This is a genomic window from Acuticoccus kalidii (assembly GCF_021556395.1).
GTDB lineage: Bacteria > Pseudomonadota > Alphaproteobacteria > Rhizobiales > Amorphaceae > Acuticoccus > Acuticoccus kalidii.
In genome coordinates, this window is sequence record NZ_JAKGCS010000036.1 from 453,967 (window position 1) to 511,072 (window position 57,106).

A 57,106-nucleotide genomic window follows, 5' to 3' on the forward strand; every position below is an offset into this window, starting at 1 on the left:
CGCGCGGCGCGCATAGGATGACGTTCAGCTTGGGACGCTCGCTCATGTCCGCGCCGCTCCGCATTGCAATGGCCACACGCTCAGTCATAGAGGAGGCTAGGGTAGTGAAGTCAAGGATCGCCGATCGATGGGTATGCGTGTGGCGGTGAGAACTCTTCGACATATGATGGGCCAGAAACTGAATTCAGTGCGCGCGATTGGCGCAGCAATCTTGATCGCGGGCGGCCTTGCCGCCTGCAATTCGAGCTCCGGCGTCGAATCGGCGAGCCAGGAGCCAGCAGAAACCGCGCTCGGACAATTTTTTCGTGGGACGAGCGCCGAGCCGACGACGATCGATCCGGAGCTGATGCGCGGACCGGTCGCCTGTCCGACGGTCAGCATCCTGTCCGGGACCGAGGTCGTCCGCCGCGATGACGGGACGGAGACGCCCGAGGGCCTGCGCTGGCAAGCCTCGATCGTCCGCACCGCGCGCGAGTGCGAACGCGGCGAGGGAGAGGCGATTACCCTGCGAATCGGCGTCTCCGGGCGCGTCGTGGCGGGGCCGAAGGGCGCGCCCGAGGTCGTGGAGCTTCCGGTGCGGATCGCGGTCCGCGAAGGGGAGACCGTGAGCTATAGCCGCGTCCACAATGTCCGGGTGACGATGTCGGGCGTGTCGCAATCCTGGGCCTATGTCGATGGGCCCATCCCGATTGCGGCGCCGGGCTCGGCTCAGATCGTGGTCGGGTTCGACAGCTAGCGCCTTGCCGGATGCGGCCGGATCGATCCGGCCGCATCTGGGGACCGACGGCCCGGAACGCGCGTCTCACTTGACAGTGCCGCGTCAGCCCATAGTGTTGGGCTGCACACGCGGGAGAGACCGCCATTGGCGGCGCCGAAGGAGCAACGGCCCGGAAACTCTCAGGCAAAAGGACCGCGTGCGCTAAGACATTCTGGAAAGCGGTGGCCCAAGCAGGCCGCCCACCGAAGGAGTAGCCGCGGGTGAGCCCGTGGGAAATCTCTCAGGTGCCATGACAGAAGGGCAGTGTGCGGCAACGGCCGCGCACGCTTCGTCATGGGCTTTGGAGGATGCGTGGCTAATCCGACCGATCACGGCGCCGAGGCGCTGAAAACGACTCCGCTCACCAGCCGTCACCAGGCGGCCGGGGCGCGCATGGTGCCGTTCGCCGGCTACTCGATGCCGCTCCAGTACGAGGGGATCGTCGCCGAGCATAAAGCGACGCGCGAAAATGCCGGCCTCTTCGACGTGTCGCACATGGGCCAGATCCTGCTGACCGAATCGCGCCCCGGCGCGGCGGCGGCCTGGCTCGAAAAGCTCACCCCGTCCGACATTGCGGGCCTCGCCGAAGGTCAGGCGCGTTACACCGTCCTCACCAATGAGGCGGGCGGCGTCGTCGACGATCTCATCATCACCCGCTTCGGCGACACGTTCCGCCTCGTCGTGAACGGCGCGCGCCGCGCCGCGGTCGCCGCCCATTTCGAGACATATGCCGATCCCGACGTGCGCATCGCGCCGCTCGATCGGGCGCTGATCGCGCTCCAGGGGCCGGCGGCGGAAGCCGTGCTCGCCCCGCATGTCAACTCGCCGATCGGCGAGCTGTCCTTCATGCACGCCATCGAAACGACCGCCTTCGGCGCGGGCGCGATGGTGTCGCGCTGCGGCTATACCGGCGAAGACGGCTTCGAAATCTCCCTCCCCAACGAGACCGCGGGCGAGGCGTGGGACGCGCTCGTCGGCGACGATCGGGTCAGCCCCGTCGGGCTCGGCGCGCGCGACACGCTGCGCCTCGAGGCCGGGCTCTGCCTCTACGGCCAAGATCTCGACGAGACGATCAGCCCGATCGAAGCCTCGCTCCTGTGGATTATTCCGAAGGCGCGCCGCACCGAAGGCGGCTTTCTCGGCGAGGCGCGCATTCTGAAGGAAATCGCCGACAAGCCCGCCCGCAAGCGGGTCGGCCTCGCCGTCGAGGGCCGCGTGCCGGTCCGTTCCGGCGCGCCGATCGCGCTCGACGGGGCCGAGATCGGCACGGTCACCTCCGGCGGCGTCGGTCCGAGCGTCGGCGCGCCGATCGCCATGGGCTTCGTGCCCCCCGAACATGCCGCGACAGGCACGCGCCTTGCCGCAATCGTGCGGGGCAAGAGCGTCGACGTCAGCGTCGCGAAACTTCCCTTTCTGGCCTCCCGCACGAAACGCAAGGGCAACTGATTCATGAAGCGCTTCACCAAGGATCACGAGTGGGTCGAGCTCGACGGCGATATTCTCACCGTCGGCATCACCGAGCACGCGCAGGAGGCGCTCGGCGACATCACCTTCGTCGAGCTGCCCGAAGCCGGCCGGACGCTCGCCGCGGGTGACTCGTTCGCGGTGGTCGAGAGCGTGAAGGCCGCATCCGACGTCTACGCCCCGGTCGCGGGCGAGGTGACGGACGTCAACGCCGCACTCGACGACAAGCCGGAGCTCGTCAACGACGCGGCCGAGACCGACGGCTGGTTCATTAAGTTGAAGATCGCCGACGCCGGCGCGATCGATGGGCTGATGGACCGCGCGGCCTACGATGCGTACCTGAAGACCATCGAATGACCTCGCCGCGTCTCGCCGCGCGTGCGGTGATCGTGGAGGGCGGCAAGCTCCTCCTGGTCAACGCATACCCGGACGGCCGCAGCGATCTGTGGTGTGCTCCGGGTGGCGGCGTGACGCGGGGAACGGATCTTCCCACCAACCTCGCCCGCGAGGTCGAGGAGGAGACGGGCTTGCGGATCGATGTCGGTCCGCTGGTCCTTCTGAACGAATTCCACAATCCGGCCGATGGCTTTCACCAGGTCGATCTCTTCTTTCGCGCCACCATCCGGTCCGGCGCGATCGATCCGGCCTGGCTCGACCCGGAAGCCGTGGTGACGGAGCGGCGCTTCTTTGCCGAAGCCGAGCTCGCCACCATCCGCTTCAAGCCCGACAGCCTCGGCCGCGTGGCGTTCCACCCTTCCGACGGCGTCGTCTATGACGGCCTCGAGGAGCTCGTTGTCTAAGCCTCACGCAAGCGGCCGGCGCGATGTGCGCCACGCGCCGCGGCGCGAGTGTTCGTTGTCACCGCCCAACGAAGGACGGATCATGCGATATCACCCGCTCACCTCAGACGATCGTGAGCTGATGCTCTCCCGGATCGGCGTCAAGTCGATCGACGACCTCTTTGTCGACGTGCCCAACGCGCACCTCGTCGAGGGGCTGATGGACCTGCCGAAGGGCAAGTCGGAAATCGCGGTCGAGCGGCTTCTCGCCAAGATGGCGGGCAAGAACCGCGCGGCCGGCGAGGGCCCCTTCTTCGTCGGGGCCGGCGCCTATCGCCACCATGTGCCGGCGAGCGTCGATCACCTCATCCAGCGTTCCGAGTTCCTGACCTCCTACACGCCCTACCAGGCGGAGATCAGCCAGGGGACGCTTCAGGTCCTCTTCGAGTTCCAGACCCAGGTGGCGCGCCTCACCGGGATGGAGGTCGCCAACGCCTCGATGTATGACGGCTCGACCGCCGCCGCCGAGGCCGTGATGATGGCCGCGCGCCTCACGCGCCGCGGCAAGGCGATCGTCGCTGGCGGCGTCCACCCGCAATATCGCGACGTGATCGAGACCGTGGCCGTCGGCGTCGACGTCGAGGCCATGCCGGCCGATCCGACCGCCTCCGAGGACGTGGCGACCAAAATCGATGACAGCATCGCCTGCGTCGTCGTCCAGTCGCCCTCTTTCTACGGCCATATCCTGGACCTCAAGCCGATCGCCGAGGCGTGCCACAAGGCGGGCGCGCTGCTCGTCGCGTGCTTTACCGAGGTGGTGGCGCTCGGCGCGATCGAGCCGCCGGGGGCGCAGGGCGCCGACATCGTGGTCGGCGAGGGGCAGTCGCTCGGCAATCCGCTGACCTTCGGCGGTCCCTATGTCGGCCTCTTTGCCGGCCTCAAGAAGCACGTGCGGCAGATGCCGGGCCGCCTCGCGGGCGAAACCGTCGATGCCGACGGCAAGCGCGGCTACACGCTGACGCTCAACACCCGCGAGCAGCATATCCGCCGCGACAAGGCGACCTCGAACATCTGCACCAATTCGGGGCTCTGTTCGCTCGCCTTCACCATCCACATGACGCTTCTCGGCGAGACTGGCCTCACCCGCCTCGCGCGGCTCAATCACGCCAAGGCGATCAAGGCGGCCGACGCGCTGGCGCGCGTGCCGGGTGTCACGGTCCTCAACGAGAGCTTCTTCAACGAGTTCACCATCAAGGTGCCGGGCGACGCGCACACCGTCATCGAGAAGCTCGCGGAGCGGGATGTTCTCGGCGGCGTTCCCGTCTCGCGGCTCGACGAGAAGGCGCCGGGCGACCTCATCGTGGTCGCCGCGACCGAACTCACCACCGACGACGATATCGACGCCTACGCCTCGACCTTGGGAGACGTGTTGTGACCTTTACCGGAAACGAAGCCCTCGCCCTTTCCGAGCCGCTGATCTTCGAGACCGGGCGGCGTGAGGTGACCGGCGTCGACATCGAAGACGCGGGTCTCACCGAGGACCGTCTCGGCGGTCAGGCGCGCAAGACGCCGATCGACCTGCCGGGCCTCACCGAGCCGGAGACGATGCGCCATTATGTGCGTCTCTCGCGCCAGAATTACGCGATCGACATGGGCCTTTATCCGCTCGGCTCGTGCACGATGAAGCACAATCCGCGCCTCAACGAGAAGATGGCGCGCCTGCCGGGCTTCGGCGACATCCATCCGCTTCAGCCGCTCTCCACCGTGCCGGGCGCGCTGGAGCTGATGGGCGAGCTGTCGCGCTGGCTGATCACGATGACGGGCATGAAGGCCGTCGCCCTCTCGCCGAAAGCCGGCGCACAGGGCGAGCTCGCCGGGATGATGGCGATCCGCGCGGCTCTGCGCGCCCGCGGCGAGAATCGCGGTACGGTTCTCGTGCCCGAGAGCGCCCACGGCACCAATCCCGCGACGGCGGCGGCGCTCGGCTACCGGGTCGAATCGATCAAGGCGCGCGAGGACGGCACCGTGTCGGTCGAGGCGGTGCGCGAAAAGCTGTCCGACGATGTCGCGGCGATCATGCTGACGAACCCCAACACCTGCGGCCTGTTCGAACCGGAGGTCGCGGCGATCGCCGAGGCCGTGCACGAGGCGGGCGCCTATTTCTACGGCGACGGGGCGAACTTCAACGCCATCGTCGGCAAGGCGAAGCCGGGTGATCTCGGCGTCGACGCGATGCACATCAACCTCCACAAGACCTTCTCGACGCCGCATGGCGGCGGCGGGCCGGGCGCCGGTCCCGTGGTCCTGTCGGAGCGGCTCGCGCCGTTCGCGCCGCTGCCCTTCCTGCGCGATGACGGCACCCTCGTGGAGCGGTCCGACGAATGCGATGCGGGCGAGACCCCGTTCGGCCGCCTCGTCGCCTTCCATGGCCAGATGGGAATGTATGTCCGGGCGATGGCCTACATGCTCTCGCACGGCGCCGATGGGCTGAAGCAGGCCTCGGAGGACGCCGTTCTCGCGGCGAACTACATCAAGGCCCAGCTCGCCGACGTGATGAGCGTCTCGTTCCCGGACCGGCCGGCGATGCACGAGGTCCTGTTCGACGAGCGCTTTCTCAAGGGGACCGGCGTCACGACGCTCGATTTCGCCAAGGCGATGATCGACGAGGGCTATCATCCGATGACGATGTATTTCCCGCTCGTGGTGCCGGGCGCGATGCTGATCGAGCCGACCGAGTCGGAGTCGCTCGCCTCGCTCGACCTCTTCATCGCGACCTTGCGCGATCTCGCCAAAGGTGCGCGCGACGGTGACACCGCGCGCTTTACCGAGGCGCCGCGTTACGCGCCCCGCCGCCGTCTCGACGAGACGCGGGGTGCGCGCAAGCCCGTTCTCACCTATGAGGCGTCGTCGGACTTCAAGGAAGCCGCCGAATAGGGCACGATCGACCGGGCGGACGCATCGCCCGGTCGACAAATCGCGTGAGAGGCGTATGTCATTCTGCATGATCGAAGATCGCCTCAAAGACCGCCTGAAGCGCACGCCGCGTGAACCGGCGACGTGCGCCGTCATCACCGGCGCGACCCGTGGCATCGGCGAGGCCTTCGCCCGCGAGCTTGCGCCGACGACCCGCCTCATCCTCACCGGCCGCGACGAGGAACGCCTCGCCGCGCTGAAGGCGGAGTTCGGACCGCGGACGGAAATCGTCTCCGCCGACCTCACGACCGACGAGGGCATCGGCGCCGTCGCCGCGACGGCGGAGGAGGCGGGGTGCGACCTCCTCATCAACAATGCCGGCGTCGGCGATTATGGCAGCTTCCTCGATGTCGATTTCGAGAAGCACCGCCAAACGCTGCGTGTCGACAACGAGGCGGTCCTCGCGCTGATCCACCGTCTCGTGCCGGGCATGGTGGAGCGGGCCGAGCTTTCCGGTCGCCGCGCCGGGGTGATCAACGTCGCCTCGTCGCTCGCTTTCTTCCCGGTGCCGACCTTCGCGACCTATGCCGCGGCGAAGGCGTTCGTGCTCTCCTTCACCGAATCGTTCGCGGCCGAGATGGCCGACAGCCCGATCGACATCCTCGCCGCCTGCCCCGGCGCGGTGAAGACCGGCTTCGGCGAGCGCGCGGGCTATCGCGGCGCAGCGATGCCGGGTGCGATGTCGGCCGAGAAGGTCGCCCGCGCCTCGCTCGCGGCGCTCGGGCGTCAGCGGACGCTGGTGATCGGGCCGGTCTCGTCCGCCGCCTTCGGGCCGGTGGCGTTCGCCCGCTCGATGTTCGGTCAGGCCTTCATGCGCGCCTCCCAGGTGATGGACCGGGTCCAGACGCGTGGTTGACCGGCGGGCGGGAGCCGCGTGGCGTCTCGCCTGATGGATCCACACGCTGCGACCGAGCACGATTTGTCCGCAGTCGAGGCGGCGGCATGGGACAGCCTCGTCGCCGGCCTCGCGCCCGGAACCGCCTTCCACGCCTTCACCCTCGCCACCGTTACCGCCGCTGGCGGCCCCGCCGCACGAACGGTGATCCTGCGTGACGTCGACCCGTCGGCGCGCACGCTCGGCTTCAACACCGACGCGCGATCCGGTAAATTCGGCGAGATCGGCCGTGAGCCTCGCGTGACGCTCCTCTTCCACGATCCCGCCGCCCGCCTGCAACTCCGCATCGAGGGAGAGGCGCGGCTCCATCATGAGGATGCCGTCGCGGCGGCGCGCTGCGCGGTGATCCCGGAAAAGGGGCGGTGGGTCTATCGCCAGGCCTGCGCGCCAGGCATCGAACTTGCTTCTCGCGATGGGGCGGCGCGCCTGGGCCTCTTGTCGGAGACGGCTGCTTCCGCGCATTTTGTATTCGTTTCGGTTTGCGTGCATCAAATTGATTGGCTTTATCTTGCCGACACGGGCAACCGGCGCGCCCGGATCGGTTATCGTCCGCCCGCGGCGCGATGGCTCGCTCCATGATGGCGGTACGGGCGGCGGAATCGGTGTCGAGGCGAGACGGCGGCGAAGGAGCGGATTGATGGTTGGGGCGGCGGCGGGTCTGGTGCGCATGGTTGCGATGACGACCGCGGCGGCTGCGGTCGGCATTGCGATTCGCAAGCGGCGCGGGCGCGGGGCGGGTGATGCGCCGCCACTCGACTGGTCGGCCGTGCCGCTCGTCGGCATCGACGGCGCGCCGCTCGATCCGGCGATCTTCGCCGGCCGCACGGTGCTCCTCGTCAACACCGCCTCGCGATGCGGCTTCACCCCCCAATATGAGGGGCTCGAGGCCCTCTGGCAGGCGCACCGTGAAGCCGGGCTCGTGATCCTCGCCGTGCCCTCGAACGATTTCGCGGGGCAGGAGCCGGGGGCCAATGACGAGATCGCCAGCTTCTGCACACGCAAATATGGCGTGACGTTTCCGATGCTCGCCAAGACGAGCGTCATCGGTCAGAAGGCGCATCCGCTCTATCGCTGGGTGCGCCGAGCAGGCGGGCGGCTCGCGGCGCCTGCCTGGAACTTCCACAAAATTCTAATTGGTCGAGACGGGACCTTCGTGAAAGCATTTCCATCTTTTATCTCCCCACGTTCCCCCCAGCTGACGGAGGCCGTCGAGCGCGCTCTTGCGGCGCCGGTGGGCTGATGCCGGAGCTCATTCGCGCACGGCCCGGCAAGGGGTATCGTCCGTGCGTCGGCATCGCGCTCTTCAACGGTGAAGGGCGCGTGTTCCTCGGCAAGCGCGCCTCCCGCGGGGTGGTGCCGAAATTTTCCTGGCAGATGCCGCAAGGTGGCGTCGATCAGGGGGAAAGCCCGATCGAGGCGGCGATCCGCGAGCTCTATGAGGAGACGAGCATTCGCTCCGTCACCCTCCTCGGCGAGGTCGAGGGATGGCTCCACTACGATCTTCCGAAAGACCTCGCGGTCTGGCGGGGCCGCTTTCGCGGTCAGGCACAGCGCTGGTTCGCCTTCCGCTTCGAGGGGCGCGAGGAGGAGATCAACGTGACCGAGCCGCCCGACGGGCATCATTCGGAATTTTCCCGCTGGAAATGGGAAGATCTCGACAAGACGCCCGAGGTGGTGGTGCCGTTCAAGCGGGCGGTCTACGAGCACGTGGTCTCGGCCTTCGCGACCTATGCCGCTCCGGACGAGCCCTTGCGCGACGTGGTCTCAGGCGCTATTTAGGCTCCATACTCAGGTTTGTGCGATGACATACCGGGTTGGCCCCGACCGGAGCCGGCCCGATCTGCATTGGTCGCAACCCATCGGATCGCCACGCGCCACGAGGCGCCCAATTCGAAGAGAGTGCTGTTGCAGAACGACGATCGGTTGATCACGGAATCCGGCCTTGATGCGCGGGTCGCGCGCATCGTCGCCCCATTGCTGGAGGCGCTGGGCTTTCGCCTGGTGCGGGTCCGTGTGACGGGGCAAAATGGGTGCACGGTTCAGGTGATGGCCGAGCGCGAGGACGGCACGTTGGCGATCGAGGATTGCGAAGCGATCAGCCACGCAGTTTCTCCCGCGCTCGACGTCGATGATCCGATCGGCAAGGCTTATCATCTCGAGGTATCCTCGCCGGGGATCGACCGCCCGCTCGTCCGCCGTATGGATTTCGAGCGTTGGAGCGGTCACGAGGCGAAGCTCGAAACCGCCGTGCCGATCGAGGGGCGCCGCCGCTTTCGCGGTCAGATCGTCGGCCTCGAAAACGATGCGGTCGGGGTTCGCCTCCACGATTTGGGGCACGAGACCGTTTGGCTCCCGCTCAGCGAGGTGTCGGACGCGCGGCTCGTTCTGACCGATCAGTTGGTCGAACAGTCGCTGAAGGCCGGTAAACGCGCTCAGGCGCTGAACTAACAGACCGCGCTCAGGCGCTGAACCAATAGACAAAGACGGAGTTTCGGCTCCGCCAACCAGATTGGGGCGTCATCGCCCCGGGTGACAGGAACGTTCCATGGCAGTCAGCGCGAACAAGCTGGAGTTGTTGCAGATCGCGGATGCGGTCGCGCGCGAAAAGCAGATCGACCGGGCCATCGTACTCGAAGCGATGGAGGACGCGATCCAGAAGGCGGCTCGCGCGCGCTATGGCCAGGAGACCGAGATCCGCGCCGAGATCAACCCGAAGAGCGGCGAGACGCGGCTCCAACGGCTGCTCGCCGTCGTGGACGAGGTCGAGAATCCGGCGACGCAGATCGCGCTCGTCGACGCGCTGGAGAAGAACCCGGAAGTCCAGGTCGGCGACTTCATCGCCGATCCGCTCCCGCCGATCGAATTCGGCCGCGTGGCGACGCAGTCGGCCAAGCAGGTCATCGTGCAGAAGGTCCGCGAGGCCGAGCGCGACCGCCAGTTCGACGAGTACAAGGATCGCGTCGGCGAGATCATCAACGGCATCGTGAAGCGTGTCGAATACGGCAACGTGATCGTCGATCTCGGCCGCGGCGAGGCGATCGTCCGGCGCGACCAGCTGATCCCGCGCGAGGTGTTTCGGCCGGGCGACCGTATCCGTTGCTACATCATGGATGTGCGCCGCGAGCCGCGTGGTCCGCAGATTTTCCTCTCCCGCACGCATCCGCAGTTCACCGCGATGCTGTTCCGCCAGGAAGTGCCGGAGATTTATGACGGCGTGATCGAGGTGAAGTCGGTGGCCCGCGATCCGGGCAGCCGCGCGAAGATCGCCGTCATCTCGAACGATTCGTCGATCGACCCGGTCGGCGCCTGTGTCGGTATGCGCGGCTCCCGCGTCCAGGCCGTCGTGCAGGAGCAGCAGGGCGAGAAGATCGACATCATTCCCTGGTCGCCCGACGCTGCGACCTTCATCGTCAACGCGCTGCAGCCGGCCGAAGTGTCGAAGGTGGTGCTCGACGAGGATTCCGAGCGCATCGAGGTCGTCGTCCCGGACGAGCAGCTTTCGCTCGCCATCGGTCGACGCGGCCAGAATGTGCGCCTTGCCTCCCAGCTTACCGGCTGGGACATCGACATCATGACGGAGGCCGAGGAATCGGAGCGCCGTCAGAGAGAATTCCAGGAGCGGACCCAGCTTTTCGTCGACGGTCTCAATGTCGACGAGGTGGTCGGGCAACTTCTCGCCTCGGAAGGCTTTACCTCGATGGAGGAGGTGGCCTATGTGGAGATCGACGAGATCGCGTCGATCGAAGGCTTCGACGAGGAGACGGCCGAGGAGATCCAGGCCCGCGCCCGTGAGCATCTCGAAGAGCTCGAGCGGCGGAACGACGAAGTCCGCCGCGAACTCGGCGTCGAAGACGATCTGCGGGACGTTCCCAGCATGACGACCGCGATGATGGTCGCGCTCGGCAAGGACGACGTCAAGAATCTGGAAGACTTCGCGGGCTCCGTCCCCGACGATCTCGTCGGCTGGGTGGAGAAGCGCGGGTCGGAGACGATCCGCCATACCGGCCCGCTCGCCGAATTCAACGTCTCCCGCGCCGAGGCCGAGGAGATGATCATGACGGCCCGCGTGAAGGCCGGCTGGATCACCGAGGACGACCTCGCCGAGGACGGCGCCGTCGAAGACGAGGTGACCGTGGACGACGATGACCCGACACTGGAGAACGCATCCTGACCGCACGGCGGACGAAACCACCTGAACGAACGTGCGCCCTGACCCGGCGCACAGGGGCGCCGGAGACGATGATCCGTTTCGTGGTCGCGCCCGACGGGACGGTTGTACCCGATATCAAGCGGCGCCTTCCGGGGCGCGGCGTGTGGATCGACGCGACACGTGAAAGTGTCGCAATGGCGGTCAAAAAGCGCGCCTTCTCGCGTGGGTTCAAGGCCCAGGTGGAGGCGCCCGAAACGCTGGCGGACGATGTCGCGGCACTCTTACGCCGCAGCGCCCTTGAGCGTTTGTCGATCGCCCACAAGACCGGAGCGGTGGTGACAGGCTTCGAAAAGGTTAAGGCCAGCCTGGCCGCCGGCGAGCCGGCAGGGCTCGTTTTCGCCTCGGATGGGGCGATGGACGGGCGGCAGAAGCTGGAATCGCTTGCAAAAAAAGCCTGCGATCTCCATAACAAAGGAAACGTGATCGACCTGTTTTCTTCGGCGGAGCTGGAGAGCACGCTAGGGCGCGATCGTGTGGTTCATGTCGCACTAATGCCCTGTCGGTCGACTAAAATCTTCTTTCTGGATGCTGAACGCTTGCGCGCCTATATGTTTGGCGTAACGCACCCCGAAAAGCATCGCGAACATCAGCCCGACGAACACACGTTCGCAGGACCATTGGCAGTATGAGCGAAACGAACGACACCGGCGAACAGCTTGACGGACGCAAAAAGACCCTGTCTCTGCGTCGTGGCGGCGTGGAAAAGGGTACTGTGCGTCAGAGCTTTTCCCATGGCCGCACCAAGTCGGTGGTTGTGGAGAAAAAGAAGCGTCGCGTGGTGGTTCCGGGGCAGAGCTCCAATGAACCAGCGGCGCAACAAGCCTCTGCACCTGCACCTGCGAGTGAAGCGCGTAAAGCGCCTGCTCAACCGGCGCCCACCCCTTCAGAGACACAGCCGTCCGCGGCCGAAGATGCGCCTGCGAGCGTAGCCAAGATCGCTCGCGCGGACGTGGCTGCCGAGGCGCCCGCCGCGGCCGAGCCCGCAGAGAGCGCGGCAGCGCCGGCTCCGGCGCCGGACGCCGAGCCCAAGGCGGCCCCCGCCGAGGCGGCGACGCCGGCACCCGGTTCGCCGAGCGCCGAAGAACTCGCCGCGCAGGCTCTCAACATGACGCGCCGTCCGCGCGTGATCGGCATGGCGGAGGTGCGCAACGCACCGGCGCCCGTGACCGAGAGCGGACAGCCGCGTCGGCGATCCTCTCAGGCGTCTTCTCCGGGACCGCGCGGCGCGAACGCCCGCACCGAGGCGCCGCAGCGCGACAACCGCGAAGCCCGCGGCAATCGCGATCGCGGCCCGCAGGGCGGCCGGAACGACCGGAATGATCGCAACGACCGCAACCAGCGTCGCACCTCCAGCGGCACGGGTCAGGTCCATCGCACCCTTTCGAAGGCCGAGCAGGAGGCGCGCGCTCGTGCGCTCGCCGTCGCTCGTTCGCAGGAAGGCGAGATGCGCCGCCGCGCCGAGGAAGAGGCGCAGCGCGAGCGTGAGGCGATCGATCAGGCGAAGCGCGACCTCGCCGAGGCCGAGCTGCGCCGCGAGCGCGAAGAGGCTCGCCGCAAGGCCGAGGAGGCTCTCGCCGCCAAGCGCGAAGCCGAAGCCGTCACGGCGGCCGCCAACCAGGCCGCCGACGCGTCGGCGACGCCTGCGGACGGCGAGCAGCGCACGGCCCGCACCGCGACTCCGGTCCGCCGCAAGACGGGCAAGGAGCTCGAAGAGGATGAGGCGGCGAGCGCCAAGGCCAAGAAGGCCCGCGCGACGCCGACCAAGACCGCGACAAAGGGCGACGATCGCCGCAAGACGAAGCTGACGATCACCACGGCGCTCGAGGACGATTCCGAGCGCGGTCGGTCGCTGGCCGCTCTGCGCCGTCGCCGTGAGAAGGAAAAGCGCGGCTCGCGTTCAGGTCCGCGTGAAAAAGTTATGCGTGAAGTGACGATCCCTGACGCCATTTCCATTCAGGACCTGGCGTCCCGTATGTCGGAACGCGGTGTCGACGTGATCAAGCTCCTGATGAAACAGGGGCAGATGCACAAAATCACCGATATCATCGACGCCGATACGGCGGAGCTGGTGGCGACGGAACTCGGCCACTCGGTGAAGCGCGTGTCCGAAGCCGACGTCGAGGAGGGCCTGTTCGACGAGCGGGCCTTCGACCAGGAGAACGCCGTTTCGCGGCCGCCGGTGGTCACCATCATGGGCCACGTCGACCACGGCAAGACCAGCCTTCTCGACGCGATCCGCCATGCCAACGTGGTGTCCGGCGAAGCCGGCGGCATCACACAGCATATCGGCGCCTATCAGGTCGAGCTGAACGGCCAGAAGGTGACGTTCCTCGATACGCCCGGTCACGCCGCGTTCACGCAGATGCGTGCCCGTGGTGCGAAGGCGACGGACATGGTCATCCTCGTGGTGGCTGCCGATGACGGCGTCATGCCCCAGACGGCGGAGGCGATCAGCCACGCCAAGGCGGCCGGCGTTCCGATCATCGTCGCCATCAACAAGATGGACAAGCCGGGCGCGAACCCGCTGAAGGTCCGCACCGACCTCCTCCAGCACGATATCGTGGTGGAAACGATGTCGGGCGACGTTCAGGAGGTCGAGGTGTCGGCGCTGAAGCGGACGGGTCTTGAAGAGCTGCTCTCCGCCTGTCTTCTGCAGGCCGAGATCCTGGAGCTCAAGGCGAACCCCGATCGCGACGCGCTCGGCTCCGTGGTCGAAGCTCAGCTCGACAAGGGGCGCGGCGCCGTGGCGACCGTCCTCGTCCAGCAGGGCACGCTTCGCGTCGGCGACGTCATCGTCGCGGGCACCGAATGGGGCAAGGTCCGTGCGCTCGTCACCGATCAGGGTGAGCGCGTCAAGGAAGCCGGCCCGTCGATGCCGGTCGAGGTGCTCGGCCTCAACGGCACGCCGGAGGCGGGCGACCAGTTCGTGGTCGTCGAATCCGAAGGGCGCGCACGTGAGATCACCGAGTATCGTGGCCGCCTGAAGCGCGAGACGAGTGCGCCGTCGACGGCCGTGTCGCTCGAGCAGATGATGACCAACCTGCAGTCCGCCGGGCTGTCGGAGTTCCCGATCGTCCTCAAGGGCGACGTGCAGGGGTCGGTCGAGGCGATCACCGGGGCGCTGGAGAAGCTCAACACCGACGAGGTGGCGGCGCGGATCCTGCACCATGGCGTCGGCGCGATCACCGAATCGGACGTCACCCTCGCGGCGGCGACCGGCGGCGTGATCTTCGGCTTCAACGTGCGTGCCAACAAGCAGGCGCGCGAGGCGGCCGATCGTGCGGGCGTCGAGATCCGGTACTACTCGATCATCTACAACCTGATCGACGACGTGAAGGACGCAATGTCCGGCATGTTGAAGCCGGAAATGCGCGAAACCTTCATCGGCTACGCGTCGATCCTTCAGGTCTTCAACATCACCAAGGTGGGCAAGGTGGCAGGCTGCCGCGTCACCGAGGGGATGGTGGAACGGGGCGCCGGCGTGCGTCTCCTGCGCGACAATGTCGTGATCCACGAAGGCAAGCTGTCGACCTTGAAGCGGTTCAAGGACGAGGTGAAGGATGTCCAGGCCGGTCAGGAATGCGGCATGGCCTTCGAGAAGTACGAGGACATCCGAGAGGGTGATCAGATCGAGTGCTTCCGTGTGGAGCAGATTGAGCGGAGCCTCGCTTAATCCGATGTGACTTGGCGGACGGCGGGCATCGCCCCGCCGTTTTCCGAGGGTGCAATCATGACCGTTTCACAAAGACAGTTACGTGTCGGAGAGCTTGTCCGTCACGCGCTGGCGGACATCCTGATGCGCGGCGGGACTTACGATCCCGATCTCGACTCCCGCCCCATCACGGTGCCCGAAGTGCGCATGAGCCCCGACCTGAAAATTGCGACCGTCTTCGTCATGCCGCTCGGCGGCGGCGACGGCGATCGTATCGTGAAGGCGCTGGCGCGTTCCGCCAAGTTCCTTCGTGGCGAAGTCTCCAAACAGATCCGACAGCTGAAATACATGCCCGAGTTGCGTTTCCGTCTCGACACCCGTTTCGACGACGATGACCGCCTGCGCGAGATGCTGGCCGAGCCGATCGTGGCCGCCGATCTCGACCAAGACGACGCCGCCGAAGACGGGGAGGGGCGCGATGGTTAGAACGTTCGACCTGTCCGAAGCCGGACCGTCGGCCCCGCCGCGCCCGCGCCCCAAAGGCGGCCCTCGCGGCCGCGGCAAGCCGAAGAACCAGCTCGATGGCTGGCTGATCCTCGACAAGCCGCAGGGGCTCACCTCAACCCAGGCGCTTGGCGCCGTGAAGCGTCTCTTCCTGCCCGAGAAGGCCGGCCATGCCGGCACGCTCGACCCGTTGGCGACCGGCCTTCTCCCGCTCGCCTTCGGTGAGGCGACGAAGACCGTGCCCTTCGTGGTCGACGGTGCGAAGACCTACCGTTTCACCGTGAAGTGGGGCGAGGGGACCGACACCGACGATTCCGACGGCACCGTCGTCTCGACGTCCGAGGTGCGGCCCACGCGCGAACAGATCGAGGGCGCGCTTTCAGCCTTCATCGGCGAGGTCGAGCAGGTTCCGCCGCGCTATTCGGCGGTGAAGATCGGCGGCCAGCGCGCCTACGACCTCGCTCGCGAGGGTGAGGTCGTCGAGCTGAAGTCGCGCATCGTGACGATCACCCGGCTCGATATCGTCGACATGCCCGACGAGAACAGCGTCACGCTGGAGGCCGATTGCGGCAAGGGAACCTATGTCCGCGCGATCGCGCGTGACCTCGGCCTTGCGCTCGGCACCTTCGGTCATGTCACGGCGCTGCGCCGCACGCGGGTCGGTCCGTTCGGCGAAACGGACATGATCACCCTCGACGCGCTGCGCGAGATGGCGGGGGCGGACGTGCAGGAGGCGATCAATCACGTCCTGCGCGCCCCGTCCGACGCGCTGCTCGGCCTGCCGCGCTTCGAAATCGATCGGAATGCCGCCGGGCGCCTCCGCCGCGGCCAGAGCACCTTGCTCCGGCCTGGCGAAGACGCCGGCGAAGGGGACATCTGCGCCATGCTCGGTCCCGATCTCGTCGCCCTCTGCTCCGCGCAAGCTGGTTCGTTGCATCCTGTCCGTGTGTTCCGCAGCCCCCGGCGGCGGATCACGGTCCCGATCAACCAGCCAGAGCCGACGAGTTGATGCCGAACGCCACCACACGAGTTGCAATCCTGGCCGGCGCCGCGTTGTCCGCCGCACCGGCCTTCGCCGCAGACCTCCCCATGGCGCCGCCGGCCGAGTATGCGCCGCCGGTGGAGTATGCGCCCCCGGTGGTGGCGGTTCGGCCCGATAATCTGTGCTATACGGGGACACCCATTGAGGTGTATCTCGCTCCCGGCAACGTCTCGAACGGGATCCTTCCCGCCGGGATGGAGGTCGAAGTGATCGACATGCCCTATAGTCGCGTTCGCGACCTTTGGGTACGGATCAAGCCGCCGCGCTTCAACCAGTATTATGGATGGGTGTACACGCGCGACCTCATCTGCCAATAACAGCGCGCCGGCCGCGAGGCCGACGAAAAGAGTTGAGCGGGCTTCGGCGGGTCGCCATATGAGGCGGGGCCGGGCTCGTTTTTTGGTGTTTCGCCATCCGATGGCGGGCACCGGCACGATCTTCCGCGTGGGCTGGACGACATCCCGGCTCATCGCGTCTCTCTAAATGCAAGGAGATCCCCGATGTCGATCACTTCCGAGCGCCGTCAGGAGCTCATCAAGGAATACGCCACGAAGGAAGGCGACACCGGGTCCCCCGAGGTCCAGGTCGCGATCCTCACCGAGCGGATCATCAACCTGACCGAGCACTTCAAGACCCACGCGAAGGACAACCACTCGCGCCGCGGCCTTCTGAAGCTCGTGTCTCAGCGCCGTCACCTGCTCGATTACGTGAAGGGCAAGGACGTCGCGCGCTACCAGAACCTGATCCAGCGACTCGGCCTGCGCCGCTAAGCGATGATCGAAGAGGCGGCCGTCTTCGTGCGGCCTCCTCGACCTTCGAGACGCGAGGGCCCACCCGGATGGGGCGGACCGCATCGCCGTCTCTCACGAACGCGGCGCGGTGCGCGGCGAGCCTGGCCCTCGGAGCGACATGCAGGGGGCCTCGACGCCAACGAGACTGCGCCTCGAGACCGTGCCCGACCGAGAGGAGCCCCAAGGCTCCACCCGAGACGGGAGCCGACGCGACCCGCCATGCGGGCCTCGCGGCTCAAGGATCGCACCGAGCCATGTGGCTCGGAGACCGAAATGGGCCTCATGGCTCGATGCTTGATACGAGCCTCGCGGCTCGATGTCTGATACGAGCCTCACGGCTCGATGTTTGAAACGAGCCTCGCGGCTCGATGTTTGAAACGAGCCTCGCGGCTCGGAGATCAGAACGAGCCTCATGGCTCGCCGAACGTAGAGCCTCACGGCTCGCTGAACGAGACGGATCGCGGCGGGGACGGACCTCGAGCGCGATCGCAAGAAGCGGGGCAGGGCGCCCCGAACGGCGGGGCGAGGAGCGCCCCGATTGGCCAAATGGCCGCCGGCCTCGGCGTGGGGCAGGATTGCCGGCCGCTGCGGGATGATCCCGGCAGCGGCCCGTCGTCTTGCCCGCCCGCGTGCCGGATACGCATGAAAGGCAAGACATGTTCGACATTCAAAAAGAATCGATTGAGTGGGGTGGCCGCACTCTGACGCTCGAGACGGGCAAGATCGCCCGTCAGGCCGACGGTTCGGTCCTCGTCTCCTACGGCGAGACCACCGTGCTGGCGACCGTGGTTTCCGAGAAGGAGCCGAAGCCCGGCTTCGACTTCTTCCCGCTCACGGTGAACTACCAGGAAAAGGCGTTCGCGGCGGGCAAGATCCCCGGCGGCTACTTCAAGCGTGAGGGCCGTCCGTCCGAGCTCGAGGTTCTCACCTCGCGCCTCATCGACCGTCCGATCCGCCCCCTCTTCGTCGAGGGCTACAAGAACGACACGCAGGTGATCATCACCACGCTGTCGCACGACCTCGAGAACCAGCCCGACATCGTCGCGATGGTCGCCGCCTCCGCGGCGCTGACGCTGTCCGGCGTGCCCTTCATGGGTCCGATCGGCGGCGCGCGCGTCGGTTATGTCGATGGCGAGTATGTCCTGAACCCGACGCTCGACCAGATGGAAGACTCCGTGCTCGACCTCGTGGTCGCCGGCACGGGCGATGCCGTCCTCATGGTGGAATCGGAAGCCAAGGAGCTTTCCGAGGAGGTCATGCTCGGCGCCGTGATGTTCGGCCATCGCGAGTTCCAGCCGGTGATCGATGCCATCATCCGCCTCGCCGAGCGCGCGGCGAAGGAGCCCCGCAATCACAACGTGCCGGACGTGTCCGCGCTCGTCTCCAAGGTCACCGAGCTTGCCGGCGCCGACCTCAAGACCGCCTATGCGATCCCGGCCAAGTCCGAGCGCCGCAACGCGATCGACGCGGTGAAGGCGAAAGTCCTCGAGGCGCTCGTCGCCAAGGACGGTGAAGAGGGCCCGACCAAGCAGGACGTCGGCGGCATCTTCAAGAAGGTCGAAGCCTCGATCGTCCGCAACCAGATCCTCGACGACAAGACCCGCATCGACGGCCGCAATCTCGAAACCGTGCGTCCGATCAAGGCCGAAGTCGGCATTCTGCCGCGCGCCCACGGCTCGGCGCTCTTCACCCGCGGCGAGACGCAGGCCCTCGTGGTCGCAACGCTCGGCACCGGCGACGACGAGCAGTTCGTGGACCTTCTCGAAGGCACCACGAAGCAGACCTTCATGCTGCACTACAACTTCCCGCCTTATTCGGTCGGTGAGACGGGCCGCATGGGTTCGCCGGGCCGCCGCGAAATCGGTCACGGCAAGCTCGCCTGGCGCGCGGTGCACCCGATGCTGCCGGCGCATCACGATTTCCCGTACACCACCCGCGTCGTCTCCGAGATCACCGAGTCGAACGGCTCGTCCTCGATGGCGACCGTCTGCGGCTCCTCGCTGGCTCTGATGGATGCGGGCGTGCCGCTCGCGGCGCCGGTCGCGGGCATCGCGATGGGCCTCATCAAGGAAGGCGACCGTTTCGCCGTCCTCTCCGACATTCTCGGTGACGAGGACCATCTCGGCGACATGGACTTCAAGGTGGCCGGTTCCGCCAACGGCGTGACCAGCCTCCAGATGGACATCAAGATCGACGGCATCACCGAGGAGATCATGAAGGTCGCCCTCGGCCAGGCCAAGGACGGCCGCCTCCACATTCTCGGCGAGATGGCGAAGGCGATCGACACGGCCCGCACCGAGCTCGGCGAGTACGCGCCGCGCATCGAGGTCATCAACATCCCGGTCGACAAGATCCGTGACGTGATCGGCTCCGGCGGCAAGGTGATCCGCGAGATCGTCGAGAAGACCGGCGCCAAGATCGACATCTCCGACGACGGCACGGTGAAGATCGCCTCCGCCGACGGCAAGGCGATCAAGGCCGCCCTCACGTGGATCAAGGGCATCACGGCTGAGCCGGAAGTCGGCCAGATCTACGAAGGCACGGTCGTCAAGGTCGTCGACTTCGGCGCGTTCGTGAACTTCTTCGGCCCGCGCGACGGCCTCGTGCACATCTCGCAGATGACGCAGGGCCGCCCGGAGAAGTCCTCCGACGTCGTGAAGGAAGGCCAGAAGGTCTGGGTGAAGCTCATGGGCTTCGACGAGCGCGGCAAGGTCCGCCTGTCGATGAAGGTCGTGAACCAGGAGACCGGCGAAGAGGTGAAGCCCGAAGCGGCTTGATCCTTCCGTTCCGACGGTCGAATCGAAAAGCGGCGCTTCGGCGCCGCTTTTTTTGTGCGACGGGAGGGCGCGCCGCCCGGTGGACGGCAGCGCTTGTCGGCGCGCATCGTTCGTGGTCGATTTCGCAAGTCATCCGCCGAAGGGGGAGCGCGTTGCGGGGCAAGTGGGATGCGGCGACGGACGGGCCGTGGATGAATAAGCGGCGCCGCGTGACGGCCGTGCGCCCGGCGAAGGTCGCCCGTTCGCGCCGTAGAGCCATGGCGCTCGCGGCAGCGCTTCTGTGCGCGGCGGGCCCCGTTCGGGCGGCCGGGGACAGCGAGCTTCGGGGGCTCTTTGCCGAACGGGTCGCGGCGATGGCCGCGCGGCTTGCCGAGTGCGGCTTCGAGGCCCATGAGGACGCAACGCGCGAGGCGCTCGTCGTCGCGATCGAACGGCCTGCGCTCCATCTCGAGGAACCGGCGCGGATGCGGGTGAATGCGGCGATGACGAGCGCCGTCAACGCCGTCGATCGCTGGATCGCCAATCCGATTTCTCCCTCCGGCGTGCGTTCGTCCGGTGGGCGCGGCGTGACCGATGCCACCCTTCTCGGCCCGGCGCTCGCCCGGCGCTACAGTGCGCCGCTCGTTCTTTATGTCGAAAGCGCACGGCCGGCGCCGGATACGGTCCGCCTCACATTGCACCTCCTCGCGCGCGAGGGGACGACGCCGTTCGCCTGCCCCCAGTCGGCCGTCATCACCCTCGATGCGGAGACTCTCGCCCCGCGCGACGCCACGGGGGCGGCGGCGAGCGAGGTCGATTATGTCCTCTTCTATCCGGCGCTCGTCGATGCGTTCGCCCGGCTCGCTCCGGCCTTTCCCGGCGCCGATGATGTTGCGGTCGAGACCAAAGGGATCGTCGGCACCTGCCCGTTCTCCGAGGCGCTGCCCGCGACGCTCGCCCGCGCGCAGGCGGCCTCGCGGGACAGCGACGGGACGCGCTCTGCAGCGAGCCTCGGATTGGACGGGCCTGTGATGCTCGTCGCCGGGCCGTCATCGCAGGCGGGCGCGCTCGACCTGCGCCTCGTTCGCGCGCGTCGCGGGGAGGCGCCCGAAAGCGTTGCGAGCCGCGTGCTCGTGTCGCCGGACCGGCTCGAAGGCTGCCGCTTCGAACCGCCGTCCGAGCCGGTGATCGATGGCGTCCCGGCGCCGGATGCCAGCGCGGGAGGCGAGAGCGAAGCGCTCAATGCCCTGCTCGATCAGTGGACCGGCGATCCGGCGCGTCTCGCCGCCGCCGCGCGGTCGGCGCAAGGGGGCGATCTCGGCGGGACGGTCTCGCCCGATACGCTGCGGGCGGCGGCCGGAGCGCTTTCCAGCCTCGACGCGGCGACGATCGAACGGCTCGGCCTGTCGCAGAGCGCCGCCGCGATCGGCGCGATCGTCGGCACCGGCACCGGCGGGGAGGGCGCGAATGCCGGCGCGGAGGGGGCGGACGGGGCGGCGCTTCGCACGGCCTTCGTCGCGCGTCTCGTCTCCCGCTGCGACGCGCTTGCCGGCGCGACGGAGGGCGGCAATGGGGCGATCGACGGACCCGCCGCGGTGGAGGCGTGCGCGCGGGCGCAGGTGGTGGCCCCCGACGAGCCGCGCATCGCCTATCAATATGGCCGCGCTCTCGCGGCAACGGGCGACATGGGGGCGGCCTTGAGCGCTTATCGAACCGCCGCGGAGGCGGGCCATGAGCCGGCGCGCCAGGCGGTGATCGCGCTTCTTCTCGATGGCGAGACGGGGGCGGATCCAGACGGCGCCGCCGAGTGGCTTTACGAGGCGCTCGGAGACGGCAACGTCGCCGCGCTCGAACAGCTCAAACGCGGGACGGGGCCGGCACCGTTCCGGCGCGCCGTCCAGCGCCTCCTCCGGCGCGACGGCCATTATGACGGTCCGATCGACGGGGACATCGGTCCTGGCACGCGTACCGCGCTCGATCGGGCGGCGGCAGCGGCGGCGGACGCGTCAGATTGAGCCGCGCCCGGATGCGCCGCGCCGCGTCGCCGGACGGGCGCACCAAAGGCGCGCGACGATCGGCGAGTGTGCGGCGATCAGGGGCTGACGGCCAGGTGCGGACGGCGCGCGTTCATGACTTCGCGGGCGCCGCGCCGTCCGGCGATGGATGCTCAGACCACCTTCGTCATGGTGAAGGTCTGGCCGACCGACGGCGCGCACGACAGGCGCTGCGGCGCGAGGAAGGTGCACTCGGCCGAGCGGCGCTCGTTGAGCGCGATGCTCGTCCATTCGAGCTGGATTCCGCCCGTGCCGCGACCATAGCGGCCATCCGCGACGACCGTCTCACCCGTGCCGGTCAGGCGAGACGAAAACGCGCCATTTTGGAAGGTGGCGATGAAGACGCCGTCGTCGGACGCCCAATTTCCCTCGATCGGTTGGCCGCCACCGCCCATCTGGCAGCCGGCGAGCCCAAGGGCGACGATGCAGGACGTTAGAATGGCTCTCACGGCACAATGTCCTCTCAGTGTTGGATCACCGAACGCTGCCGTTCATGCATCAAATGTGCAACCAAAAGCGCAGCCGGACCGTGAGGCGGAATGAATTCACGTCGCGGTGCGGGAAATCGGCAACGACCGCGTCGTGTTCTTCCGCGCGGAGCCCGTCGGCGATGCGAATCTTTCTTCGTTGGGGCCGATCGTTTAGGGACGAGACGCGAGGCGACCGAGACACAGCGATCGTCGGCGACACACGCTGACGGCGGACGTCTACTCGCAGCGGACAGGACAGCGATGCCGCTGGACGGCCCCGACATGACCCGGAGCGGCGTCTTCGGCCTTCTGCGCCGATTGGCCGAGCCGCTCGCCGCGCTCGCCGTCGTCCTCCTCATCTGGGCGACCGTGATCCCCGTCGTCGCGCGTGCCGACGGGACGTGGTGCATCGGCACGATCGGCGGCCTTGCGCCCGAGGCCTGGGCGACGCCGATTTGCGACCATTGCGTCCCCGTCGTGCTTCCCGACGCGGCGGTGCCAATCCTCGCCGCGATCGCACGGTCGCCTTTGCCGGCTGCCGGGCGGGTTCCGGAGCGCCCGTCCGTCCTCCTCGTCGCGCTCACCCGGATCCGTGACCCACCGCCCCGCGGGAACGAGGCCAATCCGAATGTGTTTGCTCAAAGTGTATGAGAAAAAGACGATGAAACGACTTTTGATGGTGCTCCTTCTCGCGCCGACGGCCGCGTTCGCCCAGGCGAGCCCCGACAGCCCCGCAGCACCGACCGCCCATGTCGCCGAGCCCGGCGAGGCCGGTTCGGCGAAGATCGGCGGCATCGTGATCGAGAATGCGTGGGTGCGCGGCACGCCGCCGGGAGCGCCGGTCGCCGGCGGGTATCTCACGATCCGAAACACCGGCTCCGCGCCTGACCGCCTGATCGGCGGCACGGCAACGTTCGCCGGCGCCGTCGAGGTTCACGAGATGACGATGGCGAACGGGGTGATGCAGATGGCGCCGCTTCCCGAGGGGCTACCCATCGCACCGGGTGAGACCGTTTCGCTCGCGCCCGGCGGCGATCACCTGATGTTCATGGATCTCACCGCGCCGGCCGAGCCTGGGACGACGGTGGTCGTCACGTTGGACTTTGCCGAGGCGGGGCCGGTCGAAATGGCGATGCCGGTGTCGCCCCTCGGGGCGCAGTCCTTCGACGGCCATTCGGGCGACGCGGGGGCCGGCCACGGCGAGGGCGCGTCTCACTGACGGTGCCCAAGGCGCGGCAGCGCCGCGCTTTTCATCTGACGATGCAGCAGCGCTGCGCTCTGACGTTTGACGGCGGAGCGCGGCGGCGCCGCCTCGTTCCGTCCCTCCAGCAGCCGGCTCAGAAGGCCGGGGAGGGAACGCAGGCGGCGTCGGTATCGGGCACGAGCTCGACCACGCGATAACCCTCGCGCGTGAGGGTCTCCAGGAAGTCCGGCAGCATCGCGACGGTGCGGGCGTGAATGTCGTGGAAGAGGATGATGCCGCTCTTCCTCTCGCGGAGTTTGGCCATCGTGTCGGTGGCGACGGTCTCCGGCGTCACCTGATGATAGTCCCGCGAATCGATATCGACATCGAGCACGATGGTGCCGCGTTTGGCGAGATCGCCGCGCAGCGCCTTGGTGTCGGCGAGGTAGGGGAAGCGGAAAAATTGGGCGGGGCCGAGGCCGGTGCCGGAAAGGGCGGCGTTCACCGCCCGCTCGCCCCGCGCGATCTCGGCGAAGGCGTCGCTCTCATCGAGCTGGGAGAGGTCGGTGTGGGCCGCGGTGTGCGAGCCGATCGAATGGCCGCGCGCGGCCACCTCGCGCACGAGATCGGGCGAGGCGTCCGCCATCTGGCCGACCATCAGGAAGGTCGCCTTCACACCATAACGGTCGAGCGTGTCGAGGATTGCGGGGGTGCGCTTGCGGGCGGGTCCGTCATCGAAGGTGAGGATCACCTCGTGGTCGTCGAGTACGATGTCCTCGACCTTGGAGACCGGCAAGATCCGTCCTGTCAGCGCCGTCGCCGCGACGCGCGTGTCCGGGCCGCAGCGCGGACCCGGCGGGACGGCGCTTTCGGGGGCGGGCGTGGCGCGCGAGGGGCCGAGCGGGGCAAGCGGCGCGAGGGGCGCACGCGTCACCGGCGCGGGGCGGACGGCGACGGGACGCGCGATGGTCATCGTGTCGCGCGCGGCGAAGGCCACGCTACGCCGTTCGGTCTGACAACCGGCAAGGAGCCCTGCGGCGAGGCCCGCCAGCAGGAGCGTTCGTAGGTCCATGATGCGTCCTGAGAACCCTGTTTCGGCGCGGAACAGGGTTACCGAGTATGGTTAATCCGAGGTTGCCTGCGCGAGGCGTCCTCGTCACGTGGGCACGCTGGCCCACGAACGCAACGGCCTTCTCGGATGGCGCCGGCTGTCCGGCGCCGCGCTGCCGCCGCGCTCAATCGCTCGGCAGATTCTCCTGCAGCCAATCATAGGACGCGACGATCATCTCGTGCGCGCGGGGGCTGTGGAGGGGGAGCTCGACCGTGACGAGGCCCTGGAACTCGATCTCTTCGAGGGTCTTGAGGACGGCCGGAATGTTCATGTCGCCCTCGCCGAAGGGGAGGTGGGCATGGACGCCGCGCTTCATATCCTCGAGCGAGACCGCGCCGAGGACCGGGGCGAACTCCTTCACCGCCTTGGCGGGATCACGGTCGTTGGTGACGAGCGAGTGGCCGACATCGAGGGAGAGGCGCAAGGGCGCGTCGGTCATCTGCTTCAGCGTTTCGCGCACGAGGACGAAATCGTCGAGCGTGCCGACCATATGGCCCGGCGCCGGCTCCAGCGTCGCGACGACGCCTTCCTCGGCGGCGAATTCGACGACCTGACGCAAACCGTCGAGAAGCCATACGCCGGCGTCCTGTTGGCTGACGCCGCGCCGGGTCCGGCCGGAGGTGAACCCCACCGAATCCGCGCCCGCGATCTTGGCGATACGGATCGCGCGTCGCAGGAAATCGAGCCGCCGGTCCCGGCCGTCGGAGGCGGGGTGGAGGAGGGAAGGCTCGTTCGCCTCGCGCGGGTCGAGGAGATAGGGGGCACTCGTTTCGACCACGAGGCCGAGATCGAGTTCGGCGAGACGCTTGGCGAGCGCCTCGGCGGCTGCCTCGTAGCCCTCCATGAAGGGGTCGAAATGATGGACGTCCAATGCGAGGGCGACACCGGAATAGCCGGCCTCCGCGATCAGATCGAGTGCATCGTCGAGCCGGTGGTTGGTGCAGCCGTTCGTATTATAGGCGAAGCGCAACATTGAAGATCGGCCTTCTAAGCCGTTGATTGAGAATGAGGACAGGCGGCGGAGTGTGGCGCCTGGGGACGGATCTCGGCGCGGGAATCCGAAACGCCGGCCCCCATGCCGAAACAGCTTTCAATAACCTCACGAGACTTGGCAAGCGCGTTCGGCGCCGATGGGCGTCTATTCGACATCATTGCGGCATTGCGCAGGCATGTCGCGGCAATTTGCGTCGGGCACCGAGGTCAAATCATGCCGCGCGAATCGACCGTTTTGCGGCGATGTGGGCGTCATAATGGAGGTTCGAGAGGGCGAGGCTCTGGACGGAGTCGATTCCGAGCTCGAAAAGCCGCGTTGCGAGCGCCGCCGATTCGACATTGGTTGCGGTGACGCTGACGCCATCCTCGCGCAAGCTCGCGATCGCGGTGCGCCAGATCGTGGCGAGACGCTTGTCGGTGATGATCGGAGCGATGGGCCGAGCGTCGAAGGTCACCATGTCGAACTGGGTCGCGCGGACGCGCTGGAAGGCGTTGACGCCCGGATCCCATCCGCGCAGCGCAATGCGGATCCCCTGTGCGGCGAGTGCCCTCGCGAGCTGGGGGGCGGTCCCGTGCGCGAAGGCGGCAAGCGGGATCTCGAGGATAACCGCCGAAAAATCGAGCCGCGCGGCCGTCATCGCCTCGACGATGCGGGACGGCATGTCGGCATCGACGGTGGCGTATTGGGGAAGCGTGATCCGCGTGTGGCCGACCGGATCGGTCAGGCGGGCGGCGGCGGTGCACAGCGCGCGCAGCGCCACGTTGACGAGATCGGGGCCGACGGCGAAGCGTTGCGCCGTGGCAAGGATACGCTCGAAATCGACGTATCCGACGCTGAGCTCGTGACCGACGAGATTGAGCTCGGGGTCGATGATCGGCTGGACGTCGATGGGCAGCGGCTTGTCGGTGAGGAAGGATTTCACGATCACCAGATTGTCGTGATCGAGAAGGCTGGCGGTGGGGTCGGCATGGATCATCGCCGCGCCGCGATGGGTCGTCTTCGCGCTGTGCAGCGCGATGTCGGCCTTGCGATAGATCTCGTCCGGCGAGCCGCCCGGCCCACCGAGCGCAATCCCGGCGGACAGGCGCACCTGCAGGTCGATCTCGTCGAGATCGAGGCGGTGGGAGAAGCGCGACAGCAGCCGGCCCGTCGCCTCCTGCGCCCCGGTGACGGTGTCGAGACCGTAGAAAATGACGGCGAACTCGTCGCCGGCGAGGCGGCTCACAAAGTCGCTTTCGCGTGTCGCGCGGCGCAGGATGTGCGCCACTTCCGTCAATAGACGGTCGCCGGTCGCGTGGCCGAGCGCGTCGTTCACGTCCTTGAAATTGTCGAGATCGAGGAGGCAGAGCGCGAAATCGCCGGCGGCGCAGGCGGCGGTCAGCTCGGCATTGAACGCGCGGCGATTGGGAAGGCCGGTCAGCGAGTCGCTGAAGGCGAGGGCGAGGGCTTCCCGGTCGCTCATGGATTGGCCGAGCTGAAGCTCGCGCAGCGCGCGGTGGGTCTGACGCAGCGCGTTTCTGAGGCCTTCCTCCGCGCTGAGATCATGCACCGCGATCGCGAGCCGTCGCCCGGTGGCGGGGACAGGCACGGCGCGGATGAGGACATGGCGCACCTCATCCTCGCAGCGGACGGCGAGCATATGGTCGACATAGTGGCCGGCCGCGTTCAGCCGCTCATTGAGTTCGGCGAGGGCCGCGTCCTCGACGGTGCAAGGGCGTTTGAACAAGTGCTCGTCGAGGCGCTTGGCCGTGACCGGGTCTTCCCGATCGAGATCGGCGATCCACAATTCCGAAAAGGCCGTCACCTGTTGAGCCATGACCTCCGCCCGTGCGATGTCGCTCGGCTTCGGTGACGAACCCTTTGACAAATTCTCTAACATCGACGTCCCCAGCCCGCACTCGTCGTTGCCACGAACAACAACCTAAGGAGGTGTCGAGAATCAACCATAATTTGCCAGCCCACCCGAATAAGGCGCAAATAAGTCATCCAGCGTGACATGGCAAAAAGATGGCGGAAATATGTCTCGATTCTGTCTTATTGCAGTCGGGACGATGTTAGAGGGGAATCGTGTCGTGCTTGCGCCAAGGATTCTCCAGAGATTTCCCTTCCAGCAGACGAAGCGCCCGGGAAATTCTGCGGCGTGTCGAATGGGGCAGAATGACTTCGTCGATGAACCCGCGCTCGGCGGCGACGAAGGGGTTGGCAAACCGCGTCTCATACTCGGAAATGCGGTCCGCCAACCGATCCGGATCGTCGCGATCCGCGCGATAGAGGATCTCCGCCGCGCCCTTTGGGCCCATAACGGCGATTTCCGCGGTCGGCCAAGCATAATTCACGTCGCCCCTCAGATGCTTCGATGCCATGACATCGTAGGCGCCGCCATAGGCTTTGCGTGTGATCAGGGTCACTTTCGGGACGGTTGCTTCCGCATAGGCGAACAAAAGTTTCGCACCATGTTTGATGAGCCCGCCATATTCCTGCGCCGTCCCCGGCAGGAAGCCCGGCACGTCGACGAAGGTGACGAGCGGGATGTTGAAGGCGTCGCAGAAGCGCACGAAGCGGGCGGCCTTGCGTGAGGCATCGGAATCGAGAACGCCGGCGAGCGTCAGTGGCTGGTTGGCGACGAAGCCGACGGTCTTGCCCTCGATCCGGCCGAACGCGGTGATGATGTTCTTGGCGAAGGCGTGCTGGATCTCGAAGAGCTCGCCTTCGTCGGCGACCTTCTCGAGCAGCTCCATCATGTCATAAGGGGCGGTCGGGCTGTCGGGAATGAGGGTGTCGAGCGACGCCTCGATCCGGTCCGGGGCGTCCTGCGTCGCGAGGAAGGGCGCCTTCGCGACATTCGAGGCGGGGAGGAGGTCGACGAGCCGGCGCACGTCGATCAGCGCCGAGATGTCGTCGTCATAGGCGCCGTCGGCGACGGAGGAGCGGGTGGTGTGGACGTCCGCGCCGCCGAGCTCCTCGGCGGTCACCGTCTCGTTGGTAACGGTCTTCACGACGTCGGGGCCGGTGACGAACATGTAGCTCGTCCCGCGCACCATGAAGATGAAGTCCGTCATCGCCGGGGAATAGACGTCACCACCCGCGCACGGGCCCATGATGACCGAGATCTGCGGGATCACCCCCGAGGCGAGCACGTTGCGCTGGAACACCTCGCCATATCCGCCGAGCGCGGCGACGCCCTCCTGGATGCGCGCCCCGCCGGCGTCGAAAAGGCCGATGATCGGCGCGCGATTGCGCAGCGCCATATCCTGGACCTTCATGATTTTCTCGGCGTGAGTCCAGGAGAGCGAGCCGCCGAAGACGGTGAAGTCCTTGGCGAAGACGAAGACGGTGCGCCCGTTGATCGTCCCCCAGCCGGTGACGACGCCGTCGCCGGGATATTTCTGATTCTCCATGCCGAAATCAGTGCAGCGATGTTCGACGAACATGTCGAATTCTTCGAACGAGCCTTCGTCGAGAAGAACGTCGAGCCGTTCGCGGGCGGTCAGCTTGCCCCGCGCGTGCTGCGCCTCGATCCGGCGGGCGCCGCCACCGGCGCGCGCCTCTTCGCGTCGGCGCTCGAGCTCGATCAGAACGTCCTTCATGCGCGGATCCTCGCCTCGTGTTCGTCTCTAAATATCGATCGGCAATGCGCGTTTTAGACGAGGTTGCCGGCGCAGGGAATTGCGCTGGCCACAGAAGACGGGCGGCGCGGCCCGATCAGCCGCTGGCGGCGAGGACGAAGGCGGCCGCCTCGGCGTCCTTGCGGCGCACCTCGCGCCGGGCGGCGGCCTCCGCGTCCTCGCCCCATTCCTTGATGTTCCAGTCCTCGTCGACATGGGCCGCGCGCCAGGCCTCCTCGAAGCCGAGTTCGCCGGCCGACACCGCGAGCGCGAGAAGGCCGGAGCCGGTCAGCGTGGTGAGCTGATGGAGGGCGGCGAGCGGGACGGGGGCACCCGGAAGGGCGGCGCGCAATGCCGCGCCGAGCCGCTCGTCCTGATTGACGGGCATCACCCCCTCGGCGAGGACGAGGCGCACGCCGAAGCGCTGTTCCGCACGCGCCACCACCGGATCCCAGTGCGTGCGCTGGCGTTCTACGAGCCCTTCGGGGGCGTCGGCTCTGTAATAAAGCAGGTCGTTGGAGGCGATCGCGACGATATCCTCCCGCACCGGCTCGATCGCCTGGGACACGCCGTCGATCGCGGTGTTGAGAAGCCGCGTCAGCGGCATCGTGACGGGTAGGATCACGTCGCCTTGCGCGTTCCACTCCGCGGAGATCGCCTCCGCGATCGCCGGCGCGGCGGCGAGGTGGCTGCGCGCCGGGGTCCGCACCGGACGGCCGTCGAGGAGGATCCGCGCTTCGCCGCTCTCGTGCGGCTCGGCGCGCGCCTCGCGATAGAAACGCTTGATCGGATCGGGCGCGGGCTGGGGCGAAGAACGGTCAGTCATCGGGGATGAGGGCCTTGATAAGAACGGGAAGCTCCGGCATCGCGCTCGCGATCGCCTGCGCGCCGGCGGCATCGAGGCCAGCCGGGGGATGATAGCCCCACGCGACGCCGATCGCGAAGGCGCCGGCGGCGCGCGCCATCTCCATGTCGTAGGTCGTATCGCCGATGACAACGGTGCGGGCGGGGTCGATCCCGGTCGCTGCCGCGGCTTGGAGCACCATCGCCGGTGCGGGCTTGGACGGGGCGTCGTCGGCGGTCATCGTGACGGCGAAATGATCCGTCAGATTGTGGTTGGCGAGGACGCGCTCGAGGCCGCGCCGGGATTTTCCGGTGGCGATGCCGAGAAGCGTCGCCGGGTCGGCGCGCAGCGCGTCGAGCGTCTCCTCGGTGCCCGGGAAGGTGGGTTCCAGCGCCGCGTCACGCGTCGCCATGTCGCGAAAGGCGGCTTTATACGCGTCGACGAGATCGTCGACCGGCGCCTCGGGGTGATGCGCGACGAGCCTCGCCACGGCCCCCGGCAGCGAAAGGCCGATGATGGCGCGGATCTCCTCCGGGGAAGGCGGGACGAGATCGTGATGGGTGAACGCGGCGGACATCGCCGAGACGATCACCGAAGCACTGTCGACGAGCGTGCCGTCACAGTCGAAGATTACGAGACGCGGTTGCATGGCTCCCAGGAGACGGCGCGGCGGACCCCGTTGCCCGCGCGGGCGGACGCTGGCCCGCAGCCGACGCCAGGTCAAGCCGTGCGCCAACGCGGCGCGGTGCATGGTGGCGGCGCGGGGGCTCAGGTTCCACCAAAAAACAGTCGGGGGCGCCTGTCTTCCGGAGCCAACCCTCGCTGAATGAAGCCCTGCGACGGATGGCGGGCGGCGGCAAGGGACGCTTCGCTCTTCGCCCTTGCCCCCGCCCGCCATCCGCCGCTGATCGGGCTTCAGCGAGGGTTGGCTCCGGAAAACAGGCTCGGCGGGTGCCGTCTTTTTGCCGAGGGGGCGGCGGCGCCGTGCGTCAGGGGGCGGTCAGCCCTTGCGGTGGTCGACGACGCGCTTCGCCTTGCCCATCGAACGGTCGATCGCGCCGGGATCGAGGACGCGCGCCTCGATCGAGATGCCGATGAGGTTCTTGACCGCGGCGTGAAGGCGCTCGCTGGCGGCGGCGCGGGCGGCCGGATCGGCGGCGTCCGGGCGGCATTCGACATGCACCGTCATCGCATCGAGCCGGCCCTCGCGGCGGATCTCGATGAGATAATGCGGGCTCAGCGCGGCAAGCTTCAGGATCTGCTCTTCGATCTGGGTCGGGAAGACGTTGACCCCGCGCAGGATGATCATGTCGTCGGAGCGGCCGGTGACCTTCTCCATCCGCCGCATCGAGCGGGCGGTGCCCGGCATCAGCCGGGTGAGGTCGCCGGTGCGGTACCGGATGACCGGAAGCGCCTCCTTGGTGAGGCTCGTGAAGACGAGCTCGCCGAGTTCGCCGTCGGGAAGGGGGTCGCCCGTCGCCGGGTCGATCACCTCCGGATAGAAATGGTCCTCCCAGATATGAAGCCCGTCTTTGGTCTCGACGCACTCGTTGGCGACGCCCGGACCGATCACCTCCGAGAGGCCGTAAATGTCGACCGCATGCATGTCGAAGGCGTCCTCGATCTCGGCGCGCATCGCGTTCGTCCAGGGCTCGGCGCCGAAGATGCCGACCTTCAGGGACGTTGCGCGCGGATCGAGCCCGGCGGCGCGGAACTGGTCGAGGATCGCGAGCATATAAGACGGCGTCACCATGATGATGTCGGGGCGGAAATCCTCGATGAGCTGAACCTGGCGTTCCGTCATGCCGCCGGACATCGGGACCACGGTGCAGCCGAGCCGTTCGGCGCCATAATGGGCGCCGAGCCCGCCGGTGAAGAGGCCGTAGCCGTAGGCGACGTGCACCATGTCGCCCGGCCGTCCGCCGGAGGCGCGGATCGAGCGGGCGACCACCGTCGCCCAGTTGTCGATATCGCCGGCGGTGTAGCCGACCACCGTCGGGCGCCCCGTCGTCCCGGAGGAGGCGTGGATGCGGGCGATCTTCTCGCGCGGGACGGCGAACATGCCGAACGGGTAGGTCTCGCGAAGGTCGCTCTTGCGGGTGAAGGGGAATTTGGCGAGATCGCCGAGGCCGGTGAGATCGTCCGGGTGGACGCCCGCCGCCGCGAAGGCCGCGCGATAATGGGCGACATTCTCATAGGCGTGGGCGAGCGTCCGCTTCAGGCGAGCGAGCTGCAGGGCGGCGATCTCGTCGCGGCTCGCGATTTCGATCGGATCGAGCGTCGTGCGGTCGGGGGTGAGGCCCAACATGAGGCTTACGCGCTGGTTGGCGATGCGGCGTCATCGTCGAGCAACGATCCGGGGATCGTTCTGGAATGCCCGCGAAATTCCGCGATCACGGTGCCGTCGGATGTGGTGATGGTGACGTCGGTGATCCCCTGTCGCCCCTCGCGATAGCGCTCGTTCGCCTCGGCGGTGAGCCGGTCGCCCGACTTTGCGGGGCGCAAATAGGTGATCTGGCATTGGTTCGCGACGGCTCTCTGACCCGTCGCGTTGCAGGCGAAGGCGAAGGCCGAATCGGCAAGGGCGAAGATGAAACCGCCATGGGCGATGCCGTGCCCGTTGGTCATGTCCTCGCGGATCGTCATCGACAGGCGCGCATAGGCGGGGCCGACCGCGTCCACCGTCATGCCGAGCGCTCGGCTCGCGCGGTCTTCGGCCCACATGGCATCGGCGGCACGGCGGGCGGTCTCCATCGCCTCAACCGCGTCCGATGAAGTGGGGTTTGCGCTTCTCGATGAAGGCGGCGACGCCCTCCTGATAGTCCGGGTGCCGCCCGGCCTCGCGCTGGATGTCGCGCTCATTGTCGAGCTGCTCGTCGAGGCTCGCCGTCTCCGCGAGGTCGAAGGCGCGTTTCATGAGGGCGAGGCCGTTGGTGGGGAGAGCGGCGAGGCGCTCGGCCATCCGAACGGCCTCGTCGACAAGCGCGGCGTCATCATAGAGGCGGTAGACGAGGCCCCAGCGCTCGGCCGTCTCGGCGTCGATCTTCTCGGCGAGCATCGCCATCGCCCGCGCCCGCGTGCGGCCGACGAGGCGGGGGAGGGTGAAGGTGCCGCCTGCGTCCGGCACCAGGCCGAGATTGGCGAACGGCTCCAAAAACACCGCCGAGCGGCCGGCGACGACGATATCGCAGGCGAGGGCGACATTGAGGCCCGCCCCGGCCGCGACGCCGTTCACCGCGGCGATCACCGGCAAGGGCAGCGCCCTGATGCGACGCACCAACGGGTTGTAGAGCCGGCCGAGCGTGTCGCCGAGATCGAGGTCGGCGGCACCGCCCGCGCGGCGGTCGGACAGGTCCTGGCCGGAGGAGAAGGCGCGTCCCTCGCCGGTGAGGATCATCGCCCGGACGGTGGTGTCCGTCTCGGCGATCGCGATCGCGTCGGCGAGATCGCGATGCATCTCCTCGTTGAAGGCGTTCAGCGTCTCGGGACGGTTCAGCGTGACGATCAAGACGGCGCCCCGTCGCGCGCTGCGAACGGTGTCCATAGGCCTCCCCAAACGGCATTCGGCGATCCGCCGATGCCCCTTTCGCGTCACCCGTGCTCCGTCCGATATGTGACAGATACACTTGACGCATGTCGTTTTCCGTAACTTATTGAGCCCTCAAAGACGTTGTCAACGCGCCGTCTTTCGCGGGTTTGCCGGAATTTTCGGCGCGGACCGAGTTGAACGATAACGGCCGTCAGGGCCGGGAGGGAACGTGAGCGCGCTGTTCGACAAGCACCGCGAGACCCTGGATCGCGCGGTCCGAGAAATTCGCACACGGGGCTATTGGTCGGCCTACCCGGAGATGCCGTCCGGGCGGCTTTATGGCGAGAGCGCCAAGGCCGACGGGGAGACGGCGTTCAAGGCGCTGCTCAACCGAGAGTTCCCCCTCGACCAGCCCGCCGAGGGCGCGCCGGTCGGCCGCGAGTCGAGCCCCTATGGCTTCGATCTCGCGATCACCTATCCGGTCGCGCCGGCCGAGCGGCTGATCGGAGCGGCGAAGACGGCGGGCGCCGTCTGGGCACACGCTCCGGTCGCCGTGCGCATCGGCATTCTCCTCGAAGCGCTCGACCGGCTGAACCGCGCCAGCTTCCTGATGGCGAACGCGGTGATGAACACGACCGGGCAATCCTTCATCATGGCCTTTCAGGCCGGCGGCCCGCACGCGCAGGATCGCGGGCTCGAGGCGGTCGCCTATGCCTTCGAGGCGATGGAGGCGATCCCGCGCGCCGTGCGCTGGGAGAAGCCGCAGGGCAAGAACCCGCCGCTCATCCTCGACAAGACCTTTCGCATCGTCCCGCGCGGGGTCGGCCTCGTGATTGGTTGCGCGACGTTCCCGACCTGGAATTCCTACGCGGCGATCTTCGCCGATCTCGCGACCGGCAATTCCGTCATCGTGAAGCCGCATCCGATGGCGATCCTGCCGCTCGCCCTCACGGTAAAGACCTTGCGCGAGGTGATCGCCGAAGAGGGATATGACCCGAACACGGTCCTCCTCGCTGCCGACGATCCCGACCAGCCGGTCACGTTGGATTATCTGACCAGCGAGGACGTCGATCTCGTCGACTTCACCGGCTCGGCGGCGTTCGGCGCGGTGGTGCGCAGCCACGCGCACGGGCGGCCGGTCTTTACCGAGGAGGCCGGCGTCAACCCGGTGGTGATCACCGGGACCGACGATTTCCGCGGCCTCACCGGCAATATCGCGATGAGCCTGTCGCTCTATTCGGGTCAGATGTGCACCGCGCCGCAGGCGATCTTCGTCCCGGCAGACGGCATCGAGACCGACGCCGGTCACAAGTCGCCGGACGATGTGGCAAAGGGGATCGCGACGGCGCTCGACAAGATCCTCGGCGATCACGACCGGGCGATGGCGATCCTCGGGGCGGTGCAGAACCCGGCGACGCTCGACCGGGTCAAGACGGCGGAGAAATCCGGGCGCCTCGTGCGGGCGAGCACGCCCGTCGAGGGGGAGACGGATGCGCGGACGGCGACCCCCGCGATCGTCGCGCTCGACGCGGCGGACGAGGCGTGGCGGGAGGAGTGTTTCGGTCCGATCGGCTTCGTCGTCACCGCACCGGACGCGCACGAGGCGATCCGCCTCGCGGCCGGCTCCGTCGCCGAAAAAGGGGCGATCACGGCCTCCTTTTACGGGCTCGACGAAGGCCTGATCGACGCGGCGATCGACGCCTTCGGCCGCGTCGGCGCGCCGCTTTCGGTCAACCTCACGGGGCAGCTTCTCGTCAATCAATCGGCCGCTTTCTCCGATTTTCACGTCTCCGGCCTCAATCCCGCCGGGACGGCGACGTTGACCGACGCCGCCTTCGTCGCAAACCGCTTTTCGGTCGCCGCCGTGCGCCGGCCGGTCGCCGCATGAGGACCTGAACCGTTCAAGGGGACGCGCCGCGCCAAAGACGGCCGCCCCGCCATTTGGGGAGGAATTGGATGAAATCTCTGCTCATCACGGCCGCCGCCGCGATCGGCTTCGCTCTGCCGGCGGCCGCGCAATCGGGCGAGCCGATCAAGATCGGGGCGGTTCTGTCCGCCTCCGGGCCGGCCTCTTTTCTGGGCGAGCCCGAGAAGAAGACGATCGAGCTTTATGTCGACCGTATCAACGAGGATGGCGGGCTTCTCGGCCGGCCGGTGGAACTTATCGTCTACGATTCCGGCGGCGATGCGAACCAGGCGCGCACCTTCGCGACGCGCCTCGTCGAGGATGACGGCATCGTCGCGATGGTCGGCGGGTCGACCACCGGCACCACGATGGCGATGGCGCCGATCTTCGACGATTATGAAATCCCGCTGATGTCGCTCGCCGGCGCGGTGGTGATCATCGATCCGGTGCAGCCCTTCGTGTTCAAGACGCCGCACACCGACAAGATGGCGTGCGAGAAGATCTTCGAGGACATTGAGAAGCGCGGCCTGTCGAAGGTGGCGCTGATCTCGGGGACCGACGGGTTCGGCAAGTCGATGCGCGAGCAGTGTCTCGGCGTGGTGGGCGATTACGGGATCGAGATCGTCGCCGACGAGAGCTATGGGCCGAAGGATTCGGACATGACGCCCCAGCTCACCAACATCAAGAACACCGCGGGCCTCGAGGCGATCGTCAATCCGGGCTTCGGCCAGGGGCCGGCGATCGTCACGCGCAATGCGGCGCAGCTCGGCATCGACGTGCCGTTCTATCAGAGCCACGGCGTCGCCTCGAAGTCGTTCATCGAACTCGCCGGGGACGCGGCCGAGGGCGTGCGCCTGCCGGCCTCCGCGCTTCTCGTCGCCGAGCTTCTGCCGGACGACGATCCGCAAAAGGACGTCGTGGTCGACTACAAGACCACCTATGAGGCGGAGACGGGCGAGCCGGTCTCGACGTTCGGCGGCCACGCCTATGACGGTCTGATGCTGGTGTTCGACGCAATCAAACGCGCGAACTCCACCGATCCCGTGGCGATTCGCGACGCGCTTGAAGAAACGAAGGACTTCATCGGCACCGGCGGTGTCGTGAATATGACCCCCGACGATCATCTCGGTCTCGACCTCAGTGCCTTTCGTATGCTCGAAATTCAGAACGGCGACTGGACCCTCGTCGACTGACCGAGAGAGACGGCACGGCCGCGCTCGCCGACGGTCGGCGGGGCGGTCGGCCGAGGAACGAGACCAGGGGCCAAGAATGAAGATCATGATCATGGGCGCGGGTGCCGTCGGCGGCTATTTCGGCGCGCGCCTCGCAAAGGCGGGCGAGGACGTCACGTTCATCGCTCGCGGGGCGCATCTCGACGCGATGCGCCAGAACGGCCTCGTGGTCGAAAGCACGGCCGGGGATTTCACGATCCCGGTGAAGGCGACCGACGATCCGGCGGAGGTGGGCGAGGTGGACATGATCCTCTTCCTCGTCAAGCTCTACGACACCGATGCCGGGATCGAGGCGATCCGCCCGGCGGTGGGCGACAACACCGTCGTCGCCTCCTTCCAGAACGGGATTACCGCGCGCGAGGCGCTGACGGACGCGTTCGGCGCGCGGCGCACCGCCGGTGGCACGGCCTATATCGCGGCCGACGTCAAGGAACCGGGCACGATCCGCCATTATTCGCCGTTCGCACGCCTCGTGTTCGGTCCTTATGAGGGGACGAACCGGGCCCCGCTCGAGGCGTTCGCGGCCGCGATGGAGGGCGCCGGGGCGAGCTACGAATATGTCGAGGATATCAGCCGCCGGGTCTGGGAGAAGTTCGTCTTCCTGTCGGCCTTTTCGGCGATCACCTCACTGACGCGGCTGCCGATCGGGCCGATCCTCGCCGATCCCAACGCCAAGGCCCTCTTCGAGGACGCGCTCGCCGAGGCGTTCGCCGTCGCGAAGGCGCACGAGCCGAGCGTCGCGCCCGACACGGTCGAGGAGCGGCTCAAGTTCATCGCCAAGGCGAATCCCAATATGCGCTCGTCGATGCTCGACGATCTGACGCGCGGCAAGCGCCTCGAAGTGCCGTTCCTGTCCGGCCGGCTCGTCGCGCTCGGCGAGGCGGCGGGGATCGCGACGCCCGTCCACCGCGCGGCCTTCGCCGCCCTCAGCCCATGGCGGGACGGGCCGCCCCAGATCGAATGACGGCCGAGCTTCTCCAGTTCGCCTTCTCCGGCCTGACGGTCGGCGCGGTCTACGCGCTGGTCGCGCTCGGATTCACGCTGATCTACAACGCCTCGGGCGTCATCAATTTCGCCCAAGGCGAGTTCGTGATGATCGGCGGGATGACAACCGTCTTCCTCGCCGCCGCCGGCGTTCCGCTCCCGATCGCGGCGATCGTCGCGATCGGGGCGGCGGTGCTGATCGGCATCCTCCTCTGGGCGCTCGCGATCGAGCCGGCGCGGGGCGCGCCGCCGATCGCGTTGATCATCATCACCATCGGCGCGTCGATCTTCCTGCGCGGTCTCGCTCAGATCGTGTTCGACAAGCAGTTCCACGCCCTTCCGCCGATCACCGGCGATGCGCCGATCCGGATCGGTGGCGCGACCGTCCTGCCGCAGACCTTCTGGGTGCTCGGCGGCGGGTTCGCGGTGGTCGTCCTCCTCACCCTCTTTCTGGAGCGGACCCTTCTCGGTAAGGCCGTCCTCGCGACGGCGGCGAACCGGCTCGCCGCCCGCCTCGTCGGGATCAACACGGCGATGGTGGTCTGCCTCTCGTTCGCGGTGTCCGCCGGCATCGGGGCGTTCGCCGGTATCCTCATCACCCCGATCACGCTGACGAGCTACGATGTCGGCACACTGCTCGCGCTCAAGGGCTTCGCCGCGGCGATGCTGGGCGGGATCGGCAATCCGGTCGGCGCGGTGGCGGGCGGTCTCCTCGTCGGCCTCATCGAGGCCTTCGGCGCGGGGCTGATCTCCTCGGACTATAAGGACGCGTTCGCCTTCTTCGTCATCCTCGCGGTGCTGTTCTTCATGCCCGCGGGGCTCTTCGGCCGCCGTGCGGTCGAGCGGGTCTGACGATGGCGGCACGGTTCGGAGCTGCGCTGATCCTGGCGCTCGTGGTGGTGGCGGTCTGGTTTCTCGCCGATTCCAATTTCGTCCTGCGCGTCGCGACGCTCGTCTTCATCTACGGGCTCGCCGCGATCGGCCTCAACATCCTCGTCGGCGACGCGGGGCAGGTAAGCCTCGGCCATGCGGGCTTTTTGGGGATCGGCGCCTATGCGGTGGCGATCGGACCGGCGAGTCTCGGGCTTCATCCGCTCCTCGCGCTCGTCGCCGGGGTCCTCCTCGCGGGCGTCCTCGCTCTCGTGATCGGCCGGCCGATCCTGCGGCTGCGCGGCTTCGCCCTCGCGGTCGCGACGCTCGGCCTCGGCATCCTGATCGCGATGGTGATCAACAACGAAGCGTGGCTCACTGGCGGGCCGGACGGAATGCGGGTCGGGCGGCTCGAGCTCTTCGGCTGGCGGGCGCGGGGGACGGACACCTGGTATTGGATCGCCGCCGCTGCGCTGATCTTCGGCGCGATCGTCGCCTCCTCGCTGAAGGCGAGCCCGACCGGACGGGCGCTCCGTGCCGTGCACGATTCGGAGGTCGCGGCGATGGTCGCCGGCATCGACGTCGCCCGCTATAAGAGCGCCGCGTTCGTCATCTCCGCCGTCTATGCGGCGATCGCCGGCGGGCTCCTCGCCCTTTATGACGGCTTCGTCACCCCGGACGTCGCGGGTTATCTGACGTCGATCGAAATCATCACGATGGTCGTCCTCGGCGGCATGGGGTCCGTGCTCGGCGCCGTCGTCGGCGCGGTGATCCTGACGGCGCTGCCGCAGATGCTCACCGCATTCGCCGAGTATGAGCACATGGTGCTCGGCCTCATCATGATGGCGGTGATGATCGGCCTGCGGGCCGGCATCGTGCCGAGCCTCGCCGCGCTCTTCGGCGGCGTGCTGCGGAGGGTCCGATGACGAGCCTCGCGGCGGATGGGATCGGCATCGCCTTCGGCGGCGTGCGTGCACTCGATGGCATCACCTTCGAGACGGCGGAGGCGGGCGTTACCGCGATCATCGGCCCGAACGGGGCCGGAAAGACGACGCTCTTCAATATTCTGACCGGCGTCTATCGGCCGGGGCGGGGCCGGGTGCGCCTGTTCGGCGAGGACGTCACCGGGGAGCCGCCCTTCCGCCTTGCCGAGCGTGGCCTGTCGCGGACCTTTCAGAACCTTCAGGTGTTTTTCCGCATGACGGCGCTCGAGAACGTGATGGTCGGCCACCATCTCGGCGAGAGCCACAATGTTCTGCGCCATCTTCTGCCGCTGCCCGCGGTCTTCGCCGGGGAGCGGCGGGCGCGGGAGGCGGCGCGGGCCGAGCTTGCCCATGTCGGGCTCGAGGGGGTGGCGAACCGCTCCGCCGCCTCGCTCTCTTATGGCGAGCTGAAGCGCCTCGAAATCGCGCGTGCGTTGGCCGCCAAGCCCCGCGTCCTCCTTCTCGACGAGCCTGCGGCCGGCTGCAACGCGGTGGAGACGGAGGCGCTCTCCACGCTCATTCGGCGTTTGGCGGGGGAGGGGATCGCGGTCATTCTCGTGGAGCACGACATGGCGATGGTGATGAGCCTTTCGGACCGGGTGATCGTCCTCGACCAGGGGCGTATCATCGCTGACGGACCGCCGGACGCCGTGCGCACCGATCCGGCCGTCCGCACGGCCTATCTCGGGGCCGACGGCTGATGCTCGCGGTCGAGGATCTCGTCGCCGCCTATGGGCGGATCGAGGTGCTGCACGGCGTCTCGCTGCGGGTGGAACCGGGCGAGATCGTCGCGATCGTCGGCGCGAATGGTGCGGGCAAGACGACTTTGATGAAGACGATCGCCGGCGTGCATCCGGCGGCGTCCGGCCGGATCCGCTTCGCCGATCGGGACGTGACGCGCCTTCCGGCGCACCGGCGGGTCTCCCTCGGCGTCTCGCTGGTGCCGGAGGGGCGGCAGGTCTTCGCGCCGCTCTCCGTTGCCGACAATCTCGCCCTCGGCGCCTTCAGGGCCCACGGAGCGGGGCCGGCGGCGGCGGACGGGCGGCGCGCCATGGAGGCGCTCTTTCCGATCCTCGCGGAACGGCGGCGCCAGCCCGCGGGCAGCCTGTCGGGCGGACAGCAGCAGATGCTCGCGATCGCCCGCGCGATGATGGCCCGGCCGCGTCTTCTCCTCCTCGACGAGCCGTCGATGGGCCTCGCCCCCACCGTGACGCGCGACATTTTCCGTGCGCTCGCCGACTGGCACCGCGAGACCGGCCTCACCGTCTTGATCGTGGAGCAGAATGTCGCCGCGGCGCTCGATTTGGCCAGCCGATGCTACGTTTTGGAGACGGGCCGCGTGGTCGCTGAAGGCCGCTCGGAGGACCTGCGCGCCGATCCTGCGATCCAGCGCGCCTTCCTCGGCGTTTGATCGGGATTCCGAAGTGTCATTTGCGCAAAATGTGGAATTTCTCTAGAGCCTTTGCGGGCGGGCCGACGATGCGTCAGAAGAGGGATGCCTCGATGAGCGGCGCCGATCGCCAGGATAGGCGCGATTTGTCTGCACTTTGGTGATTTCAAGCCGTGGCAAACGGCGTTAGAATGATGGTGGCGCGGCTTGCGACCTGCCCCGAACGGGCGCGGGTGAGGACGGAGCGCGCGAGAGCCAGACGCCAGCCATCGCTGGCATGAGAGTTCGCCCCGTCGCGATGGATCGCCCGGAGGAGTTAAGTTGGCACGAGGTTGGCTGGCACGAGGTTGTCGATGAGTGGCGCGCAGATCGTGTCCTTCGAGGACGCCATTCGCGCCCGTGGGGCGGACGATCAGCACGTTGTGAGCGAGGCGGAACTCAGATCCCGCCAGGCCACGGTGCCGCTGGCGGACTGTCATGCCGCGTTCGACCGAGTCACCTACGAAATCCGCACCAAACGGCGGCGGATCCCGATCTTCTACGACCTGTCGATCGCGATTCCGAAGAATCGTAAAATCGTTATTTTCGGGCACAAGGGTTCCGGCAAGTCGACGCTCTTCAACATGCTCTTGCGTCAGGCGCCGCCGACGCGGGGGGATGTCATCGTCAATTCGCGCCTTTCCTGGCCGATTCATTTGATGTCGTTCATGGATCCGCGCCTTTCGGTGCGTGCGAACGCGATCTTTACGGCCCGCATTCTCGGCGTCGAGCCGCGCGGTCTCCTCGCCTCGATGCTCACCTTTGCGGAGTTGGAGCAGAAAGCGGCGGACGATCCGATCCAGTCGATGACAACGGTGACCAAGCGCAGGCTCGGCATCATCGTGGTCCTCGCGGCGAACTTCGATTGCCTGTTGATCGATTCGCCGTTCCGATCCTCGGCCTACGGTTTGAGCGGCGATGAGGGCCAAAGTTTCGAGGATATGATTCTTAGCCACGACTACATGATCGGGATATCATCCCCCCGGCATGCCCCTGCGAATGCAAATCTGGCGTTTTTGCTTTATGAAGGTCACGTGTACCAGTTCGACGACGTTCAGGAGGCGGCCGCCATCTTCGGCGCGTTGCCCGTTCCGGCAGACACCGGCGGTGGACAGCAGAAATCGTCCGACGACGAGGACGATGACGAGGTTCGCGAAGAGGTTTACTAACGCGCGATGACCGAAAAGAATCTCGTTCCTGCCGACCCCGATGAGCGTCGTGCCGCGGCACGGCGTGCGCGTATGGAGCGGCGCCAGCGCGCTCTCGCGGAGCGGAGCAGCAATCCGGTCGATCTCGCCGATGACGGCGAGACCCAACCGGAGGCGCGGCGTCAGCCGACATTGGTCAGCCCCGATTCCTTCGTGCTGCCGCCACGGGCGCAGATGGAGAAGGCGTCGTCGCGGTTCAGCCGCTTCCTTTCACTGACCTTTTTCCTTTTCGTCCTGTTGCCGACGATCGTCGCGGGGCTCTTCTACGCGTTCTTCGCGAGCGATCAGTTCGCGACCTACAGCTCCTTCGCCGTCCGCGGCAATTCCTCGTCGAGCTCGTCGATGGATCTCGGCGGGTTGTTCTCGATGGGGATGGGCGCGGCCGATTCAGAGACGTCGGACAGCTTCATCCTGCAGGAGTTTGTGCAATCGCGCGAAATGGTCGAGGCGCTGATCTCCGAGGCGAACTTCCTCGAAATTTACAGCCGTCCCTCGATCGACCCGTATTATCGGCTGGACCCGAGCGTCAGCATCGAGGACGTGGTCGACTATTGGCAGATGATGAGCGCGGTCGATTTCGACGTCGACACCGGGATCATCTCGCTCACCATCCGCGCCTTCCGGCCGGCCGATGCCGAGCAGATCACCAACAAGGTGATCGAAAAGTCCGAGGCCCTCGTCAACGATCTGTCGATGCGCGCCCGAAATGACAGCGTGAAGACGGCGCAGCGCGAGGTCTCCCTCGCCGAGGCGCGTTATGCGGAGGCCCGCAAGTCCGTCGCCGCCTATCGGGGCGAGGAGCAGGAAATCGACCCGACGGCGACCGCGGTCGCGCAACAGTCGGTCGTCACCGAGCTTCAGGGCCAGGTCGCACAGCGCGAGATGGAGCTCAGCGCGCTCCTCACGACGATGAGCGACAATTCCCCGCGCGTCGTCTATGTCCGCAACCAGCTCGACGCCCTCCACCGGCAGATCACCGCCGAGCGCGAGCGTCTCGCCACCGCCCAAGAGGGGCAGGATCAGCCCGTTCTGACCGAGCGACTGTCCCGCTATGAGGAGCTTCTCGCCGAGCGTGAGTTTGCCGAGAAGGCCTATATCTCGACCCTCGCGACCCTCGAAGGGGCGCGCGTGGAGGCGTTGAAGCAGCAGCGTTATCTGGCCGTCTTCGTCCGCGGGTCCGCGCCGGAATCGTCGCAATTCCCGGAAGGGATCCGCTGGTCGCTGATCCTGTTCGGAACGCTCCTGCTGATCTGGGGCGTCGTCGCTCTGGTGTCCGCCGCGATCCGCGACCGCGTCGTCTGACCCCCGCGCGGGCTCTGCCCACGCGAATATGCCGATCCGAGACAGGCGGGAGCGATCTCGCCTGTCTCTTGCGTTTGGGGGACGGCGCGCGACGGCCGGTTCGCCATTTTGGGTCGTCGGCGTGTGCCTGCGATGTCCCGCGCGGCGCGGTGCAGCGCGCAAGAAATAAACGCGCCACGCAAATCTCTTAAAATTTAATTATCCGTGATACGGCTTGTGGCGGATGTGCAACGGCTTCTGCCGCATTGACCTTTCCTGAACAATCCACGGTGCATTTCGCGAAAACTCGGTGTTATGCCGGATCGGTAGTGAGTTCGGGGTGAGGAACGCGGGATGCTGAAAAAGGGGCTGGCAGCAGCAATTGCCTTGACCCTAGCCGGATGCGGAGGCGGCTTGCCTGCGGCCGGCCCGACCTCGAGCAGCATCGTTCAGGCCGAACGTGACGACCCGAAGCCGTCCTTCATCGTCGTCAAAATCAACGAGCACGTCACGAATGTCGTCGGCCAGTTCCGGCCGCCGAGCTTCTCGTCCTTCTTCAAAGTCTCCGACGTAAAGCCCGACATCGTACTCGAGGTCGGCGACAAGGTGACCGTCAACATCTTCGAGGCGGGCGGCGACGGTCTCTTCTCGTCGACGACCTCGAAGGCGACACAGATCCAGGCCCAGATCGACGCCACCGGCACGATCTTCGTGCCCTATGTCGGCGCCGTCCAAGCCGCGAACCGCTCCGTCGACAGCGTCCGTCGCTCGATCGAGAGCGCCCTCGAAGACAAGGCGATCCAGCCGCAGGTGCAGCTCCTCGTGGCGCAGAGCCTCGCGAACTCGGTGACCGTCCTCGGCGACGTCAAAAACCCCGGCATCGTCCCGGTCGAGATCGCCGGCCTTCGCATTCTCGACCTCATCGCCTCCGCCGGCGGCGCGGTCGGAACCACCTACCAAACGCGGGTGATCCTGCGGCGCGGCACCACCGTCGCGACGGCCGATCTCGAGGACCTGTTCGACAATCCGAAAGAGAATGTCGCGATCCTCCCCGGCGACACGATCCTCGTCAGCGACGATCCGAAGACGTTCACCGTGCTCGGCGCGACATCGCAGCGCTCGGAGTACAAGTTCGATTCCCGCCGCGTCACGCTCGCCGAGGCGCTCGGCCGCGCCGGTGGCCTCAGCGACACGCTCGCCGACGCCAAGGGTGTCTTCCTCTTCCGCTTCGAGCCGGACGGCATCGCCAAGCAGCTCAACGAGCGGGCCGACACGGTGCCGAGCGGCACGATGGTCCCGGTCGTCTACCGGCTCGATCTCGCCGATCCGCAGAGCCTCTTCCTCGCCCAGCTCTTCGAGCTTCGCGACGAGGATATGATCTACGTGGCGACGCACCCCTCCGCCCAGCTCGGCAAGTTCCTGCAGATCGTCGGCCCGGCCGTCAGCACGGCGACCACGGTGGCGACGCTCCAGAACCGCTTCGGCAACTGACCCGCGCTCCGCTCGATCCCATCGGATCGGGCGGAGCCCTTTCACCGGGCCTCGTCCGCGTGGGGCGTCGTCCGGACAACGAAAAAAAAGCCCTCCCCGTCGGGAGGGCTTTTTTCGTTGGCGGCTGAGCCGGAGGGGCGGTGTCAGCCTCCGGCGTCGGACCGATCGACGTGGCGGCGGATCTCGGAGATCACGGCCCCGAACATCTCGGCGTTGAGGACGCCGGTGTTCACGTTGTAGCGCGAGGGGTGATAGCTGTCGGCGATCGCGGGAGCGCCGTCGATCCGATGGATCCGGCCGTGTCCGAACGGGTGGGCCGAGAGGCGGGCGCCGAAGGTCCGCAGGACCGCGTCGTGCGCGATGCGGCCAAGCGCCAGAATGACGCGGATGCGCGGCATGGCCGCGACGGTCGCGGCGAGGAAGGGCGCGCAGGATTTGATCTCCGCCCCGGTCGGCTTGTTCTGCGGCGGCACGCAGCGCACGGCATTGGTAACCGCAGCGCCGTGGAGGACGAGCCCGTCGTCGATGCGTGCGTCGAACGCGTCGTTCGCGAGGCCGTGCGCGGCGAGGGTGTCGTAGAGGAGGGTGCCGGCATAGTCGCCCGTGAAGGGGCGGCCGGTCCGGTTCGCGCCCTGAAGGCCCGGCGCGAGGCCGACGATCAGAAGCCGCGCATCCAAGATGTCGCCATAGGTCGGGACCGGGGCATTGTGCCACTCGGGGTGCTTCGACCGCTGCTCGTCACGGAAGGCGACGAGGCGCGGGCAGCGGGGGCAATCACGATCGGGGTTCAGCACGATGAGGCGGATCTGGACCTGAAGGAATGGAGTGACGCCGCAGTGCGGGGCGTCACAGGGCGGCGACGTTCGTTTAGCGGCACGTGATCATGCCGCGGTCCGACCCGCGGGACAACACGGCGACCGGGAGGAGGGCGCACGCACGGGTGCCCGCGACGGCGTCCCGAGCACACAGACGCGCGATGTCAGCCAGTCCGCCCTTCCCGAATAGGGGTTGCCTCTGCTGACGCGTTAAACCAACGCGCCGAGCAAAAGCGATCCCTTACACGTCGTTCGGCATCGTCCGTTCGGCGGTCGCCGGGGCGGCGCGCTCGCGCACGGGGCGTTCGGACGGATCGCGGCCGATGGCGCTCTGCAGGTCGGCGAGCTCGATGAAGTGATCGGCCTGGCGGCGAAGGTCGTCCGCGATCATGGGCGGCTGGGTCTGCAACGTGGAGACGACGCTGACTTTGCGGCCCTTGCGCTGAAGCGCCTCGACGAGGCGGCGGAAGTCGCCGTCGCCCGAGAAGATCACGACATGATCGACCTGCTCGGCGATTTCCATGGCATCGATCACCAGCTCGATGTCCATGTTGCCCTTCACCTTGCGACGGCCGCTCTGGTCGTAGAATTCTTTGAGCGGTTTCGTTACAACGGAGTAGCCGTTATAATCCAGCCAATCGATCAGCGGGCGCAGCGTGGAAAATTCCTGATCTTCAGCAAGGGCGGTGTAATAATAGGCGCGAAGCAAATATCCCTTTTGGCCGAACACGGTCAGAAGGCGCTTATAATCAATATCAAAACCGAGAGACCGCGCGGCGCTGTAGAGATTTGCGCCGTCAATAAACAGAGCGATCTTCTCTCTGGGGTCGAACATACTTCGTCTTTCTTTGGGTTAAACTCAGCCGGTTAAACCGCGATTGCCGTATCTCACAATTGCAACCGCTGACGCCCGAACATAGATAGGTAACATAGGGCGGGTGAATGCACGATGTAGGCTCGTCAGCAAAACGACAAACACACTTGCGTTAGGAATGCCTGCTTGTTATCTGGCAGGCTTCCTGTCAACTGAAATCCGTTTGGAGGGGCCATGGCGCGCGTCACGGTCGAAGATTGCGTCGACAAGGTAGACAACCGCTTCGAGCTGGTGCTCCTCGCCAGTCACCGGGCTCGGATGATTTCGAGCGGTTCGCCGATCCAGGTCGACCGGGACAATGACAAGAATCCTGTCGTTGCCCTGCGTGAAATTGCGGATCAGTCGATCCATCCCGAGGATCTGAAAGAAGATTTGATCCATTCGTTGCAGAAGCGCGTCGAGGTGGACGAGCCGGAAGCCGAGCCCACGGCGGTGACGACGCAGTCGTCCGGCGAAGATTCCATTGACGCGACGTTCGATTCGATGTCCGAAGAAGATCTGTTGCGCGCGATGGAGACGCTTGTCCCGCCGGAGCGCACCGAAGAAGTGTAACCACCAACGATGGGGTCGGCGACCAGTATGTTGCGCTCATCGGCCGACCCTGTCGACCAAACGAACACCAAACGTCCGGCCCAATTCGGCGCGAACTCGACGCCGAAGCCGAAGTCTGCCGCGGGCGCGGGGCCGCTCGATCTCGAGGTCCCGCCGAGCCGGCCCATGATGCGCCAATACGAGCTCGTCGAGCGCGTTGCGCAGTATAATCCGAACGTCGACGAGGCGCTGCTCAACCGCGCCTACGTGTATTCGATGAAGAAGCACGGCGACCAGAAGCGGGCGTCGGGGGATCCTTATTTCTCCCACCCGCTCGAAGTCGCCGGCATTCTGACGCGTATGCGGCTCGATGACGCAACGATCGCCACCGCGCTGCTGCACGACACGATCGAGGACACCGACGCCACCCGCGCGGAGATCGACCAACTCTTCGGCGAGGAGATCGGCAAGCTCGTCGAGGGGCTGACCAAGATCGGCCGCCTGCACCTCGTGTCGCAGGAGGACAAGCAGGGCGAGAATCTTCGCAAGCTCCTGCTGGCCGTGGCGGACGACGTGCGCGTCCTCCTCGTCAAGCTCGCGGATCGCCTGCACAATATGCGCACCCTCTATTGGGTGCCGCCGGAGAAGCGCCAGCGCATCGCCGAAGAGACGATGGACGTCTACGCCCCGCTCGCGGGCAAGATGGGCATCCATTGGATGCGCGAGGAGCTCGAGCATCTCGCCTTCACCGTCCTCTATCCGGACGATGCGGCGATGATCGAGCGCCGGCTCGCGGAGCGGCGGGCGGCCCTCGGCTCCTTGCTCGCCGACATCGAGGCCGACCTCGCGGAATATCTGCGCGCCAATAACGTTCAGGCGACCGTGTCGGGCCGCGAGAAGAAGCCCTATTCGATCTACCTGAAGATGAAGCGGAAGCATATCAACTTTGATAATCTTTCCGACATCTACGGTTTTCGGATCATCGTTGCGACAATCCCGGATTGTTATTCTGCGCTCGGCGTGATCCACACGATGTGGCAATCGGTGCCGAACCGCTTCAAGGATTATATCTCGACGCCGAAACAGAACGACTACCGGTCGATCCACACGACGGTCGTCGGGCCGCGCAAGCAGCGCGTCGAGTTGCAGATCCGCACCGAGGAGATGCACCGCGTCGCCGAGTTCGGTATCGCCGCGCACGGCTTCTACAAAGACGGGGACGTGCGGACCCGCCACGAGCTCGCGCACGATTCGCGCGCCTATGCGTGGCTGCGTCACACGATCGAACTTCTGTCCGACGGGGGCAGCTCGGCCGAGTTCCTGGAGAACACCAAGCTCGAGCTTTTCCAGGACCGCGTGTTCTGCTTCACGCCGCGGGGTAAGCTGATCGCCTTGCCGCCGGGCGCCACGCCGATCGATTTCGCCTATCAGGTGCACACCGACGTCGGAAACACCTGCACCGGTTGCAAGATCAACGGGCATCTGCGGCCGCTCGTCACGCCGCTGCAATCGGGCGACGAGGTCGAGATCCTGTGCGAGGCCGGTGCGTCGCCGCCGTCGGCCTGGAACGCGCTCGCCGTCACCGGCAAGGCGCGCGCGGCGATCCGGCGCGCCAACCGTGAGGCGGATCGGCGCAAGTTCGTCCGTCTCGGCAATCAGCTCATCGACAACGAGGTCTCCCGGCGCCATCTTCGCGAAGGGGTGGACCTCACGGTCGCGGCGGATCGGATGAATTATGCCGATGGCGAGGCGCTCGCTTACGCGGTCGGCAACGGCACGGTTCCGGCGGGCGACGTTCTCGGCGCGCTCGGGCATCCGGAGCCGGACGAGACGGCGATCCCGCCCGAGGCCTCACCGGTCTCGGTGCCGATCCGCGGGGCGGGCGGCGATTTGCCCGTGCATTTCGCGCCCAAACTCTACGCCATTCCGGGCGACAAGATCGTCGGCATTCTCGATCCGGGCCGTGGTGTGACCGTCTATCCGGCGAATGCGGGGGATGCGCTCAGCGCCTTCGCCGCCGAACCGCAGCGCTGGCTCGATCTGTCCTGGGATCTCAGCGGGGGTGACGAAACGCTGTTTCCCGTCCCGGTGAAGCTCGTTGTGGCGAACGAATGCGGCGCTCTTGCCGAGATCGCCGGGACCATCGCAGAGGAGGGGGGCAACATCGACGAGCTGACGATGACGCAGAAGACCCCTCAATTTCGCGAGATGAACCTCCATATCGAGGTGCGTGACCGCGCTCACCTCGCGCGCATTCTCGACAGGCTTCGCGGCCTGCCGATCATTGCCGAAGCGGGGCGGATTGCGAACTAGGATCGTTCCTGCGTGTCACGCCGCCGGTGTGGTCGACGCTTCGTAGGGGATGAGGAGCAGATGCTGTTTTCCCGTCGCGACCGTCCATCCGTTTCCCAACGGATGCGTGTCGCATTGTGGCCGCGCCGTTCGTTCGGCCGCTCGTTCACGTATTATAAGCATCGCGTTCTCCGCCTGCAGGCCTCGCCCCATGCGATCGCCGCGGGTGTCGCGGCCGGCGTCTTCGCCTCCTTCACGCCCTTTATCGGCTTCCACTTCCTCCTCTCCTTCGCGCTCGCATGGGTGATCGGGGGATCGATGATCGCCGCCGCCTTCGGCACCGCGGTCGGTAACCCCTTGACCTTTCCGCTGATCTGGCTTTCCTCCTTCCAGCTCGGCGAGCTTCTGATCGGCGGCAGCGGGGACACGCCGTCGCCGCTTCAGTTCGAGATGTCGTTCGAGCTCCTGTGGAACTCGTTCTCGACGCTGTGGCCGACGCTGAAATTGATGCTCGTCGGCGGTTGCGTGATCGGCCTCGTGATGGGCTCGACCTTTTATGTGGTGGTGCGATCGGCGGTCCTGATGTCGCGATCGCTGCGCAGCGCGCGGTTGCAGGCCGCGATGGAGAATATCCAGAACGCGCGGATGGAGGCGGCGCTGCGTGCCGCCGAGACCGAGGCCGCGCCGCCCGCCCAGTCAAAGGATTGATGACCTCACCATGATCGTCGGCATCGGCAGCGACCTCATCGACATTCGCCGCATCGAACGCACATTGGAGCGGTTCGGTGAGCGTTTCACGATGCGTGTCTTCACCGAGGTGGAGCGGACGAAATCGGACCGGCGGGCGATGCGCGCCGCCTCCTACGCCAAGCGGTTCGCCGCGAAGGAGGCGTGCTCGAAGGCGCTCGGCTCCGGCATCCGCATGGGTGTCGCCTGGCGGGAGATGGGCGTCGTCAATCTGCGCAGCGGCCAGCCGACGATGCATTTGGCGGGCGGCGCGCGCACGCGGCTCGAAGCGCTGATCCCGCCGGGTCACGTGCCGTCGATCCATTTGACGATGACGGACGATCATCCGATCGCGCAAGCCTTTGTCGTGATCGAGGCGTTGCCGCAAGAAGTCGACAGAGAGCTGTAGGCAGCGTTCGTTGCGCAGTAACGGTTCAGGGTCTATGCAAGCGTGTCCGCGCCGAGCGGTCCGCGGCCGGCGCGTGTTGTGTTTCGCGCCATCAAAGGGGTGACGATGAGCGTGGCGAAAGACAAATCAGCGGAGCGCGAGGGCGGTCTGTACGAAACGATCAAAGTCATCCTGCAGGCCCTGCTGATCGCGTTCGTGATCCGCACCTTCCTGTTTCAGCCATTCAATATCCCGTCGGCCTCGATGGTCGAGACCTTGTTGGTTGGCGATTATCTCTTCGTCTCGAAATATTCGTACGGCTACAGTCGCTATTCGTTTCCATTCGGCTTCGTGCCGATCCCGGGGCGCATTCTCGGCTCGAATCCCGAGCGCGGCGACGTCGCCGTGTTCAAGCTCCCGAAGGACAATTCGACCGACTATATCAAGCGCGTGATCGGTCTTCCGGGGGACCGGATTCAGGTCAAGGAAGGCATCGTCTACATCAACGATGTCGCCGTGCCGCGCGAGCGCATCTCCGATTATGTCGAGGTCGACGCCAATGGGCGCGAGTTCCGCTCGCCCCGCTATCGTGAGACACTGCCGAACGGCGTGTCCTATGATGTGCTCGACAGCGACCCGAACGGCCTGTTCGACAACACCGACGTCTATGTCGTCCCGCCCGACCATTATTTCATGATGGGCGACAACCGCGACAACTCGACCGACAGCCGGGCGCAGCTCTTCGTCGGGTATGTTCCGTACCAGAATTTCGTCGGCCGGGCCGAGGTGATCTTCTTCTCGATCAAAGAGGATACGCCGATCTGGCAGGTCTGGAATTGGCCATGGGCGGTCCGCTGGGATCGGATTTTTACCGGCTTGTGATATGAAGCGGCGCGAGGATGGTCCTCTCGATCGGTTGGAATCGGCGCTCGGTCACCGCTTTGCGGACCGGAAGTTGCTGGTCCAGGCGCTGACCCATGCGAGCGTCCATGATGACGGGCGCGGGGAGAGCTATCAGCGGCTCGAATTTCTCGGCGACCGGGTGCTCGGCCTCGTGGTCTCGCACCAGCTTTATGACCGGTTTCCCACGGCCGACGAAGGCGATCTCGCGCGCCGTCTCAATGCGCTGGTGCGCCGCGAGACATGCGCCGAGCGGGCGCGTATGCTGGGGATCGACGAAGCGCTCCGGCTCGGCACCGCCGAGGCGCTGACCGGCGGGCGCAACAAGGCCGCGATCCTCGCCGATGCGTGCGAGGCTGTGCTCGCGGCGGTCTATCTCGATGCCGGCTTCGACGTCGCGGCCGAGGTGATCGCGCGGACCTGGGCCCCGCTTCTCGACGTGTCGAACGAGTTGGAGCGCGATCCGAAGACCGCGCTTCAGGAACGACTTCAGGCCAAGGGCGCTCCCCCGCCGACCTATCGGCTCAAGGAGCGGCGTGGGCCGGACCATAAGCCCCATTTCGTGATCGAAGTGGTGAGCCGAGACAATGTACTTGCGATCGGCGAAGGTGGATCGAAGCGGGAGGCGGAGCAAAATGCCGCGCGGACCGCGTTGACCGGCCTGACCGAGGAGGCGTGATTGAACGACATGGACGACCCTGTGGCGCCTGCGGACGATGCCGCCGGCGCGGTGGAGACGACGACGCGCTGCGGTTTCGTCGCGCTGATCGGCGCGCCGAACGCCGGCAAGTCGACGCTCGTCAATGCGCTCGTGGGCGCGAAGGTCTCGATCGTCACCCACAAGGTGCAGACGACGCGCGCCGTCGTGCGCGGCATTCTCCTCGAAGGGGAAGCGCAGATCGTCCTCGTCGACACGCCGGGGATCTTCGCCCCGCGCCGCCGGCTCGACCGCGCCATGGTGAAGACCGCCTGGTCGCACGCCTATGATGCGGATCTCGTGTGCCTGCTGATCGACGCCCGCCGCGGGCTCGACGAGGCGAACGAGAAGATCCTCGAAGACCTCACCCAGGTCCGGATCCCGAAGCTTCTCCTCCTCACCAAGGTCGATCTCGTCGACCCGCCCGAGCTCCTCGTCCTCGCCGAGAAGGCGAACGCGGCGACGAAATTCGAGGAGACCTTCATGATCTCCGCGAAGACCGGGCACGGGGTCGAGGACGTGCGGAACCATTTCTCCGCCGCAATGCCGACGGGGCCATGGCTCTACCCCGAGGACCAGATCTCCGACATTCCGCTGCGCCAGCTCGCCGCCGAGATCACGCGCGAGCAGCTCACGCTGCGCCTTCACGACGAGCTGCCTTATTCGGCGACGGTGGAGACCGAGAGCTGGAAGGCGCTGCGTAACGGCTCGGTGCGGATCGAGCAGACGATCTTCGTCGAGCGCGAGGGGCAGAAGAAGATCGTCCTCGGCGAGAAGGGCAAGACCATTCGCGCGATCTCGATGGCGGCGCGGCACGACATTGCCGAGATGGCGGGCACGCCCGTCCACCTCTTCCTCTTCGTCAAGGTGCGTCCCCGTTGGACCGACGACCCAGAGCGCTATCGCGAAATGGGTCTCGACTATTCGCGCTGACCGATGGAGTGGCGGGGCGAAGCGCTGATCCTGTCGACGCGCCCCCTCGGCGAAAGCTCCAAGATCGTCGAGCTCCTCTCCGCTGAGCGAGGCCGCACCGTCGGCCTCGTGCGCGGGGCGCGGTCGAAGACGATGCGCGCCCTCGTCCAACCCGGCAACATCGTCACCGCGACATGGCGTGCCCGGCTCGACGACCAGCTCGGTACGCTCGCGCTCGAAATGGCGGAGGCGCGCGCCGGGCTCGTGATGCAGTCCGCCTGGGGGGCATTCGGTCTCGGCTCGATGGCCTCGCTGCTCGCTTTCCTACCCGAGCGCGATCCGCATCCGCGCCTTTATGCGGCGGCGAACGCGCTGATCTCGGCCTTCGCCCTCGCGCCGGCGGCAGGGGAGGCGGGTGTCCGCTTCGAGATCATCCTGCTCGAGGAGTTCGGCTTCGGGCTCGATCTCACCCGATGCGCGGCGACGGGAACGCGCGAGGATCTCGCTTATGTCTCGCCGCGCACGGGGCGGGCAGTCTGCCGGGCGGCGGGCGAGCCTTATCGGGACCGGCTTTTCCCGCTGCCAGCTTTCCTCGCGTCCGATGCGCCGGTGGATGCCGAGGCGGTCGCCGCGGGCTTCCGGATGACGGGCCACTTCATCGCGGCGCACGTGGCCGCGCTCGTCGACAAGGCGGTGCCGGAGCCGCGCGAGCGGTTCGTGCGGGCGGTCGTCAAGGCGATCGCGCGGGAGGAGACGGGCGCCGGGGCTATCCACAGCCGCGACCCCGCCGTGGAATGATGGCGCTCCGGCGCACCGGCAAGGTTGCCAAAGGGCGCCGTCCGGCCGTAGCTCAGTTTTGAACGGAGGCGTGTGTGGCCGATTCCCTCATTCCGGACGATGGCGAAGCGATCGACCTCAAGCAGGCGCTCGAGGAGCGTTACCTCGCCTACGCCTTGTCGACGATCATGCATCGCGCCTTGCCGGACGTGCGGGACGGCCTGAAGCCCGTCCACCGCCGGCTCCTCTTCGCGATGCGCCTGCTTCGGCTCGATCCGGGGTCGGCGTTCAAGAAATCCGCCCGCGTCGTCGGCGACGTGATCGGTAAGTTCCACCCGCACGGCGACACCGCGGTCTATGACGCGCTCGTCCGCCTCGCGCAGGATTTCGCGGTCCGCTATCCGCTGGTCGACGGGCAGGGCAATTTCGGCACGGTCGACGGCGATGGCGCGGCGGCGATGCGCTACACCGAAGCGCGCCTCACCGAAGTCGCTCGCCTCCTGCTCGACGGTCTCGACGAAGACGCCGTCGATTTCCGCGAGACCTATGACGGCTCGGAGCGCGAGCCGGTCGTCCTCCCCGGCGGATTCCCGAACCTCCTCGCCAACGGCGCGTCGGGCATTGCCGTCGGCATGGCGACCAACGTGCCGCCGCACAATGCGGCCGAGATCGCCGAGGCGGCGCTTCACCTCATCAAGCATCCGAATGCTCGGCTCGAGACGATCTTCGATCCGCAGAACGGCCCGATCCGCGGGCCCGATTTTCCGACCGGCGGCATCGTGATCGAGACCGCCGATTCGATGCTCGAGGCCTATCGCACCGGCCGCGGCGGCTTTCGCACCCGCGCGCGCTGGGAAAAGGAAGAGGCCGCGCGGGGTCTTTGGCAGATCGTCATCACCGAGATCCCCTATCAGGTCCAGAAGAGCCGCCTGATCGAGCGCATCGCCGAGCTTCTCGAACAAAAGAAGCTGCCGCTCCTCGCCGATGTGCGGGACGAGAGCGCGGAGGATATCCGCGTCGTCCTCGAACCGCGGGCGCGCAATGTCAACCCGGTCCTCCTGATGGAAAGCCTGTTCCGTCTGACCGACCTCGAGTCGCGCATCTCGCTCAACATGAACGTTCTGATGGCGGGGCAGGTGCCGCGCGTCGTCGGCGTCGTCGAGGTGATCCGCGCCTGGCTCGACCACCTGAAGGAGGTGGCGGTCCGCCGCGCGCAGCACCGGCTCGAAAAGGTGGTCCACCGCCTCGAGGTGCTCGACGGCTTTCTCGTCGTCTATCTCGACCTCGACAAGGTGATCCACATCATCCGCTATGAGGATGATCCGAAGGCCGAGCTGATCAAGGCGTTCAGCCTCACCGACGTCCAGGCCGAGGCGATCCTCAATATGCGCCTCAGGTCCTTGCGCCGTCTCGAAGAGATGGAGATCCGCAAGGAGCACGAGCGGTTGACGGCCGAGCGCGCCGAACTCGAAGCGCTGCTCGCCGACGAGGCCTTGCAATGGGACCGCGTCGCCGCCTCCGTCCGCTCCGTGCGCGATACGTTCGGCCCGAAGACCGAACTCGGCAAGCGCCGCACCACCTTCGCCGCCGCGCCCGAGGCGAACCTCGATGCCTATGCCGAGGCGATGATCGAGCGCGAGCCGATCACGGTGGTCTTGTCTCAGAAGGGGTGGATCCGCGCCCTCAAGGGGCATGTGAAGGACTTTGAGAGCCTGCAATTCCGGCAGGACGACCAGCTCGGCACGTGGCTCCATGCGGAGACGACCGACAAGCTCCTCGTCCTCGCGACCGACGGGCGCGTCTATACGCTCGGCGCCGACCGGCTGCCCGGTGGGCGCGGCCATGGCGAGCCGCTGCGCCTGATCCTGGAGCTCGATGGCGGGGTGGAGATCGCCGCGCTCGTGAAGTTCCAGCCGGAGACGACCTGGCTGATCGCCTCCAAGATCGGCCGCGGCTTCCTCATCGCGGCCGACGATCTCATCGGCACCACGAAGCGGGGCCGTCAGGCGATGTCGCCGGCGGACGGTGACACCGCCTATCGTCTCGTCCCGGCGGACGGCGACCGGGTGGCGGTGCTCGGCGAGAACCGCAAGCTCCTGGTGTTCCCGATCGAGCAGGTTCCGACCCTCGCCAAGGGCCGCGGCGTGCGCCTCCAGCGCTACAAAGACGGTGGGCTTTCCGAGGTTTGCACGTTCAAGAGCGAGAACGGTCTCGTCCTCGTCGGGCGGACGGGCAAGGAGACGGTGCAGCAGGTCGACCAGCTCACCGAATGGCTCGGCGAGCGGGCCGCGAGCGGGCGGCAAGCCCCGCGTAATGCCGTGGCGATCGCCTCACAGAAGACGGCCACCGGCGCCGCCGAATAGAGGCGCTGCCGGCAGACGTCCGCGCGCCGCGCCGCGCGAGGCGGCGCCACGAAACCACCCCATCGCGAATCGTAGGGGACGACGACCGCGAGGCGGACACGCGGCCGCATCGGCGCGCGACCGTCTCCGGTCGTGCCCGGTTGGGAAGCGGGGGCGGACGCGGCGCTATGGATGGAGGGAAGGCGGGGCCGTTGCGCGCCGCCGTCAGCCGCGGATCCAGCCCTTCGGGCTCAGATGCTCTTGCGGTTGGAAGCGGGTCTTGTAGGCCATCTTCTCGGACCCGGCGACCCAGTAGCCGAGATAGACATAAGGCAGTCCGAGTTCGGCCGCACGGGCGATATGGTCGAGGATCATGTAGGTCCCGACGCTTTTGTCCCGATAATCCGGCTCGAAGAACGAATAGACCATCGACAGGCCGTCGCCCAAAATGTCCGTCAGCGCGCAGCCGATGAGGGGACCGCGGGTCCGCCCGGTGCCGGACAGGCGGTATTCGAACAGGCGCGTGTCGACGTGGGTGTCTTCGACCATCATCGCATAGTCGAGGACCGTCATGTCGGCCATGCCGCCTTCGGCGTGGCGCGAGTCGAGATAGCCGCGAAAGACAGAATATTGTTCCGAGGAGGGCAGGGCCGGCCGCTCACGCCGCTCCAGCGCGTGGTTCGCCTTCATCACCCGGCGCATGGAGCGCGTCCAATCGAACTCGTCCACCACGACGCGGACGGAGACGCAGGCGCGGCATCCCTCGCACGCGGGGCGATAGGCGATGTTCTGGCTGCGACGGAAGCCGCCTTGGGTGAGGAGGTCGTTCAGCGGCTCGGCGCGCTCGCCGACGAG

At 66.9% G+C, this 57,106-nt stretch carries 55 protein-coding genes and 1 riboswitch (2 of these 56 running past the window's edge); of the genes, 41 read left to right on the forward strand and 14 right to left on the reverse strand.

What is annotated here, in order from left to right; genetic code table 11:
- Window positions 1-46, reverse strand: the beginning of a protein-coding gene (gene ispH / locus L1787_RS23100; RefSeq protein ID WP_235711468.1) for a 4-hydroxy-3-methylbut-2-enyl diphosphate reductase. The gene continues 950 nt to the left of window position 1, outside the view; 46 of the gene's 996 nt are visible here — the first part of the coding sequence; its start codon is at window positions 44-46; the stop codon falls past the left edge of the window.
- Between the two features lie 165 nt (window positions 47-211).
- Here ispH and L1787_RS23105 point away from each other — a divergent pair, with 165 nt between their 5' ends.
- The 20 genes from L1787_RS23105 (at window position 212) to L1787_RS23200 (ending at window position 21,838) form a co-directional block, all read left to right on the forward strand.
- Entirely contained in the window at window positions 212-736 is a 525-nt protein-coding gene (locus L1787_RS23105) for a hypothetical protein (protein ID WP_235711469.1), read from the forward strand.
- Window positions 737-837: 101 nt separating this feature from the next.
- A riboswitch (glycine riboswitch) is annotated at window positions 838-923 on the forward strand.
- A gap of 146 nt (window positions 924-1,069) precedes the next feature.
- On the forward strand, window positions 1,070-2,203 hold the full coding sequence (gene gcvT, locus L1787_RS23110; protein ID WP_369415128.1) for a glycine cleavage system aminomethyltransferase GcvT: 1,134 nt from the start codon (window positions 1,070-1,072) through the stop codon (window positions 2,201-2,203).
- 3 nt (window positions 2,204-2,206) lie between these two features.
- A complete protein-coding gene (gene gcvH / locus L1787_RS23115; protein WP_235711470.1) occupies window positions 2,207-2,578 on the forward strand; it encodes a glycine cleavage system protein GcvH in 372 nt (123 codons plus the stop codon).
- Window positions 2,575-3,021, forward strand: a complete 447-nt coding sequence (locus L1787_RS23120; RefSeq protein ID WP_235711471.1) for an NUDIX domain-containing protein — start codon at window positions 2,575-2,577, stop codon at window positions 3,019-3,021. The genes gcvH and L1787_RS23120 overlap by 4 nt, the downstream gene beginning before the upstream one ends.
- An 82-nt stretch (window positions 3,022-3,103) precedes the next feature.
- Entirely contained in the window at window positions 3,104-4,435 is a 1,332-nt protein-coding gene (gcvPA, locus tag L1787_RS23125; protein ID WP_235711472.1) for an aminomethyl-transferring glycine dehydrogenase subunit GcvPA, read from the forward strand.
- Window positions 4,432-5,934, forward strand: coding sequence for an aminomethyl-transferring glycine dehydrogenase subunit GcvPB (gene gcvPB / locus L1787_RS23130; RefSeq protein ID WP_235711473.1), 1,503 nt, complete (start codon window positions 4,432-4,434; stop codon window positions 5,932-5,934). Before gcvPA ends, gcvPB begins: the two co-directional genes overlap by 4 nt.
- A 67-nt stretch (window positions 5,935-6,001) precedes the next feature.
- Window positions 6,002-6,829, forward strand: a complete 828-nt coding sequence (locus L1787_RS23135) for an SDR family NAD(P)-dependent oxidoreductase (RefSeq protein ID WP_235711474.1) — start codon at window positions 6,002-6,004, stop codon at window positions 6,827-6,829.
- Window positions 6,830-6,862: 33 nt separating this feature from the next.
- Window positions 6,863-7,447: a pyridoxamine 5'-phosphate oxidase family protein gene (locus L1787_RS23140; RefSeq protein WP_235711475.1), complete on the forward strand. Its 585-nt coding sequence runs from the start codon at window positions 6,863-6,865 to the stop codon at window positions 7,445-7,447.
- 58 nt (window positions 7,448-7,505) lie between these two features.
- A complete protein-coding gene (locus L1787_RS23145; protein ID WP_235711476.1) occupies window positions 7,506-8,108 on the forward strand; it encodes a glutathione peroxidase in 603 nt (200 codons plus the stop codon).
- Complete coding sequence (locus L1787_RS23150; protein ID WP_235711477.1) at window positions 8,108-8,647, forward strand: RNA pyrophosphohydrolase; 540 nt, start codon at window positions 8,108-8,110, stop codon at window positions 8,645-8,647. Before L1787_RS23145 ends, L1787_RS23150 begins: the two co-directional genes overlap by 1 nt.
- 123 nt (window positions 8,648-8,770) lie before the next feature.
- Window positions 8,771-9,316 (forward strand): ribosome maturation factor RimP, encoded by a 546-nt coding sequence (gene rimP / locus L1787_RS23155; protein WP_235711937.1) that lies wholly within the window; start codon window positions 8,771-8,773, stop codon window positions 9,314-9,316.
- 97 nt (window positions 9,317-9,413) lie between these two features.
- Complete coding sequence (gene nusA / locus L1787_RS23160; RefSeq protein ID WP_235711478.1) at window positions 9,414-11,039, forward strand: transcription termination factor NusA; 1,626 nt, start codon at window positions 9,414-9,416, stop codon at window positions 11,037-11,039.
- Complete coding sequence (locus tag L1787_RS23165; protein WP_255720774.1) at window positions 11,036-11,707, forward strand: RNA-binding protein; 672 nt, start codon at window positions 11,036-11,038, stop codon at window positions 11,705-11,707. The genes nusA and L1787_RS23165 overlap by 4 nt, the downstream gene beginning before the upstream one ends.
- Entirely contained in the window at window positions 11,704-14,751 is a 3,048-nt protein-coding gene (gene infB, locus L1787_RS23170) for a translation initiation factor IF-2 (protein ID WP_235711479.1), read from the forward strand. Before L1787_RS23165 ends, infB begins: the two co-directional genes overlap by 4 nt.
- Window positions 14,752-14,808: 57 nt before the next feature.
- Entirely contained in the window at window positions 14,809-15,216 is a 408-nt protein-coding gene (gene rbfA, locus L1787_RS23175; protein WP_235711480.1) for a 30S ribosome-binding factor RbfA, read from the forward strand.
- Window positions 15,209-16,243 (forward strand): tRNA pseudouridine(55) synthase TruB, encoded by a 1,035-nt coding sequence (gene truB, locus L1787_RS23180; RefSeq protein ID WP_235711481.1) that lies wholly within the window; start codon window positions 15,209-15,211, stop codon window positions 16,241-16,243. Before rbfA ends, truB begins: the two co-directional genes overlap by 8 nt.
- Window positions 16,243-16,593 carry an SH3 domain-containing protein gene (locus L1787_RS23185; RefSeq protein WP_235711482.1) on the forward strand — a complete coding sequence of 117 codons (351 nt, stop codon included), beginning with the start codon at window positions 16,243-16,245 and terminating at the stop codon, window positions 16,591-16,593. Before truB ends, L1787_RS23185 begins: the two co-directional genes overlap by 1 nt.
- 183 nt (window positions 16,594-16,776) lie before the next feature.
- Complete coding sequence (rpsO, locus tag L1787_RS23190; protein WP_235711483.1) at window positions 16,777-17,046, forward strand: 30S ribosomal protein S15; 270 nt, start codon at window positions 16,777-16,779, stop codon at window positions 17,044-17,046.
- 677 nt (window positions 17,047-17,723) lie between these two features.
- The gene (pnp, locus tag L1787_RS23195) at window positions 17,724-19,844 is read left to right on the forward strand and encodes a polyribonucleotide nucleotidyltransferase (RefSeq protein ID WP_235711484.1); all 2,121 of its coding nucleotides are present in this window, start codon (window positions 17,724-17,726) and stop codon (window positions 19,842-19,844) included.
- 191 nt (window positions 19,845-20,035) lie between these two features.
- Window positions 20,036-21,838: a tetratricopeptide repeat protein gene (locus L1787_RS23200; protein ID WP_235711485.1), complete on the forward strand. Its 1,803-nt coding sequence runs from the start codon at window positions 20,036-20,038 to the stop codon at window positions 21,836-21,838.
- Between the two features lie 152 nt (window positions 21,839-21,990).
- On the opposite strand, the gene L1787_RS23205 is transcribed toward L1787_RS23200, so the two are convergent.
- Window positions 21,991-22,326 carry an Omp10 family outer membrane lipoprotein gene (locus tag L1787_RS23205; protein ID WP_235711486.1) on the reverse strand — a complete coding sequence of 112 codons (336 nt, stop codon included), beginning with the start codon at window positions 22,324-22,326 and terminating at the stop codon, window positions 21,991-21,993.
- Between the two features lie 303 nt (window positions 22,327-22,629).
- Between L1787_RS23205 and L1787_RS23210 the strand changes: the two genes are divergently transcribed.
- Both L1787_RS23210 and L1787_RS23215 read left to right on the forward strand, forming a co-directional pair.
- Window positions 22,630-22,998 carry a hypothetical protein gene (locus L1787_RS23210; protein ID WP_235711487.1) on the forward strand — a complete coding sequence of 123 codons (369 nt, stop codon included), beginning with the start codon at window positions 22,630-22,632 and terminating at the stop codon, window positions 22,996-22,998.
- A 10-nt stretch (window positions 22,999-23,008) separates the two neighbouring features.
- A complete protein-coding gene (locus L1787_RS23215) occupies window positions 23,009-23,566 on the forward strand; it encodes a copper chaperone PCu(A)C (protein ID WP_235711488.1) in 558 nt (185 codons plus the stop codon).
- Window positions 23,567-23,684: 118 nt separating this feature from the next.
- On the opposite strand, the gene L1787_RS23220 is transcribed toward L1787_RS23215, so the two are convergent.
- The 9 genes from L1787_RS23220 to paaG all read right to left on the reverse strand — a co-directional run bounded on the left by L1787_RS23220 (window position 23,685) and on the right by paaG (window position 33,628).
- A complete protein-coding gene (locus L1787_RS23220) occupies window positions 23,685-24,602 on the reverse strand; it encodes a polysaccharide deacetylase family protein (RefSeq protein ID WP_235711489.1) in 918 nt (305 codons plus the stop codon).
- Window positions 24,603-24,765: 163 nt separating this feature from the next.
- Window positions 24,766-25,614, reverse strand: a complete 849-nt coding sequence (locus L1787_RS23225; protein ID WP_235711490.1) for a sugar phosphate isomerase/epimerase family protein — start codon at window positions 25,612-25,614, stop codon at window positions 24,766-24,768.
- A gap of 232 nt (window positions 25,615-25,846) precedes the next feature.
- Window positions 25,847-27,451, reverse strand: a complete 1,605-nt coding sequence (locus L1787_RS23230) for a diguanylate cyclase domain-containing protein (protein ID WP_235711491.1) — start codon at window positions 27,449-27,451, stop codon at window positions 25,847-25,849.
- A gap of 238 nt (window positions 27,452-27,689) precedes the next feature.
- Window positions 27,690-29,222, reverse strand: coding sequence for an acyl-CoA carboxylase subunit beta (locus L1787_RS23235; RefSeq protein WP_235711492.1), 1,533 nt, complete (start codon window positions 29,220-29,222; stop codon window positions 27,690-27,692).
- Between the two features lie 115 nt (window positions 29,223-29,337).
- The gene (locus tag L1787_RS23240; RefSeq protein ID WP_235711493.1) at window positions 29,338-30,066 is read right to left on the reverse strand and encodes an ATP12 family chaperone protein; all 729 of its coding nucleotides are present in this window, start codon (window positions 30,064-30,066) and stop codon (window positions 29,338-29,340) included.
- On the reverse strand, window positions 30,059-30,733 hold the full coding sequence (locus L1787_RS23245; protein ID WP_235711494.1) for an HAD-IA family hydrolase: 675 nt from the start codon (window positions 30,731-30,733) through the stop codon (window positions 30,059-30,061). Before L1787_RS23245 ends, L1787_RS23240 begins: the two co-directional genes overlap by 8 nt.
- A 351-nt stretch (window positions 30,734-31,084) precedes the next feature.
- Window positions 31,085-32,392: a phenylacetate--CoA ligase PaaK gene (gene paaK, locus L1787_RS23250; protein ID WP_235711495.1), complete on the reverse strand. Its 1,308-nt coding sequence runs from the start codon at window positions 32,390-32,392 to the stop codon at window positions 31,085-31,087.
- Window positions 32,393-32,397: 5 nt separating this feature from the next.
- Window positions 32,398-32,838 (reverse strand): hydroxyphenylacetyl-CoA thioesterase PaaI, encoded by a 441-nt coding sequence (paaI, locus tag L1787_RS23255; RefSeq protein ID WP_235711496.1) that lies wholly within the window; start codon window positions 32,836-32,838, stop codon window positions 32,398-32,400.
- Between the two features lie 4 nt (window positions 32,839-32,842).
- Entirely contained in the window at window positions 32,843-33,628 is a 786-nt protein-coding gene (gene paaG / locus L1787_RS23260) for a 2-(1,2-epoxy-1,2-dihydrophenyl)acetyl-CoA isomerase PaaG (RefSeq protein ID WP_235711497.1), read from the reverse strand.
- A 214-nt stretch (window positions 33,629-33,842) separates the two neighbouring features.
- Between paaG and paaN the strand changes: the two genes are divergently transcribed.
- The 10 genes from paaN (at window position 33,843) to L1787_RS23310 (ending at window position 44,997) form a co-directional block, all read left to right on the forward strand.
- Window positions 33,843-35,501, forward strand: a complete 1,659-nt coding sequence (gene paaN / locus L1787_RS23265) for a phenylacetic acid degradation protein PaaN (RefSeq protein WP_235711498.1) — start codon at window positions 33,843-33,845, stop codon at window positions 35,499-35,501.
- Between the two features lie 68 nt (window positions 35,502-35,569).
- Window positions 35,570-36,712, forward strand: coding sequence for an ABC transporter substrate-binding protein (locus tag L1787_RS23270; protein WP_235711499.1), 1,143 nt, complete (start codon window positions 35,570-35,572; stop codon window positions 36,710-36,712).
- A 76-nt stretch (window positions 36,713-36,788) separates the two neighbouring features.
- A complete protein-coding gene (locus L1787_RS23275; protein WP_235711500.1) occupies window positions 36,789-37,715 on the forward strand; it encodes a ketopantoate reductase family protein in 927 nt (308 codons plus the stop codon).
- Window positions 37,712-38,587 carry a branched-chain amino acid ABC transporter permease gene (locus L1787_RS23280; RefSeq protein WP_235711501.1) on the forward strand — a complete coding sequence of 292 codons (876 nt, stop codon included), beginning with the start codon at window positions 37,712-37,714 and terminating at the stop codon, window positions 38,585-38,587. The genes L1787_RS23275 and L1787_RS23280 overlap by 4 nt, the downstream gene beginning before the upstream one ends.
- Before the next feature lie 2 nt (window positions 38,588-38,589).
- The gene (locus L1787_RS23285; RefSeq protein ID WP_235711502.1) at window positions 38,590-39,531 is read left to right on the forward strand and encodes a branched-chain amino acid ABC transporter permease; all 942 of its coding nucleotides are present in this window, start codon (window positions 38,590-38,592) and stop codon (window positions 39,529-39,531) included.
- A complete protein-coding gene (locus tag L1787_RS23290; protein ID WP_235711503.1) occupies window positions 39,528-40,289 on the forward strand; it encodes an ABC transporter ATP-binding protein in 762 nt (253 codons plus the stop codon). Before L1787_RS23285 ends, L1787_RS23290 begins: the two co-directional genes overlap by 4 nt.
- Window positions 40,289-40,999, forward strand: a complete 711-nt coding sequence (locus L1787_RS23295) for an ABC transporter ATP-binding protein (protein WP_235711504.1) — start codon at window positions 40,289-40,291, stop codon at window positions 40,997-40,999. The genes L1787_RS23290 and L1787_RS23295 overlap by 1 nt, the downstream gene beginning before the upstream one ends.
- A 332-nt stretch (window positions 41,000-41,331) precedes the next feature.
- Entirely contained in the window at window positions 41,332-42,186 is an 855-nt protein-coding gene (locus L1787_RS23300) for an ATP-binding cassette domain-containing protein (RefSeq protein WP_235711505.1), read from the forward strand.
- A gap of 72 nt (window positions 42,187-42,258) precedes the next feature.
- Window positions 42,259-43,527, forward strand: a complete 1,269-nt coding sequence (locus L1787_RS23305) for a KpsE/RkpR family capsule polysaccharide export protein (RefSeq protein ID WP_235711506.1) — start codon at window positions 42,259-42,261, stop codon at window positions 43,525-43,527.
- 393 nt (window positions 43,528-43,920) lie between these two features.
- Window positions 43,921-44,997, forward strand: a complete 1,077-nt coding sequence (locus L1787_RS23310; RefSeq protein WP_235711507.1) for a polysaccharide biosynthesis/export family protein — start codon at window positions 43,921-43,923, stop codon at window positions 44,995-44,997.
- Window positions 44,998-45,140: 143 nt separating this feature from the next.
- On the opposite strand, the gene L1787_RS23315 is transcribed toward L1787_RS23310, so the two are convergent.
- Both L1787_RS23315 and L1787_RS23320 read right to left on the reverse strand, forming a co-directional pair.
- Window positions 45,141-45,791 (reverse strand): uracil-DNA glycosylase, encoded by a 651-nt coding sequence (locus L1787_RS23315; protein WP_235711508.1) that lies wholly within the window; start codon window positions 45,789-45,791, stop codon window positions 45,141-45,143.
- 262 nt (window positions 45,792-46,053) lie between these two features.
- A complete protein-coding gene (locus tag L1787_RS23320; protein ID WP_235711509.1) occupies window positions 46,054-46,647 on the reverse strand; it encodes a LabA-like NYN domain-containing protein in 594 nt (197 codons plus the stop codon).
- Window positions 46,648-46,860: 213 nt separating this feature from the next.
- Here L1787_RS23320 and rpoZ point away from each other — a divergent pair, with 213 nt between their 5' ends.
- From rpoZ to parC, 9 genes are all read left to right on the forward strand, one after another.
- Window positions 46,861-47,238 (forward strand): DNA-directed RNA polymerase subunit omega, encoded by a 378-nt coding sequence (rpoZ, locus tag L1787_RS23325; RefSeq protein WP_235711510.1) that lies wholly within the window; start codon window positions 46,861-46,863, stop codon window positions 47,236-47,238.
- A gap of 165 nt (window positions 47,239-47,403) precedes the next feature.
- Window positions 47,404-49,530, forward strand: a complete 2,127-nt coding sequence (locus L1787_RS23330; protein ID WP_235711511.1) for a RelA/SpoT family protein — start codon at window positions 47,404-47,406, stop codon at window positions 49,528-49,530.
- Window positions 49,531-49,590: 60 nt separating this feature from the next.
- Window positions 49,591-50,217: a DUF2062 domain-containing protein gene (locus tag L1787_RS23335; RefSeq protein WP_235711512.1), complete on the forward strand. Its 627-nt coding sequence runs from the start codon at window positions 49,591-49,593 to the stop codon at window positions 50,215-50,217.
- A gap of 10 nt (window positions 50,218-50,227) precedes the next feature.
- Entirely contained in the window at window positions 50,228-50,644 is a 417-nt protein-coding gene (gene acpS, locus L1787_RS23340) for a holo-ACP synthase (protein WP_235711513.1), read from the forward strand.
- Window positions 50,645-50,749: 105 nt separating this feature from the next.
- Window positions 50,750-51,505, forward strand: a complete 756-nt coding sequence (gene lepB / locus L1787_RS23345) for a signal peptidase I (protein ID WP_235711514.1) — start codon at window positions 50,750-50,752, stop codon at window positions 51,503-51,505.
- Window position 51,506: 1 nt separating this feature from the next.
- Window positions 51,507-52,202: a ribonuclease III gene (gene rnc / locus L1787_RS23350; protein ID WP_235711515.1), complete on the forward strand. Its 696-nt coding sequence runs from the start codon at window positions 51,507-51,509 to the stop codon at window positions 52,200-52,202.
- A 9-nt stretch (window positions 52,203-52,211) separates the two neighbouring features.
- On the forward strand, window positions 52,212-53,153 hold the full coding sequence (gene era, locus L1787_RS23355; protein WP_235711939.1) for a GTPase Era: 942 nt from the start codon (window positions 52,212-52,214) through the stop codon (window positions 53,151-53,153).
- A gap of 3 nt (window positions 53,154-53,156) precedes the next feature.
- Complete coding sequence (gene recO, locus L1787_RS23360; protein WP_235711516.1) at window positions 53,157-53,930, forward strand: DNA repair protein RecO; 774 nt, start codon at window positions 53,157-53,159, stop codon at window positions 53,928-53,930.
- A 74-nt stretch (window positions 53,931-54,004) separates the two neighbouring features.
- The gene (gene parC / locus L1787_RS23365) at window positions 54,005-56,272 is read left to right on the forward strand and encodes a DNA topoisomerase IV subunit A (RefSeq protein WP_235711517.1); all 2,268 of its coding nucleotides are present in this window, start codon (window positions 54,005-54,007) and stop codon (window positions 56,270-56,272) included.
- A gap of 204 nt (window positions 56,273-56,476) precedes the next feature.
- Here parC and L1787_RS23370 read toward each other — a convergent pair whose 3' ends face one another.
- Window positions 56,477-57,106: the 3' portion of an arginyltransferase gene (locus tag L1787_RS23370; RefSeq protein ID WP_235711940.1), read on the reverse strand. The gene runs 87 nt beyond the window's last position; only the last 630 of its 717 coding nucleotides appear in the window; the start codon falls outside the window, past its right edge; it ends in the stop codon at window positions 56,477-56,479.

Bases quoted from the DNA above. Each gene is read 5' to 3' on its own strand.
- L1787_RS23220 (WP_235711489.1), bottom strand. From the start codon at position 24,602: ATGGACCTACGAACGCTCCTGCTGGCGGGCCTCGCCGCAGGGCTCCTT.
- L1787_RS23275 (WP_235711500.1), top strand. From the start codon at position 36,789: ATGAAGATCATGATCATGGGCGCGGGTGCCGTCGGCGGCTATTTCGGC.
- L1787_RS23235 (WP_235711492.1), bottom strand. From the start codon at position 29,222: ATGAAGGACGTTCTGATCGAGCTCGAGCGCCGACGCGAAGAGGCGCGC.
- recO (WP_235711516.1), top strand. From the start codon at position 53,157: ATGGAGTGGCGGGGCGAAGCGCTGATCCTGTCGACGCGCCCCCTCGGC.
- L1787_RS23150 (WP_235711477.1), top strand. From the start codon at position 8,108: ATGCCGGAGCTCATTCGCGCACGGCCCGGCAAGGGGTATCGTCCGTGC.
- L1787_RS23200 (WP_235711485.1), top strand. From the start codon at position 20,036: ATGAATAAGCGGCGCCGCGTGACGGCCGTGCGCCCGGCGAAGGTCGCC.
- L1787_RS23285 (WP_235711502.1), top strand. From the start codon at position 38,590: ATGGCGGCACGGTTCGGAGCTGCGCTGATCCTGGCGCTCGTGGTGGTG.
- L1787_RS23135 (WP_235711474.1), top strand. From the start codon at position 6,002: ATGATCGAAGATCGCCTCAAAGACCGCCTGAAGCGCACGCCGCGTGAA.
- L1787_RS23140 (WP_235711475.1), top strand. From the start codon at position 6,863: ATGGATCCACACGCTGCGACCGAGCACGATTTGTCCGCAGTCGAGGCG.
- gcvH (WP_235711470.1), top strand. From the start codon at position 2,207: ATGAAGCGCTTCACCAAGGATCACGAGTGGGTCGAGCTCGACGGCGAT.
- rnc (WP_235711515.1), top strand. From the start codon at position 51,507: ATGAAGCGGCGCGAGGATGGTCCTCTCGATCGGTTGGAATCGGCGCTC.
- lepB (WP_235711514.1), top strand. From the start codon at position 50,750: ATGAGCGTGGCGAAAGACAAATCAGCGGAGCGCGAGGGCGGTCTGTAC.
- L1787_RS23290 (WP_235711503.1), top strand. From the start codon at position 39,528: ATGACGAGCCTCGCGGCGGATGGGATCGGCATCGCCTTCGGCGGCGTG.
- L1787_RS23120 (WP_235711471.1), top strand. From the start codon at position 2,575: ATGACCTCGCCGCGTCTCGCCGCGCGTGCGGTGATCGTGGAGGGCGGC.
- L1787_RS23245 (WP_235711494.1), bottom strand. From the start codon at position 30,733: ATGCAACCGCGTCTCGTAATCTTCGACTGTGACGGCACGCTCGTCGAC.
- L1787_RS23210 (WP_235711487.1), top strand. From the start codon at position 22,630: ATGACCCGGAGCGGCGTCTTCGGCCTTCTGCGCCGATTGGCCGAGCCG.
- L1787_RS23270 (WP_235711499.1), top strand. From the start codon at position 35,570: ATGAAATCTCTGCTCATCACGGCCGCCGCCGCGATCGGCTTCGCTCTG.
- L1787_RS23230 (WP_235711491.1), bottom strand. From the start codon at position 27,451: ATGGCTCAACAGGTGACGGCCTTTTCGGAATTGTGGATCGCCGATCTC.
- acpS (WP_235711513.1), top strand. From the start codon at position 50,228: ATGATCGTCGGCATCGGCAGCGACCTCATCGACATTCGCCGCATCGAA.
- L1787_RS23215 (WP_235711488.1), top strand. From the start codon at position 23,009: ATGAAACGACTTTTGATGGTGCTCCTTCTCGCGCCGACGGCCGCGTTC.
- L1787_RS23280 (WP_235711501.1), top strand. From the start codon at position 37,712: ATGACGGCCGAGCTTCTCCAGTTCGCCTTCTCCGGCCTGACGGTCGGC.
- L1787_RS23320 (WP_235711509.1), bottom strand. From the start codon at position 46,647: ATGTTCGACCCCAGAGAGAAGATCGCTCTGTTTATTGACGGCGCAAAT.
- rbfA (WP_235711480.1), top strand. From the start codon at position 14,809: ATGACCGTTTCACAAAGACAGTTACGTGTCGGAGAGCTTGTCCGTCAC.
- paaI (WP_235711496.1), bottom strand. From the start codon at position 32,838: ATGGAGACCGCCCGCCGTGCCGCCGATGCCATGTGGGCCGAAGACCGC.
- nusA (WP_235711478.1), top strand. From the start codon at position 9,414: ATGGCAGTCAGCGCGAACAAGCTGGAGTTGTTGCAGATCGCGGATGCG.
- pnp (WP_235711484.1), top strand. From the start codon at position 17,724: ATGTTCGACATTCAAAAAGAATCGATTGAGTGGGGTGGCCGCACTCTG.
- paaK (WP_235711495.1), bottom strand. From the start codon at position 32,392: ATGTTGGGCCTCACCCCCGACCGCACGACGCTCGATCCGATCGAAATC.
- rpoZ (WP_235711510.1), top strand. From the start codon at position 46,861: ATGGCGCGCGTCACGGTCGAAGATTGCGTCGACAAGGTAGACAACCGC.
- L1787_RS23185 (WP_235711482.1), top strand. From the start codon at position 16,243: ATGCCGAACGCCACCACACGAGTTGCAATCCTGGCCGGCGCCGCGTTG.
- era (WP_235711939.1), top strand. From the start codon at position 52,212: ATGGACGACCCTGTGGCGCCTGCGGACGATGCCGCCGGCGCGGTGGAG.
- infB (WP_235711479.1), top strand. From the start codon at position 11,704: ATGAGCGAAACGAACGACACCGGCGAACAGCTTGACGGACGCAAAAAG.
- L1787_RS23330 (WP_235711511.1), top strand. From the start codon at position 47,404: ATGATGCGCCAATACGAGCTCGTCGAGCGCGTTGCGCAGTATAATCCG.
- truB (WP_235711481.1), top strand. From the start codon at position 15,209: ATGGTTAGAACGTTCGACCTGTCCGAAGCCGGACCGTCGGCCCCGCCG.
- L1787_RS23225 (WP_235711490.1), bottom strand. From the start codon at position 25,614: ATGTTGCGCTTCGCCTATAATACGAACGGCTGCACCAACCACCGGCTC.
- rpsO (WP_235711483.1), top strand. From the start codon at position 16,777: ATGTCGATCACTTCCGAGCGCCGTCAGGAGCTCATCAAGGAATACGCC.
- L1787_RS23145 (WP_235711476.1), top strand. From the start codon at position 7,506: ATGGTTGGGGCGGCGGCGGGTCTGGTGCGCATGGTTGCGATGACGACC.
- gcvPA (WP_235711472.1), top strand. From the start codon at position 3,104: ATGCGATATCACCCGCTCACCTCAGACGATCGTGAGCTGATGCTCTCC.
- L1787_RS23295 (WP_235711504.1), top strand. From the start codon at position 40,289: ATGCTCGCGGTCGAGGATCTCGTCGCCGCCTATGGGCGGATCGAGGTG.
- paaG (WP_235711497.1), bottom strand. From the start codon at position 33,628: ATGGACACCGTTCGCAGCGCGCGACGGGGCGCCGTCTTGATCGTCACG.
- L1787_RS23335 (WP_235711512.1), top strand. From the start codon at position 49,591: ATGCTGTTTTCCCGTCGCGACCGTCCATCCGTTTCCCAACGGATGCGT.
- L1787_RS23300 (WP_235711505.1), top strand. From the start codon at position 41,332: ATGAGTGGCGCGCAGATCGTGTCCTTCGAGGACGCCATTCGCGCCCGT.
- L1787_RS23240 (WP_235711493.1), bottom strand. From the start codon at position 30,066: ATGACTGACCGTTCTTCGCCCCAGCCCGCGCCCGATCCGATCAAGCGT.
- L1787_RS23305 (WP_235711506.1), top strand. From the start codon at position 42,259: ATGGAGCGGCGCCAGCGCGCTCTCGCGGAGCGGAGCAGCAATCCGGTC.